This window comes from Cryobacterium sp. TMT2-42-4, assembly GCF_004402645.1.
Lineage (GTDB): Bacteria > Actinomycetota > Actinomycetes > Actinomycetales > Microbacteriaceae > Cryobacterium > Cryobacterium sandaracinum.
In genome coordinates this window covers 170600-226590 of sequence record NZ_SOFT01000011.1, presented here as the reverse complement: position 1 = coordinate 226590, position 55991 = coordinate 170600, and the positions used below count along the sequence as shown (strand labels likewise).

At 67.3% G+C, this 55991-nt stretch carries 58 protein-coding genes, 2 tRNA genes and 1 other RNA gene (2 of these 61 running past the window's edge); 35 read left to right on the top strand and 26 right to left on the bottom strand.

Annotated elements, in window-relative coordinates; translation table 11 throughout:
• From nadA to E3O18_RS03360, 4 genes are all read right to left on the bottom strand, one after another.
• Positions 1-457 carry the 5' portion of a quinolinate synthase NadA gene (gene nadA, locus E3O18_RS03375; RefSeq protein ID WP_134417452.1) on the bottom strand. Its footprint begins 854 nt before the window's first position, so only the first 457 of its 1311 coding nucleotides appear in the window; it begins with the start codon at positions 455-457; its stop codon lies beyond the left edge, outside the window.
• An 82-nt stretch (positions 458-539) separates the two neighbouring features.
• A complete protein-coding gene (locus E3O18_RS03370; RefSeq protein WP_134394287.1) occupies positions 540-1232 on the bottom strand; it encodes an NUDIX domain-containing protein in 693 nt (230 codons plus the stop codon).
• A 115-nt stretch (positions 1233-1347) separates the two neighbouring features.
• On the bottom strand, positions 1348-2103 hold the full coding sequence (locus tag E3O18_RS03365; protein ID WP_134394286.1) for a polyprenol monophosphomannose synthase: 756 nt from the start codon (positions 2101-2103) through the stop codon (positions 1348-1350).
• A gap of 4 nt (positions 2104-2107) precedes the next feature.
• A complete protein-coding gene (locus E3O18_RS03360; protein WP_134394285.1) occupies positions 2108-3643 on the bottom strand; it encodes a glycosyltransferase family 39 protein in 1536 nt (511 codons plus the stop codon).
• Between the two features lie 111 nt (positions 3644-3754).
• Here E3O18_RS03360 and E3O18_RS03355 point away from each other — a divergent pair, with 111 nt between their 5' ends.
• Positions 3755-4609, top strand: a complete 855-nt coding sequence (locus E3O18_RS03355) for a carbon-nitrogen hydrolase family protein (RefSeq protein WP_134394284.1) — start codon at positions 3755-3757, stop codon at positions 4607-4609.
• Between the two features lie 13 nt (positions 4610-4622).
• Here E3O18_RS03355 and E3O18_RS03350 read toward each other — a convergent pair whose 3' ends face one another.
• Both E3O18_RS03350 and E3O18_RS03345 read right to left on the bottom strand, forming a co-directional pair.
• Complete coding sequence (locus E3O18_RS03350; RefSeq protein ID WP_233191304.1) at positions 4623-5027, bottom strand: ATP-dependent DNA ligase; 405 nt, start codon at positions 5025-5027, stop codon at positions 4623-4625.
• 148 nt (positions 5028-5175) lie between these two features.
• Positions 5176-6222 (bottom strand): alpha/beta hydrolase, encoded by a 1047-nt coding sequence (locus E3O18_RS03345; RefSeq protein WP_134417450.1) that lies wholly within the window; start codon positions 6220-6222, stop codon positions 5176-5178.
• A gap of 163 nt (positions 6223-6385) precedes the next feature.
• On the opposite strand from E3O18_RS03345, the gene E3O18_RS03340 reads away from it, so the two are divergent.
• The gene (locus E3O18_RS03340) at positions 6386-7459 is read left to right on the top strand and encodes an alkene reductase (protein ID WP_134417448.1); all 1074 of its coding nucleotides are present in this window, start codon (positions 6386-6388) and stop codon (positions 7457-7459) included.
• A 41-nt stretch (positions 7460-7500) separates the two neighbouring features.
• On the opposite strand, the gene E3O18_RS03335 is transcribed toward E3O18_RS03340, so the two are convergent.
• Positions 7501-8700 carry an aminotransferase class I/II-fold pyridoxal phosphate-dependent enzyme gene (locus E3O18_RS03335; RefSeq protein WP_134417446.1) on the bottom strand — a complete coding sequence of 400 codons (1200 nt, stop codon included), beginning with the start codon at positions 8698-8700 and terminating at the stop codon, positions 7501-7503.
• A gap of 78 nt (positions 8701-8778) precedes the next feature.
• Between E3O18_RS03335 and E3O18_RS03330 the strand changes: the two genes are divergently transcribed.
• The 7 genes from E3O18_RS03330 (at position 8779) to E3O18_RS03300 (ending at position 16165) form a co-directional block, all read left to right on the top strand.
• Positions 8779-9354, top strand: a complete 576-nt coding sequence (locus E3O18_RS03330) for a hypothetical protein (protein WP_134417444.1) — start codon at positions 8779-8781, stop codon at positions 9352-9354.
• Between the two features lie 158 nt (positions 9355-9512).
• Entirely contained in the window at positions 9513-10214 is a 702-nt protein-coding gene (locus tag E3O18_RS03325) for a hypothetical protein (protein ID WP_134394279.1), read from the top strand.
• A 119-nt stretch (positions 10215-10333) separates the two neighbouring features.
• On the top strand, positions 10334-11899 hold the full coding sequence (locus tag E3O18_RS03320; RefSeq protein WP_134417442.1) for a trypsin-like peptidase domain-containing protein: 1566 nt from the start codon (positions 10334-10336) through the stop codon (positions 11897-11899).
• A gap of 134 nt (positions 11900-12033) precedes the next feature.
• Positions 12034-13095 (top strand): glycosyltransferase family 2 protein, encoded by a 1062-nt coding sequence (locus E3O18_RS03315; RefSeq protein ID WP_241978107.1) that lies wholly within the window; start codon positions 12034-12036, stop codon positions 13093-13095.
• A complete protein-coding gene (locus E3O18_RS03310; protein WP_134394277.1) occupies positions 13092-13904 on the top strand; it encodes a CDP-alcohol phosphatidyltransferase family protein in 813 nt (270 codons plus the stop codon). The genes E3O18_RS03315 and E3O18_RS03310 overlap by 4 nt, the downstream gene beginning before the upstream one ends.
• Positions 13891-14790: a glycosyltransferase gene (locus E3O18_RS03305; RefSeq protein ID WP_134417440.1), complete on the top strand. Its 900-nt coding sequence runs from the start codon at positions 13891-13893 to the stop codon at positions 14788-14790. Before E3O18_RS03310 ends, E3O18_RS03305 begins: the two co-directional genes overlap by 14 nt.
• A 73-nt stretch (positions 14791-14863) precedes the next feature.
• Positions 14864-16165, top strand: coding sequence for a hypothetical protein (locus E3O18_RS03300; RefSeq protein ID WP_134417438.1), 1302 nt, complete (start codon positions 14864-14866; stop codon positions 16163-16165).
• Here E3O18_RS03300 and E3O18_RS03295 read toward each other — a convergent pair.
• A complete protein-coding gene (locus E3O18_RS03295) occupies positions 16162-17049 on the bottom strand; it encodes a hypothetical protein (RefSeq protein ID WP_174722027.1) in 888 nt (295 codons plus the stop codon). The genes E3O18_RS03300 and E3O18_RS03295 overlap by 4 nt on opposite strands.
• 90 nt (positions 17050-17139) lie before the next feature.
• On the opposite strand from E3O18_RS03295, the gene E3O18_RS03290 reads away from it, so the two are divergent.
• On the top strand, positions 17140-17433 hold the full coding sequence (locus E3O18_RS03290) for a helix-turn-helix transcriptional regulator (protein ID WP_134394274.1): 294 nt from the start codon (positions 17140-17142) through the stop codon (positions 17431-17433).
• On the opposite strand, the gene E3O18_RS03285 is transcribed toward E3O18_RS03290, so the two are convergent.
• From E3O18_RS03285 to E3O18_RS03275, 3 genes are read right to left on the bottom strand one after another with little or no spacing between them, the layout of a single operon-like run.
• A complete protein-coding gene (locus tag E3O18_RS03285; protein ID WP_134394273.1) occupies positions 17430-18176 on the bottom strand; it encodes an ABC transporter ATP-binding protein in 747 nt (248 codons plus the stop codon). The two genes, E3O18_RS03290 and E3O18_RS03285, sit on opposite strands and share 4 nt — an antisense overlap.
• Positions 18176-18976 (bottom strand): ABC transporter permease, encoded by an 801-nt coding sequence (locus E3O18_RS03280; protein WP_241976456.1) that lies wholly within the window; start codon positions 18974-18976, stop codon positions 18176-18178. The genes E3O18_RS03285 and E3O18_RS03280 overlap by 1 nt, the downstream gene beginning before the upstream one ends.
• A 47-nt stretch (positions 18977-19023) precedes the next feature.
• Positions 19024-19716 (bottom strand): phosphocholine cytidylyltransferase family protein, encoded by a 693-nt coding sequence (locus E3O18_RS03275; protein WP_134398718.1) that lies wholly within the window; start codon positions 19714-19716, stop codon positions 19024-19026.
• A gap of 744 nt (positions 19717-20460) precedes the next feature.
• Here E3O18_RS03275 and E3O18_RS16415 point away from each other — a divergent pair.
• From E3O18_RS16415 to E3O18_RS03260, 3 genes are all read left to right on the top strand, one after another.
• Positions 20461-21627, top strand: a complete 1167-nt coding sequence (locus tag E3O18_RS16415; protein ID WP_241978106.1) for an ABC transporter ATP-binding protein — start codon at positions 20461-20463, stop codon at positions 21625-21627.
• A complete protein-coding gene (locus E3O18_RS03265; RefSeq protein WP_241978105.1) occupies positions 21603-23177 on the top strand; it encodes a PAM68 family protein in 1575 nt (524 codons plus the stop codon). The genes E3O18_RS16415 and E3O18_RS03265 overlap by 25 nt, the downstream gene beginning before the upstream one ends.
• A 170-nt stretch (positions 23178-23347) precedes the next feature.
• On the top strand, positions 23348-23638 hold the full coding sequence (locus tag E3O18_RS03260) for a DUF3039 domain-containing protein (protein ID WP_104171578.1): 291 nt from the start codon (positions 23348-23350) through the stop codon (positions 23636-23638).
• Positions 23639-23653: 15 nt separating this feature from the next.
• Here E3O18_RS03260 and E3O18_RS03255 read toward each other — a convergent pair whose 3' ends face one another.
• The gene (locus E3O18_RS03255) at positions 23654-24976 is read right to left on the bottom strand and encodes a nicotinate phosphoribosyltransferase (protein WP_134417436.1); all 1323 of its coding nucleotides are present in this window, start codon (positions 24974-24976) and stop codon (positions 23654-23656) included.
• Positions 24977-25038: 62 nt separating this feature from the next.
• A complete protein-coding gene (locus E3O18_RS03250; protein ID WP_198410542.1) occupies positions 25039-26271 on the bottom strand; it encodes a beta-ketoacyl-[acyl-carrier-protein] synthase family protein in 1233 nt (410 codons plus the stop codon).
• 243 nt (positions 26272-26514) lie between these two features.
• Here E3O18_RS03250 and murI point away from each other — a divergent pair, with 243 nt between their 5' ends.
• The 4 genes from murI (at position 26515) to E3O18_RS03230 (ending at position 29708) form a co-directional block, all read left to right on the top strand.
• Positions 26515-27378: a glutamate racemase gene (gene murI / locus E3O18_RS03245; RefSeq protein ID WP_134394269.1), complete on the top strand. Its 864-nt coding sequence runs from the start codon at positions 26515-26517 to the stop codon at positions 27376-27378.
• Positions 27375-28109 (top strand): ribonuclease PH, encoded by a 735-nt coding sequence (gene rph / locus E3O18_RS03240; protein ID WP_134394268.1) that lies wholly within the window; start codon positions 27375-27377, stop codon positions 28107-28109. The genes murI and rph overlap by 4 nt, the downstream gene beginning before the upstream one ends.
• A gap of 4 nt (positions 28110-28113) precedes the next feature.
• Positions 28114-28704 carry an RdgB/HAM1 family non-canonical purine NTP pyrophosphatase gene (rdgB, locus tag E3O18_RS03235; RefSeq protein WP_134394267.1) on the top strand — a complete coding sequence of 197 codons (591 nt, stop codon included), beginning with the start codon at positions 28114-28116 and terminating at the stop codon, positions 28702-28704.
• 92 nt (positions 28705-28796) lie between these two features.
• Entirely contained in the window at positions 28797-29708 is a 912-nt protein-coding gene (locus E3O18_RS03230; protein ID WP_134417434.1) for a cation diffusion facilitator family transporter, read from the top strand.
• Positions 29709-29751: 43 nt separating this feature from the next.
• Here the strand turns inward: E3O18_RS03230 and E3O18_RS03225 are convergent, their stop codons facing one another.
• The 3 genes from E3O18_RS03225 to E3O18_RS03215 all read right to left on the bottom strand — a co-directional run bounded on the left by E3O18_RS03225 (position 29752) and on the right by E3O18_RS03215 (position 31404).
• Positions 29752-30516 (bottom strand): VTT domain-containing protein, encoded by a 765-nt coding sequence (locus E3O18_RS03225; RefSeq protein ID WP_134394296.1) that lies wholly within the window; start codon positions 30514-30516, stop codon positions 29752-29754.
• A 124-nt stretch (positions 30517-30640) separates the two neighbouring features.
• Entirely contained in the window at positions 30641-31321 is a 681-nt protein-coding gene (locus E3O18_RS03220; protein WP_134394265.1) for a DedA family protein, read from the bottom strand.
• A 1-nt stretch (position 31322) separates the two neighbouring features.
• Positions 31323-31404, bottom strand: a tRNA-Leu gene (locus tag E3O18_RS03215).
• A gap of 185 nt (positions 31405-31589) precedes the next feature.
• Between E3O18_RS03215 and E3O18_RS03210 the strand changes: the two genes are divergently transcribed.
• From E3O18_RS03210 to E3O18_RS03175, 8 genes are all read left to right on the top strand, one after another.
• The gene (locus E3O18_RS03210) at positions 31590-32822 is read left to right on the top strand and encodes an ATPase, T2SS/T4P/T4SS family (RefSeq protein WP_134394264.1); all 1233 of its coding nucleotides are present in this window, start codon (positions 31590-31592) and stop codon (positions 32820-32822) included.
• Positions 32819-33676 (top strand): type II secretion system F family protein, encoded by an 858-nt coding sequence (locus tag E3O18_RS03205; RefSeq protein WP_134417432.1) that lies wholly within the window; start codon positions 32819-32821, stop codon positions 33674-33676. Before E3O18_RS03210 ends, E3O18_RS03205 begins: the two co-directional genes overlap by 4 nt.
• Positions 33673-34611, top strand: coding sequence for a type II secretion system F family protein (locus E3O18_RS03200; protein WP_134394295.1), 939 nt, complete (start codon positions 33673-33675; stop codon positions 34609-34611). The genes E3O18_RS03205 and E3O18_RS03200 overlap by 4 nt, the downstream gene beginning before the upstream one ends.
• An 84-nt stretch (positions 34612-34695) precedes the next feature.
• Positions 34696-34884 (top strand): hypothetical protein, encoded by a 189-nt coding sequence (locus E3O18_RS03195; RefSeq protein WP_104100207.1) that lies wholly within the window; start codon positions 34696-34698, stop codon positions 34882-34884.
• Positions 34885-34890: 6 nt separating this feature from the next.
• On the top strand, positions 34891-35301 hold the full coding sequence (locus E3O18_RS03190) for a TadE family protein (protein WP_233191293.1): 411 nt from the start codon (positions 34891-34893) through the stop codon (positions 35299-35301).
• Between the two features lie 25 nt (positions 35302-35326).
• Positions 35327-35770: a hypothetical protein gene (locus tag E3O18_RS03185; RefSeq protein ID WP_134394262.1), complete on the top strand. Its 444-nt coding sequence runs from the start codon at positions 35327-35329 to the stop codon at positions 35768-35770.
• Positions 35767-36306, top strand: coding sequence for a pilus assembly protein TadG-related protein (locus E3O18_RS03180; protein ID WP_134394261.1), 540 nt, complete (start codon positions 35767-35769; stop codon positions 36304-36306). The genes E3O18_RS03185 and E3O18_RS03180 overlap by 4 nt, the downstream gene beginning before the upstream one ends.
• A gap of 42 nt (positions 36307-36348) precedes the next feature.
• Positions 36349-37233, top strand: a complete 885-nt coding sequence (locus E3O18_RS03175) for an EamA family transporter (RefSeq protein ID WP_241978104.1) — start codon at positions 36349-36351, stop codon at positions 37231-37233.
• A 191-nt stretch (positions 37234-37424) separates the two neighbouring features.
• On the opposite strand, the gene E3O18_RS03170 is transcribed toward E3O18_RS03175, so the two are convergent.
• The 3 genes from E3O18_RS03170 to E3O18_RS03160 all read right to left on the bottom strand — a co-directional run bounded on the left by E3O18_RS03170 (position 37425) and on the right by E3O18_RS03160 (position 39878).
• Entirely contained in the window at positions 37425-38081 is a 657-nt protein-coding gene (locus tag E3O18_RS03170; protein ID WP_134394259.1) for a pentapeptide repeat-containing protein, read from the bottom strand.
• Positions 38082-38083: 2 nt separating this feature from the next.
• Positions 38084-38539 (bottom strand): nitroreductase family deazaflavin-dependent oxidoreductase, encoded by a 456-nt coding sequence (locus tag E3O18_RS03165; protein WP_134394258.1) that lies wholly within the window; start codon positions 38537-38539, stop codon positions 38084-38086.
• Between the two features lie 67 nt (positions 38540-38606).
• Positions 38607-39878, bottom strand: a complete 1272-nt coding sequence (locus E3O18_RS03160) for an MFS transporter (RefSeq protein ID WP_134394257.1) — start codon at positions 39876-39878, stop codon at positions 38607-38609.
• A gap of 310 nt (positions 39879-40188) precedes the next feature.
• On the opposite strand from E3O18_RS03160, the gene prfB reads away from it, so the two are divergent.
• The 6 genes from prfB to E3O18_RS03130 all read left to right on the top strand — a co-directional run bounded on the left by prfB (position 40189) and on the right by E3O18_RS03130 (position 46426).
• Positions 40189-41298: a peptide chain release factor 2 gene (gene prfB / locus E3O18_RS03155; RefSeq protein WP_134398712.1), complete on the top strand. Its 1110-nt coding sequence runs from the start codon at positions 40189-40191 to the stop codon at positions 41296-41298.
• Positions 41299-41378: 80 nt separating this feature from the next.
• On the top strand, positions 41379-42605 hold the full coding sequence (gene ftsE / locus E3O18_RS03150) for a cell division ATP-binding protein FtsE (protein ID WP_134417428.1): 1227 nt from the start codon (positions 41379-41381) through the stop codon (positions 42603-42605).
• On the top strand, positions 42602-43516 hold the full coding sequence (ftsX, locus tag E3O18_RS03145; protein ID WP_134417426.1) for a permease-like cell division protein FtsX: 915 nt from the start codon (positions 42602-42604) through the stop codon (positions 43514-43516). Before ftsE ends, ftsX begins: the two co-directional genes overlap by 4 nt.
• Before the next feature lie 90 nt (positions 43517-43606).
• The gene (gene smpB / locus E3O18_RS03140; protein WP_104193627.1) at positions 43607-44083 is read left to right on the top strand and encodes an SsrA-binding protein SmpB; all 477 of its coding nucleotides are present in this window, start codon (positions 43607-43609) and stop codon (positions 44081-44083) included.
• Between the two features lie 140 nt (positions 44084-44223).
• Positions 44224-44598, top strand: a transfer-messenger RNA (tmRNA) gene (gene ssrA / locus E3O18_RS03135).
• A gap of 103 nt (positions 44599-44701) precedes the next feature.
• The gene (locus E3O18_RS03130) at positions 44702-46426 is read left to right on the top strand and encodes a SulP family inorganic anion transporter (RefSeq protein WP_134394253.1); all 1725 of its coding nucleotides are present in this window, start codon (positions 44702-44704) and stop codon (positions 46424-46426) included.
• Between the two features lie 24 nt (positions 46427-46450).
• On the opposite strand, the gene E3O18_RS03125 is transcribed toward E3O18_RS03130, so the two are convergent.
• From E3O18_RS03125 to E3O18_RS03110, 4 genes are all read right to left on the bottom strand, one after another.
• Positions 46451-47614, bottom strand: a complete 1164-nt coding sequence (locus tag E3O18_RS03125) for a globin domain-containing protein (RefSeq protein ID WP_134394252.1) — start codon at positions 47612-47614, stop codon at positions 46451-46453.
• Positions 47615-47685: 71 nt separating this feature from the next.
• The gene (locus E3O18_RS03120; RefSeq protein ID WP_134394251.1) at positions 47686-48150 is read right to left on the bottom strand and encodes an Rrf2 family transcriptional regulator; all 465 of its coding nucleotides are present in this window, start codon (positions 48148-48150) and stop codon (positions 47686-47688) included.
• Between the two features lie 22 nt (positions 48151-48172).
• Entirely contained in the window at positions 48173-48724 is a 552-nt protein-coding gene (locus tag E3O18_RS03115; protein ID WP_134394250.1) for a hypothetical protein, read from the bottom strand.
• 3 nt (positions 48725-48727) lie between these two features.
• Entirely contained in the window at positions 48728-49582 is an 855-nt protein-coding gene (locus E3O18_RS03110; protein ID WP_104171599.1) for an inositol monophosphatase family protein, read from the bottom strand.
• A gap of 123 nt (positions 49583-49705) precedes the next feature.
• Between E3O18_RS03110 and E3O18_RS03105 the strand changes: the two genes are divergently transcribed.
• Positions 49706-49781, top strand: a tRNA-Lys gene (locus tag E3O18_RS03105).
• A 421-nt stretch (positions 49782-50202) separates the two neighbouring features.
• Here the strand turns inward: E3O18_RS03105 and E3O18_RS03100 are convergent.
• Positions 50203-50418: a hypothetical protein gene (locus tag E3O18_RS03100; RefSeq protein ID WP_134417424.1), complete on the bottom strand. Its 216-nt coding sequence runs from the start codon at positions 50416-50418 to the stop codon at positions 50203-50205.
• 71 nt (positions 50419-50489) lie between these two features.
• Between E3O18_RS03100 and E3O18_RS03095 the strand changes: the two genes are divergently transcribed.
• Complete coding sequence (locus E3O18_RS03095) at positions 50490-51401, top strand: hypothetical protein (protein WP_134417422.1); 912 nt, start codon at positions 50490-50492, stop codon at positions 51399-51401.
• Positions 51402-51661: 260 nt separating this feature from the next.
• Entirely contained in the window at positions 51662-52270 is a 609-nt protein-coding gene (locus tag E3O18_RS03090; RefSeq protein ID WP_166784594.1) for a TetR/AcrR family transcriptional regulator, read from the top strand.
• Positions 52271-52497: 227 nt separating this feature from the next.
• Here the strand turns inward: E3O18_RS03090 and E3O18_RS03085 are convergent, their stop codons facing one another.
• Both E3O18_RS03085 and E3O18_RS03080 read right to left on the bottom strand, forming a co-directional pair.
• Positions 52498-53199 carry a response regulator gene (locus tag E3O18_RS03085; protein WP_134394241.1) on the bottom strand — a complete coding sequence of 234 codons (702 nt, stop codon included), beginning with the start codon at positions 53197-53199 and terminating at the stop codon, positions 52498-52500.
• On the bottom strand, positions 53192-54865 hold the full coding sequence (locus tag E3O18_RS03080) for a sensor histidine kinase (RefSeq protein WP_134417420.1): 1674 nt from the start codon (positions 54863-54865) through the stop codon (positions 53192-53194). The genes E3O18_RS03085 and E3O18_RS03080 overlap by 8 nt, the downstream gene beginning before the upstream one ends.
• Positions 54866-55013: 148 nt before the next feature.
• On the opposite strand from E3O18_RS03080, the gene E3O18_RS03075 reads away from it, so the two are divergent.
• Positions 55014-55991 carry the 5' portion of a cation:dicarboxylase symporter family transporter gene (locus E3O18_RS03075; RefSeq protein WP_134394239.1) on the top strand. It continues 402 nt past the right edge of the window, so the window shows 978 of its 1380 coding nt (coding positions 1-978); its start codon is at positions 55014-55016; the stop codon falls past the right edge of the window.

Genomic DNA, 55991 nt, shown 5'->3' with positions numbered 1-55991 from the left:
GGTTGGGCAGGATGACCGCCTGCTCCGGCGTGGAGAGCAAGTCGGCGGTTTCGGCCATGAAGTGCACGCCGCAGAAGACGATCGCCTCGGCATCCGGGCGGCTTTTGGTGGCCTGCGCCAGCTGGAAGGAGTCGCCCACGAAGTCAGCGTGCTGCAAGACCTCGTCGCGCTGGTAGAAGTGCCCGAGAATCACGACCCGGTCGCCGAGCGTGGCCTTGGCGGCACGGATGCGATCGCCGAGTTCCGCCGCCGACGCGCGACGGTAGACCTCGGGCAGCTCACCCTGCCGCGGTGACCCGGTGGGGATGACATCGCCCATCGACGACCCCGGGCCGTAGCCCGGCGTGCCGGAATCAAACTCCCACGGAGCGGTGAGCAGGTCGGGGCTGCACGTGCTGCCGGCGGCCGCTCCCGTGCTGATGAGCCGAATGGTCTGGTCGACCGATGCGTTGGTCATGCGGTTACTCCTTGATATTCACACAAAGCGATAGTCAGACAAGCGGTGGCCAGCAGGAGGGTGCTGGGAGGAAGAGTCATGCTCAGCCGATGGCCGGCTCGAGTGCACCCGGAGCGGTGGCATGAACGGAATCGTTGTAGCGGTAGAGGCGGGGCGGCCGATGCGGTACGCCGGCCACGCGCTGGCCGGTGTCAACCACGGTGCCTGACCCCTCGATCGTGCGGCGGAAGTTGGCCGGGTCAAGGGCCTTCTGCAGCACGGCCTCATGCACCTCGCGCAGCTGCGCGAGCGTGAAGGTCTCGCCCAGGAACGCGTGCGCGATGCGGGAGTACTCCACCTTGGTGCGCAGGCGCCAGAGTGCGTATTCCACGATGAGGTTGTGGTCGAAGGCGAGCGGCGACAGGTGGTCGGCCGGAAACCACCGCACGTTCTCGTCCTCCACGGCCAGCGCCGCCTCACCGGACTCGACGAGCGCCCAGTAGACCACCGAGACGACCCGGCCGCCGGGGGAACGCCCCGGATCCCCGAAGGTGTAGAGCTGCTCGAGGTACTTGGGGGTCAGGCCTGTGGTCTCGCGCAGGGCGCGCGCGGCTGCGCCGGCCAGGCGCTCATCGGCCGGCAGGCCGCCGCCGGGCAATGCCCACTGGCCGAGGTAGGGTTCCCGGGTGCGGCGCACAAGCGGCAGCCACAGGGTCGAGTGGCCGGATTCCGGATCCGGCCGCAGGGCGAAGATGACCGTCGACACGGCGAGGGCCGCCTCAAGTTGGGTGTTCATTCGCGCATCCACTGCCATTCACCAAGTAAAGGTCATTGTGACTCTAACTGAATGGACTCATCTTATAGTCACTCTGACCAGAAGTCACGCCCTGTGGTGCGGCGCGCGGGTCCGGTCAGCGGGCACGCGGCAGTGATGTCGGTGTTGACGCGGCAACGCGGCGAGCGTTCCTGCCGGTGAGACCCCAGATCGTGACACGGGCCATCGCCTCGGCCACGATCGCGGCACTCATCTTCGAGGAACCGACGGTGCGCTCCACGAACGTGATCGGCTTCTCGACGACGCTGAGCCCGGCCCGAACCGCATGCAGCAGCATGTCGATCTGGAAGCAGTAGCCCAGGCTCTCGACGCCGGAGAGGTCCATTCGCCGGAGGGCATGCGCCGTGAAGACGCGGTAACCGCCGGTGACGTCTCGCTGGGGCAGCCGGAGCAGTACACGCGAGTAGACCGATCCGCCCCGCGACAGCAGGCGCCGGTGCCACGGCCAGTTCCGCACCATTCCGCCCGGGACCCAGCGGGAGCCCAGCACCACATCCGCCGTCTCCGCTGCCTCGAGCAGGGTCGTCAGTTGCTCTGGCAGGTGCGATCCGTCGGCGTCGAGCTGCACCAGTCGGTCGTAGCCGCGGGAGAGCCCCCAGGCGAAGGCCTCGAGATAGGCGGCTCCGAGGCCGCTCTTCCGGGAGCGGTGCAGGGCGTGCACCTGGGAATCGGTGGCGGCCAGCGCGTCAGCCAACCGCCCCGTGCCGTCCGGAGAGGAATCATCGACGACCAGAACGTCGGCCGCCGGCACGCTCGCGCGCACCCGGGCCACGATCGACGCGATGTTGCCCTGCTCGTTGTAGGTCGGGATGATGATCAGAGTCCGAGCCATGGGGCTACCTTGTCATTTCGATGATCTGCGTGCGGTTCAGCATGGTCGACTCGGCGACCGTGAACCCGAGTTGTTGCAGGGTGCGGATGTTGTCCCCCCGCCTATTCTCACCGCTGGCCTGGTTCTGCAGCACCCAGACCCGGTTCGTGTCGGTGAGGCGGTCGGTCACCTGCTCCAGCGGCACAGCCACGTCCCACAGATCGTTGGTGGCGTCGAATGGCACCGCGAGGGTGACGTCCCGCAGGCCCTCGAACGCGGCCGGGTAGAGCCGCAAGGCGAGGCGGGGCTTGCGGGAGGGCCGCACGCTCTCGTCGAAAACGACCGCGTCTCCGGGCTGCGCGCCGGCCCGCACGACCTCGGACGCCTGGCGCAGGTCACTGCCGTAGTTCTTGCCGAACTCGCCGCGCTGGTCGAGATAGGTGGGCAGCATGAGAGCCGTGATCAGGCCCAGCGCGGCGGCCCGCGGCCAGAGCGGCCGGAGGCAGGCGATCCCCATGGCGATGGCGATCGCCGCCGCCGGCGTGCCCACCGACAGGTACCGCAGCGAGTACATCGGCGTGACGAGGTGCGTGCCGATCAGGAGCGCTGCGCTCGGCACGATCAGCCAGGCAAGCATGACCGCCAGAGAGGCCCTGGTCGCTGTTGGTGCGGCCCGCCGCCCGCGCACGGCGAAGACCATCACGACCGCCAGCAGGATCAGACCCCACGCCAGAACGGCCAGCGGTACGTTGCCGAACCACTGGTGCACTGCGGCGGTGAGCACGGCGATCGGCGGGCGGCGCCCGATGAAGGCGATCTGATCGCGCTGCTGGAGGCTGGCCGCCATCACGGGGGCAGCCAGGGCGAGCCCGGAGGCCGTGGCCAGGGTCCAGGCGCGAATGGCCGCCCACCTGTCGCCCTCCGGCGATATCAGCAGCACGGCGAGGCCGAGCACCGGGATCAGCAGCAGCACAAAGAGGAAGAAATAGATTCCCAGGGCCAGCAACGCGGTGTAAGCCGCCCAGAGCGCGAAGCGGGTGGCGCGATCCTGAGAGCGGCTCCGTAGCAGGTGCACCAGTAGAACGGTCAGCCACACCACAACGGCCGTGGCGACGGCGGCCGAACGGGCTTCGGCGCCCATGTAGGTGACCCGGGGGAGAACCGCGAAAACGATGGCCGCGAGCACGCCGACCCGGTGGGAGAACAGGGTGCGTGCCAGCACGAAGGTGCCTGCCGTCGCGACGCCGACAAAGAGGGCGCTCAGCCCGCGAGTCGCCAGCTCGGAAGAGCCGAAGAGCCCGATCCAGACGTGCAGCAGCAGATAATAGGCGCCGTGCACCGCGTCGACGTTGTCCAGAAGTCGAAAGAGCTCCGGCAGGGAACGTTCCGCCGACATCACGCTGGCCGCCTCGTCACCCCAATACGAGGGGCGCCACGATCCGGCCACCGAGACGAGGAAGCCGAGCAGTCCGAGGAGCGCTGCCAGTCCTTCGGTTCGGCGCAGGGGCAGGGTCAGCGCCTCGGGGCGAACCAGGCGCGAGACCAGCGGAGGGGAAGACACGCATATACGTTAGGCCACCCCGCTGAACCCTGGAACCCAGGTCCGGTGCGAACCGAGGGGAACGGATGTCGCAACCCCGGCCGAGGCGTTACCGGCGGCTAGGCTGACGCCATGATCGATCCCTTCGAGACGTGCGATCCTGCTCCCGCTGCCTCCGGCGCTGCGGCTGCCCTGGGGGTTGCGGTGGCGCAGTTCGCCCCCGGCCGCGAGCCGGCCGTGAATCTTGCCGCCATGCGTACCCTCGCCGAGACGGCCGTCGGCCGCGGGGCCCGGCTGGTCGTCTTCCCCGAGTACTCCTCTTTCTTCGAACCGGTCCTGGGGCCCTCCTTCGTCGCCGCGGCCGAACCCGTGGACGGCCCCTTCGTGGCCGCCCTCGCCGCGCTCGCGGCAGAACTCGGCGTTCATATCGTGGCCGGCATGCTGGAGGCCGCGGATGACCCGAGCCGCTTCTTCAACACCCTCGTTGCGGTGGGTCCGGCCGGCGAACTCGTTGCGAAGTACCGCAAGCTGCATCTCTACGACGCTTTCGGTGACCGTGAATCGGACTGGGTGCGGCCCGGAGCGGTGGAGGAACCCGAGACGTTCGAGGTGGTGGGACTGCGGGTGGGACTGCAGACCTGCTACGACATCCGTTTCCCGGAGGTGACGCGCCGCCTGGTCGACGCGGGGGCCGAACTGGTGCTGGTGCCCGCCGAGTGGGTGCGGGGACCGTTGAAGGAACAGCACTGGCGCACGCTGCTGACAGCGCGTGCCCTGGAGAACACGGTCTACGTGGCGGCCGCCGACCACGCCCCGCCGGTGGGCGTCGGCAACAGCATGGTGGTCGACCCGATGGGCGTGGAACTGGTCACCATCGGCGAGACAACGGATGTCGCCGTCGCCTGGGTGCTGTCGGAGCGCCTCACAGCCGTGCGCGCCCGCAATCCCTCGCTGGCCCTGCGCCGCTTCGCGGTCGTGCCCCGCTGAGCGTGAAGCCAGCTCAGAGTTCGGTGGCGATGGTGTCCTGCGAGGCGGGCGCCGCGCGCACCGTGAACTTCTGATCCGGGCGATGACCGCGGTCGGTGCGCTCCGGATGTTCGGGTTCACCCATCGCCCGCTCCTCGCCGGTGGCCACCAGCCCCTGGGAACTGTTAGCGGAACGGGTGAGCTGGGCGAGCCACAGCGGGTTGATGCTCGGCGGCTGACCGCCGGAGAACTTGAAATACAGGGGAATGGCCGGGTGCAGCCACGCGGAACTGCGACCGTTTCCGGCTTCGGCGGCGTTGCGCCACGAGAGCAGGAAGCTTTCGCCCCGGCGGAGTTTCTGTACGATCACGATCTGGAGATGCGCCAATATCCGGTCGTCGAATTCAACCGTGACCCTGTCATACGTCAACGAACCCATGGGGAGCCGCTTTCAATCGGTGGGGGCTGTTCAGAGGCCGGCCACACAGGGTGACCAGATCTCAGGACTGATCCTCAGTTTGGTCGCTCTGAACCCGCTTGACAAGGGAAACAGCCGTGGCGCGGGATCGTCCAGGACACAGCGACTCCTACTGCGGGAACACGCCTGACCGGGACAGGCATCCGTTCGGCAACAGGTGGAGCAGCGTCTCATATGGTTTCTCCACATGCGCGAAGTGCCCGGTGCCCGGAACCGTGACGAGATCGAAGCCGCGGATGACCGCGCGGAGCCTGGCCGCATCCGTCGCCGCCACGAAAATGTCGGCGTCACCCTGGGTTGCGTGCACGGCGCACTCGATCCGGGCCCAGCGGTTGGGGTCGTAGGTTCCGGCGAGGTCGGATGCCACAGCGAACGCCTGCGGGCGAAGCTCGGTCGCAAGGGCCCCAATGACGCTCTCGTGCAGCAGCTCCGGTCGGCGGAACAGCGGCGCCGCCAGCGTGCGCAGCAGCCCGGTGCGGTGGAGCAGGCGGATCAGACCGTGGCCGGCGCGCCCGGCCCGGGCGATGGCCCGCAGCACCGGCAGCAGGGCGCTGTACCCCGGCAGCGCGGCGAACCGGGCGACCGGGTGCCGCACGGTGTCGATCACCGAGAACGTCGTGGCCGAGACGAGGCCGACGAACGCGGTCGACCGGGTCTCGCTTGCGGCAAGTTCGAGTGCCACGAAGCCGCCGAGGGAGTGGCCGATCACGGTCCAGGAGCGGTAGCCGAGTGCACAGGCGATCTCGGCCACTACCGCAGCGGTTGCCTCGATGGAACGAGAGGGTCCCGCCGCCGGAAGCGGCGAGTCCCCCCAGCCGGGCAGGTCGGGGATGATCAGGTCGGTCAGGCCGAGACCGGAGGCGTCGGCCGCGGCCAGCAGCGGCGTCCAGGTCGTCCAGGATCCCGCGGCGCCGTGCAGCAGGATGGTCGCGGTGTCGCTCCCGGTACGGCGGCCGTGCCGCACCGAAACCGTTGCCCGGCGCAGCCGCATGGAGCTTGTGGTCAGTCCGAAGGCCCGGGCGTCGGACGACAGAGGGAACGGGCAGTATCCGGTGCGGTCCGGGTCCCTCCGGGTCGGTGCCTCCGGGGTCGGTGCACCCGGGGTCGTGAAGCTCCGTGGCGACGTCGTCGGCCGGGTCCCGGCAATGGTGCTCATAGTGCTGGTTCGGTGCGTCGGCTCCTGTGGATTGCCCGACCGTGACGGGTGAGGGGAATGCGCGGGAGAGCAGGGCCGTTGGCCTCAGCGGAAGATGCTTCCCCCTGTCCGAGACGGCGCACGCGCCATTCGGCGAAACCCTGACCCACAGAAAGAGCTATTCGTGAATCTTTTCTCCCCGTTGTCCCTCGGCGACCTGGAACTGCCCAACCGACTCGTCATGGCGCCGCTGACCCGGGTTCGGTCCGGAATCGAGGGCGTTCCCGGCCCCCTTGTCGTCGAGCACTACAAGCAGCGTGCCTCGCTCGGCTTGATCGTGACCGAGGGCACCTACCCCAGCCACGCCGGTCAGGGCTTCCCCGGCCAGCCGGGGCTGGTCACTCCCGAGCAGATCGCCGGCTGGACCAACGTCGCCGACGCCGTGCACTCCGCCGGCGGGCGCCTGGTCGCCCAGGTCATGCACGCGGGCCGCGTCACCCACGAGGGCACCAACGGCGGCCGCGAGGTCGTGGCTCCCAGCGCCATCGCCATCCAGGGCGAAACCCGCACCTACGCAGGAAAGGCTGCCTACCCGGTACCGCACGCCCTCACACTCGACGAACTCCCCGGCGTGATCGCGGACTTTGTCCAGGCCTCCCTCAACGCCATCGCCGCGGGACTCGACGGCGTCGAGATTCACTCCGCGAACGGTTACCTCCTGCACGAGTTCCTCTCGCCGGCCTCCAACCAGCGCGACGACATCTACGGCGGCTCCCCGCAGAACCGGGCCCGTTTCGTCGTCGAGGTCGTCACCGCGGTGGCCGAGGCGATCGGCGCCGGCCGCGTCGGCATCCGGGTCTCGCCGGAGCACAACATCCAGGATGCCCTCGAAACGGATGCCGCCGACCTTATGGCCACCTACGGCGCGCTCGCCGACGCACTCGCTCCGCTGGGCCTTGCCTACCTGAGCATCCTGCACCGCGAGCCGGCCGGCGAACTGGTGCAGCAGCTGCGTGTCCGTTTCGAGGGGCCGCTCCTGGTGAACAGCGGCTTCGGCGAGGTCACCGACCGGGACGAGGCGATGGCCATCATCGCCGACGAACTGGCGGATGCGGTCGTCGTGGGCCGTGCCGTGATCGCCAACCCCGACCTCGTGTCGCGCTGGCTCAAAGACCTGCCGCTGAACGCTCCCGACCCGCTTACCTTCTACGGTGCCGGAGCCGAGGGCTACACGGACTACCCCGCACTGGCGCACTAGAATTCCCCTCCGACCGCTCCAAAGCGGCGGCTGCCGGGCGGCTAATGGGCGATGATGCCGGCCAGCTGGGCGGCGGCGCGCTCGAGCACGTCCACCTTTTTGCAGTAGGCGAATCGCACCAGCGAGGCATACTCGGACCGGTGCGCGGCGGAGCAGAACGCGCCGATCGGAACCGCGACCACCCCGGCGAGATCGGGCAGCACCCGGCAGAACTCGGCGCCGTCAGGGTAGCCGAGCGGCGCGGCATCCGCCACGATGAAATACGACCCCTGAGGTCGACTGACCGTGAACCCCGCTTCGATCAGGCCGCTCTCGAGAACGTCACGCTTGGCCTGCAGGTCGGCGGCGACACCGGTGAAGAAGGTGTCCGGCAGGTCGAGGCCCCGCGCGATCGCCGGCTGGAAGGGCGCGCCGTTCACATAGGTGAGGAACTGCTTCACGGCCAGGATTGCGGTGACAAGAGCGGACGGGGCGGTGAGCCAGCCGATCTTCCAGCCGGTGGTGTTGAACGTCTTCCCAGCGGAGGAGATCGTGATGGTGCGCTCGCTCGCGCCCGGAATCGTTGCGACGGGCACGTGGGCGACTCCGAAGGTGAGGTGCTCGTAGACCTCGTCGGTCACGATGAGCGCGTCGTGACGGTGTGCGAGGGACACGATGAGTTCCAGGGTCTCGCGCGGCAGCACGGCACCGGTGGGGTTGTGCGGATTGTTCACGATAATCAGTCGGGTGCGGTCCGTGATGGCGGCGCGTAGTTCGTCGGGGTCCGGCTGGAAATCGGGTGCCCGCAGGCGCACCGTGCGATGGATGCCCCCGCCCAGCGCGATCAGGCCGCCGTAAGCGTCGTAGAACGGCTCCAGCGTGACGACCTCGTCGCCGGGTTCGAGCAGTGCGAGAATAGTCGCCGCCAGCGCCTCGGTGGCACCCGCCGTCACCAGGACCTCGGTATCCGGATCGACGGACAGGCCGTAGAACCGGTGCTGATGCCGAGCGATGGCGCCTCGGAGCACGGGCAAGCCGCGCCCCGGCGGGTACTGGTTCGCACCGTCGGAGATCGCCTGGCGTGCGGCTTCGAGAACCTCGGCAGGGCCGTTCTCGTCGGGGAATCCCTGGCCCAGGTTGATGGCGCCGGTGCGCAGGGCGAGGGCACTCATCTCCGCGAAAATGCTCGCGGCGACGGTGCCGTCCGCGGCGAGCAGGCCGGCCCCACGGGCCGTGCGGCGCCAGGCCCCGGAGATTGTCATGATGTCACCAGCATGGCTCCAAACTACGACATGTGGAAAGTTCGAGCGGGGCTGCGCCGGATGCCCTAGGTTGGCCGCATGCGGACCGTGCAGCGCGACCTCTTCGTTCTGAGCTCGCTGCTGCTGCTCGGCACACTCGCGCTGACCGGTTGCACGCCCGAACCGGCGCCCCCAGCGCCCCAGGCGTCTGAGACGAGCGCACCGACGGATTCCCCCGTCTTCGCGTCCGATGAGGAAGCTCTGGCTGCGGCTACCGAAGCCTATGCGGCGTATCTTCGAACAAGTGATGAGATATCTGCCGCTGGTGGGGTGGGTTCGGAACGAATGGAGCCGCTGGTTTCTTCAGGCCTCTTTCAGTCTGAACTGGAGGGCTTCCAAGGCTTTGTGGACGCAAACGCTCGAAGTGTCGGTGAGACGACCTTCATCGTTCAGGGCATGCAGTCGGCGGCATATCTGAGACCGGAGCAAACGACCATTTCGCTCTATGTTTGCGAAAACGTGACCGGCCTCGACGTGATTGATCCGGTCGGGAATTCGTTGGTTTCAGACTCGCGCCAACCCATCACCCCGTTCGAAGTTCGATTTAAAATGGATGCAGGCCTTCGTTTAATTCTCGAGTATCGGTCGGCTTGGCGAGGCGAGAACTTTTGTTGATAAAGCGACGAGTCTGGATTTTCACGATAATTACAGCGGCCTCGGTGGGACTAATCCCGTTGGGTTCAAATCCAAGCTTTGCAGATTCAACTTGCGGAAAATTCGAACAGTCAACCAAAAGCTGCCCGGAGGCTAACGGGGCCATCAACAACGGCGGGGTGGACCTTTCTGCGGGGTACGAGACCGGCGGGGGACAGGGGTCCGGGAGTGATGCCGGTGGCGGAGAATCCGGGGCGAGCGGGTCCGGTTCCGGCAGCGGCAACGGCAACGCCGGTGGCGGCCAAGTCGGTGCAGCACCCGTCGTCGATCCGCTGGCGTTCGTGCGTGACGACTTCACGGTCAACTGCATTCCGGGGTCGCCGTGCGACCCGAACCTCGTGGTGAGGGTTAGCGATCTGGTCAACTTCCAGCCCGCGGCGCCGTCCCAGACGATGGAACCGCGCGGCTGGAGCGTGGCGGGCTTGCCCGCGAACTTCATCGCGTCGGCATCCGAGCACTCCCGTACCGGCGCCTTGCTGGGCTATCCGGCGGAGGTTCGTTTCACCCCGGTCGGCTACCGCTGGACCTACGGCGACGGTGCCCAGGCAAGCACGAACTCGGGCGGCGCGACCTGGGCGGCACTGGGCCTGCCGGAATTCTCCGATACCGCCACCAGCCACGCGTTCGCCCGGCCAGGAAGCTATGCCGTCGTCGTCGCGGTGGTGTACTCGGCCGAGTATCGCTTCGCGGGCCTTGCCTGGCGGCCGGTGCAGGGTACGTTGTCGACTTCGGCCAGTCCGATCGGCGTGATCGTGGGGGATGCCCAGACGGTGCTCGTCAACCTCGAGTGCACGACAAATCCGGCTGGTCCGGGTTGCTAACTGTGGGGATCGACCCGGCACCGCTCAAGTCACGGCGTCGTCATTGAATGCTCCCAGGCTGCACAGATCATTCGTTCAGGTTCAGGAGTCAAGGTGGAAACGCTTGGAAGGAGCACATCATGACCGACAATCCGCAGGCACCCGGCACCACTCCCGATCCCGACGACGCAGTCCCATTCGAAGTCAATGCGGCCGGCGAGGCTTCCGTCACGGCCCAGCCCTCTGCGGATCACTCCTCCGGTGGCACCCCCGACGACGAGAAGCCGACCGAGGTCATCCCCGACACAGTTTCTGCTTCTGAGCAGTCGCCGGCCCAGCCCACCGCCACCTCGGCCCAGCCCACGCGCGCCTACGCCACGGATGCTTTCGGTCGTCCGGTCGAGGAAAGCACCACCTCAAATCCCTACGCGCCGAACACCCAGCCGCAGTCCTACGCCCATCAGACCGGGTACACCGCCGACCGGCCCGGCGGCCCGCGCACGCAGCCCCGCCGCTCGGGTAATATCGCCCTGATCGCGGCGCTCGCCATCGGCGCTCTCGTCGGAGGTGCATCCGGCGCCGGCGTCACGGCCTTCATGGTCACTAACCAGACCGCCGGAATCCCGACCAGCCAGGCCGACGGTCCCAGCACGGTCGTGGTCAACAACACCGACAGCGTCAACCAGATCACGGCGGTCGCCGCCAAGGCCACGCCCAGTGTCGTCACCATCGCCGCCTCCGACGGCAGCTCCGGCGGAACCGGTTCCGGGGTCATCCTGTCCGAAGACGGCTACATTCTCACGAACACGCACGTCGTCACCCTCGACGGCGCCGCCGCCGAAGCCAGCATTCAGGTCACCGCCAGTGACGGCAAGCTCTACGCCGCCACCATTGTCGGCACCGACCCGATGTCCGACCTCGCCGTGATCAAGCTGGACGGGGCGAGCGGCCTGACGCCGATCAAATGGGCCGATTCCGGCAAGCTCAACGTCGGTGACAGCGCCATCGCGATCGGCGCACCGCTCGGCCTCTCCGGCAGCGTCACCGACGGCATCGTCAGCGCACTGAACCGCAGCATCTCCATCGCCTCCTCGGCTGCCCCGTCGACACCCGAGAACTCCGCACCCGACGAAGAGCAGAGCCCGTTCTTCTTCGACCTTCCCGACCAGAACGGCGGCCCGGCCCCGGCTCCCTCCACCGGCAGCATCTCACTCTCGGTCATCCAGACGGATGCAGCGATCAACCCCGGCAACTCCGGCGGAGCCCTACTCAACGCCAAGGGCGAGCTGATCGGCATCAACGTCGCCATCGCCAGCGCGGGCGGCGACTCGGCGGCCGCCGGAAGCATCGGCGTGGGCTTCTCCATCCCGTCGAACCTGGCCAAGCGTATCTCCGACGAACTGATCGCCACGGGCACGGCCACCCACGGTCTGCTCGGCGCCAGTGTCACCAGTGCCGCCGGCAGCCCGGAGAGCGCCACCGTCGGCGCCCTGATCAGCGAGGTCTCGGCGGGCGGTGCAGCGGAGAAGGCCGGACTGCGAAAGGGCGACATCGTCACCAACCTCAACGACCTACCCATCACCGACGCGAACGACCTCACCGCTCAGGTGCGCGCTCTCGCTGCCGGCGAGACGGCCGACCTCACCTTTGTGCGCGATGGAAAGTCGTCCACGGTATCCGTCACGGTCGGCGAACTCTCCAGCTGACCACTCGCTCCTTCCAGAGAACGACAGCTGCGCCGCCGGTGGATCACCGGCGGCGCAGCTGTCGTTTGCGGCCCCGATGCAGGCAGGAAACACCCGGCTGGTAGGCTCTAATATCCCTCCAGAAGAATGGAACTATGACCAGCCAGGATCCCTCATCCGGAGCCGCATCCCTGCTCGGGGTTTCCTATGTGATGCCGGTGCTGAATGACGTGACCCATGTGCGCGCCGCCGTGACCAGTCTGCTCCGCCAGGACTACTCGGGGCCCTTCGAGGTCACCCTGGCCCTCGGCCCGAGCATCGACGGCACAACCGAACTGGTTGAGGAGATGGCCGCGGTTGATCCGCGCATTTGCATCGTGGCGAACGAGATCGGCTCCACCCCGGCAGGCCTCAATACGGCTATCCGCGCCTCGCAGTACGCGTTCGTCATTCGCGTCGACGCCCATTCGGTGCTGCCGCCGGACTACGCCCGCATCGCCGTGGAGACGCTAGAGCGTACCGGCGCCGACAATGTCGGCGGCGTCATGGACGCCCAGGGCGAGAGTCCGTTCCAGAAGGCCGTCGCCTGCGCTTACGGCACAAAGATTGGTCTCGGCGGCACGCCCCTGCACATCGGAGGCCCGGAGGGCCCCGCGGAAACCGTCTACCTGGGCTGTTTCCGGATGGACAGCATCGTGCGCGTCGGCCTCTTCGACGAGGGCATCAAGCGCGGCCAGGACTGGGAACTCAACCGCCGCCTGCGCGACCAGGGCGGCATCGTCTGGTTCACACCCCGGCTCCGGGTCGTCTATCGGCCCCGGCCGAGTCTGGCCCGGCTGGCCCGGCAGATGGTGTCCACCGGCCTCTGGCGAGGGGAACTCGCCCGCCGCTATCCCGAGGACAACGGCATCCGTTACTTCGCCCCACCCGTCATGGTCCTGGGTGTCACTGTCGGCACTCTGGCAGGCCTGGCCGGCCTGGTTCAGCTCCTCACCGGGGCGAACCCGTGGTTGCTGCTCGGTCTTCTGATTCCCGCCGCCTACCTGGGGCTCGTCGCCGTGGCCGCGGCCCTGGTGACCCGGCCGGACGGGTTTCGTGCCGGGCTGTGGTTTCTCGTAGTCTTGCCCTGCATCCACTTCTGCTGGGGAATCGGCTTCCTGTTCGGGTATCTGAAACTCACCACCAACATCACGGCCCATACCGGAAGGCACCAATGACGTCAGCGAATCCCGCGGCGACTCGACCCTCCTCAATCGGCGAGCTGCGCCGGGTGGCCCAACCGCCGGAAGTTCGGCTGCGGTCCAACGCCGAGCACTGGACGGCGTCGCTCTACCTGCGCGACATCTCCCCGTATCTGACCTGGCTGCTGTTGAAGACCTCCATCTCGGCGAACGGCGTCACCGGCCTGATGATCCTGGTCGGCTGGGCCACGGCGACCGCGCTGCTCATTCCCGGCGTCTGGGGCGCGATGCTCGCCCTCCTTCTTGGGCAGCTACAGATGTTGGTCGACTGCTCCGACGGGGAGGTCGCCCGCTGGCGCCGGCAGTCCTCCCCGGCCGGTGTGTTCCTCGACAAGGTCGGGCACTACACGACAGAGGCCCTCATCCCGATCGCGTTCGGGATCCGTTGCGCCTTCTACCCGTTCGAGGCCCCCGCCGACTTCCTGTGGACCACGCTCGCACTGCTGCTCGCCCTGATCATCGTGCTGAACAAGGCACTCAACGACATGGTGCACGTGGCCCGAGCGAACGCCGGCCTCACCAGACTCGCCGATCGCAAGCACGAGCAGACCCCGACGTCGAGCCTCATCGCCCGCGCCCGCCGCTTGGCCCGGTTCCTCCCATTCCACCGGCTGTACCATTCTGTCGAACTGACCATGCTGATCTTCGTCGCCGCGGTCGTCGGCAGCTTCCTCGGCGAGCCGACGGTCGACCGGTTCGTGCTGGTCGTGCTCGTCCCGCTGGCCTTCCTCTCACTGGTGGGTCACTTCGTGGCCATCATGGCGTCCACGCGTGTCCGGTCCTAACGCGTCACCGGTCGGGCCCGCCCTGCCGACCGTGGGGGTCGTGCTGCTCACCCAGGGCACCCGTCCCGACGACCTTGCCCGCGGCATCCGAAGTCTGCTGGCCCAGCAGGACGTTCTCCTGGACAGCGTGTGCGTGGGCAATGGCTGGCAGCCGACCGGGCTGCCGGACCAGGTGAAGACGCTCGGCCTGCCCGAGAATCTGGGCATTCCGGCCGGCCGCAACCGCGGGGTCTCCCGCATCGCGGGCGAGTTTCTCTTCTTTCTCGACGACGACGCCAGCATCCCGGACCCGCACTTTCTGCGAGATGCCATCGACATGCTGCGGGCGGATTCGACCATCGGCCTCCTGCAGCCCCGGGTGGTCGACCCGGCCGGGATCGCGTCGCCGAGACGCTGGATTCCGCGCATCCGCAAGGGCGCGGCCACCCACTCCAGCAACGTCTTCTCGGTCTGGGAGGGTGCCGTGCTACTACCCCGGGCCGCCTTCGACGCCACCGGGGGCTGGGCCGAGCCTTTCTTCTACGCCCATGAGGGCATCGAGCTGGCCTGGCGTGTCTGGGACCTGGGCCTGCGCGCCTGGTACGCCGGCGAGCTGGAAGCGAATCATCCCGTGATCGAGCCCACCCGGCACGCCGACTACTACCGACTGAACGCGCGCAACCGGGTCTGGCTGGCCCGCCGCAACCTCCCGGTCCTGCTCGTGCCCGTCTACACCGGGTCCTGGCTTCTGATCCAGGTGCTGCGCTGGGCCCGAAATCCGGGCGCGCTACGCGCCTGGCTCGCCGGTTTCCGCGAGGGGTGGACCACCGACCCAGGGGAGCGGCGTCCCCTCAGGGCGCGCACGGTATGGCGGATGACGCTGGCCGGCCGGCCGCCTATCGTCTAACGATTCCGTCGTCACGTCCCCTTTGGGGGGCCAGCGGCTCTCGGTCGAGTGGTATCGTCGGTACTCTTGATGGGTGGGTATTCAACGAGACGTCAGGCTTGGGCTCAAGCTGGTCAGGGACGTCACGGCGTCCCGCAAAGCACAGCGGCTGCTGAACGGGCGGCTGTCCACGCGTGAGCCGCTGCCCGTGAATCACTTCAAGATCGCGGTCTACTTCGCCGACGGCGACGTCAATCTGTACCAGATGCGGCAGTGGTACAAGCCGCTCGCGAAGCTCGCCGAGACCTGGCCCGTCCTGGTGCTGAGCCGCAGCGGGGCAGGTGCCCTGCCGCTGATCGATGAGTCTCCGCTCCCGGTTGCCTACGTTCGCCGGGTCGTCGACCTCGAGCGGGTGCTGGCGCAGCAGGACATCCGGATCGTGTTCTACGTGAACCAGAACACCCGCAACTTCCAGATGATGCGCTACGGGGGCCGCTGGCACGTTTTCATCAACCACGGTGAGAGCGACAAAATGTACATGGTCACGAACCAGATCAAGGCCTACGACTACGCCTTCGTCGCCGGCGACGCCGCGATCGCCCGTCTCGACAAGGTGCTCTGGGACTACGACTTCGACAAGCGCGCCCTGAAGATCGGCCGCCCCCAGGCTGACTTCTACTCCGGGGCGACGCCGTTCGCCCCGGATGAGCGCCAGGTCATCCTCTACGCTCCGACCTGGGAAGGCGACCGGCCCGCCGCCGCCTACGGCTCGATCGCGTCCCACGGCGTTGCCCTGGTGACGGCACTGCTGGCCTCGGGCCGGCACCGCGTGATCTACCGCCCGCACCCCCGCAGCGGTGTGGTGAGCAGCGAGTACGGCGCGGCGAACAAGACCATCATTGCGGCCATCGCGACGGCGAATGCACGGGATGCTTCGGCCCGGCACATCTACGACGCGAGCCCCGACCTGGGTTGGCAATTGTCGGCAGCGGATGTCGCCATCGTCGACATCTCGGCGATGGTCTACGACCGGCTGGCCTCGGGCAAGGCCCTGATGGTGACCCGCCCGGTAGACCCCTCCGCTCAGATCGACTCGAGCGGCTATCTCTCCGACTGCGAGTGGCTGAGCGTCGACGATGCGGGGAGTATCCTCGGCGTTCTCGACGATCTCACCCATGACAGCGAGGCCCATGACCGGCTCAAGATCTGGGTCGAGCGCTACTTCGGCGATACCGGTCCCGGAGTCGCCACGGAGCGGTTGCACGCCGCCGTGGCACACCTGATGGACGAGTGGGAGCGCTTTGACGTCTCCCACCCGCAGGCCGTGAGCCTGGACGTGGCCGAACCGGCCATCGACGCGCCGACGGACGAGGTCAGCGACGTCGATAAGCTCTAGTCTGCACGGGGCGGTGTCGGCGTGGTCGGGTCGGGTGCGCCGGGCATCCGTCGCCGGGGGGACAGCCGGCCGGACAGGCCGGTCAGCGACGGCCGAGTGATCCCGGGGATGCGGCGGACAGGCGATTCCCGAACGACGATCCGCACCCGGGGGTCCAGTTCCTCACGGAAACCGACCGGCGGCTGGCCGAATGCGAGCCGCGACGAGTGAACGACCCGCGAGCCCAGGATGTGGTTGCCGGCACCCCCGATGATGGCGCCCACGCCGAACGGCAGGGCCTTGCCGATGAAGCTGGCGCCGCCCTTGGCGGCGAATTGCCGAATGAAGCTGCTCTTCAGCCGGTCGGTCAGCGGTCCCATGATGGCCCGGGGAATGCTGGTCGTGACGAGTTCGCCCCAGTAAGCGGTGCGCGGGACGCCGGAGCCGGAGACCTGGCCGGCCAGCTGGCGCACCAGGTCTGAGCCTTCGCGGCCGAGCATCATAGTCATCACCAGAGCGCGTGCCCGCTCGGGGTCCTCGACCGTGATGCCGTGCACCTCGCTCACCGACTGCGTGAACAGGGCGGTGGCCTCGAGGAACCCGGCCGTCTCCACGCCGGAGATGGCCAGGGTGACGGCGGTGCCGACCCCCGGGATGACCGCCGTCGCGCCGACCGCGGCACCCCCGGCGGTGACGGCGGCGAGGTAGCGCCGCTCCAGGATCTGGATGATCTCCACGGGCGACGCCTGTGGGGAACGGCGGCGCACGGAACGGATGTGCGCGAGCACGGCAGGACGGTGGATCGCCATCACGCGGTCGAAGCCCGTGACGATCCCGGTGGGGAGCTGGCCGCCCCTCGGCAGGCCGCCCGTCTCGGAAATAATCGGCTTGGTTTTTCTGGCCATCAGAGTGCCCTCCCTCAGTGTCCCGATGAGTTTACGTGCCCCGGCTGGGTGCCACTGGCGGAAAACTCGGTGCGCGCCTATACAAGGAGAATGCCTGAGCCGAAGTCAGAAGCATCCCGAATCCTCGGAGTCCGCCTGCGTCGGCGGAGGCGGCAACTGTCCCTCAATCAGGAGGCCGTCGCCCACCTGGCCGGCCTCAACGTGTCCAACTACGCGCGGATAGACCGGGGACATGGCAACCCCACCTTCCACACCCTGATCCGGCTCGCCACAGTGCTCGGCATTGAGCCGGGCGATCTGATGACCGGGTTCAATTCCGCTCACCTGCCGCCCTCCCGGGACGGCCTGGAAGATCCGGATGCCGTGATCGCCTCGGCCCATTAGGCCGGCTTGATGCCGTATTGCGAGTTGTAGAGCGCCAGCACCTCGGTGATGGGGGCATCCAGAACCAGCGCACCCTTGTCTAGGTAGAGGCCTCGGGTGCAGAAGCGCTTGAGGTCCCGCTCGTTGTGGGACACGAAGAACAGAGTTCGCCCACCGGCGAGCAGTTCCTCGATCCGCCGGTAGCACTTCTCCCGGAACGCCTTGTCGCCGACGGCGAGCACCTCGTCCACGAGCAGGATGGGTTCCTCGAGCCGCGAAATCACGGCGAACGCGATGCGCACCTTCATCCCACTGGACAGGTGCTTGTACGGCGTGTCGACGAAGTCGGCGATCTCGGCGAAGGCGATGATCTCGTCGAAGCGCGCCGCGATCTGCTTCTTCGTCATCCCGTGCAGGCCCGCGGTCAGGTAGACGTTCTCGCGCACCGTGAGGTCGTCGACAAAGCCACCGGTGATCTCGATCAGCGGGGCCACACCCTCGGTCACACGCACCGAGCCCTCGTCGGGCAGCACGACCCCGGTGACCAGCTTCAACAGGGTCGACTTACCCTGCCCATTGCGACCGACCACGCCGATCGCCTCGCCGCGCCGCACCGTGAACGACACGTTCCGCAGCGCCCAGAACTCGTTCGGGCGGATGCGCCGCCTCCGGGCGGCGAACAGGTCCTTGAACGAGCGCCGACCGCGTCGATTGCGGCGGAAACGGATGCCGACACCCCTGAGGGTGATCACCGGTGCCGACACTAGATCTCCTTCAGGACGGCGCGCTCGGTGCGCGTGAAGACAACCAGGCCGACGACAAGGAAGAGGACCGACATCAGCGCGCTGATCAGCACGAGAAACCAATCAAGCTGTTCGGGGAAGAACGCGGCCCGGTACAGGCTGAACAGGCCGCTGAGCGGATTGAAGCCGGCCCAGAACTGCAGTTCCGTGGGCAGGTCCGCGGTTCCGTAGATGATCGGCGATGCATAGAACAGGAAGCGGAGGATGAGCTTGACGGCCCGTTCGAGGTCGCGGAAAAAGACCACGAGGGGAGCGACGATCAGCCCGATCCCTGCGGTCAGGATCGTCTGCAGCAGGATCGCGAGGGGAAAAAGGGCCGCACCCGCGCTGAGTTCCGCCCCGGCGACGAGTGCGAACAGCAGAAGCACCGGGATGGACGCCACAAACTCGATGCCCTTGGACAGCACGAGCCGGTTCACCCAGATCGTGCGGGGGATTCGGGTGGATCGAATCAACTTCGCCTCGCGCAGGAACGCGCGGGTGCAGTCGGACACGGTGCCGTTGAACCACATCCACGGCAGTAGCGCCGACAGCAGGAAGACGATGTACGGTTCGTTGCCCACCGTGCGCTGGAATACCTGGGTGAAGACGAACCAGTAGATTCCGGCCATGACCAGAGGGTCGAGAATCGACCAGAAGTAACCGAGCAGCGACGTCGAGTAGCGCACCCGCAGGTCCCGCTGTGTGAGCAACCAGAGGGAATGACGGTACCTGGCGAAAGACGTGCGCTGCTCGGGGCGCACTTCGGCGTAACTACTCACGCGCTCTATCGTAGGGGCGCGACGCGCGCCCTACGCGAACGGCGCCGCTACACGAAGAGGTTCGCCCGTTCGAGATCCTCGGCGAAGTCGACCTCGACCGCGTAGAAATCGGAGATGTCGAGAGGCTCGACCAACAGGTTGTTCTTCTCGATCGCGAGTTCGATGCCGCGCTCGAAGTAGTCCTGGTCGGCGACCTTCGTCAGGTGGTGGAGCAGTACGGCCTTGTACGCGCTGGAGATGTAGTTGATGCCCACGGCCTCGCCCAACCCGCCAGTGACGGTCTTGGAGAGTTCTTTGATGTAGCCCTCGGCGCTGGTCGTGTACTTGACCTCCTCGTCGGACACCTTGGAGGTGTTGACGGTGACGAAGGACTGGTCTCGAGCGACCATCGCGGCAGCGCGGTCCAGAATGGCCGGGTCGAAGACGACGTCGCCGTTCATCCAGAGCACACCGCCGGTGGTGGACGCCTGGAGAGCGCGCATCAGGCTCTTCGAGGTGTTGGTCTGGTCATACTCTTCGTTGTAGACGAAGGATGCCTGCGGGAAGGCCTCGATGATGTGCTCGAGCTTGTAACCGACCACGATGGTGACCTTCGCCTTCTTGCCGAAGGCGTGCGCGATATTGTCGAACTGCTGCTGCATGATCGTTCGACCGTCGTTGAGTTCCGTGAGCGGCTTCGGAAGCGAACGACCGAGTCTGCTTCCCATACCTGCTGCCAAAATGACTACCTGGGTGGTCACGATTGTCTCCTCAAAAAAGAATTCGAGTGACCGAGACTCCCTCAGATTTAGATCGAGTTTGTCTAGGGTTCACTTGTAAGTTCACGTATAGACACACCGTTATGCCAACTCGAGAGTACCCTATGCCCTCGGTCGGGGGGAAGGGCGGGCTCCTTTCCGTGTTGCTTTCGTGACACGGGCGCCCGTGGCTGGACAGGGCCTGACTGTGTTTCCGAGTGACCCCCGAAACCTGCGTTGTCAGACGGTCCTTGGTAGGTTAGCGAGGTGACTCCAGCGCCCCCGACATCCGAGCCCAACGAGCAGAAGGTGCCCTCTTCTGCACCAGATTCTGCTGAAATACAGGCCACGACGCCGGCTGTTGTGCGCACGGTCCCGGTGCGCAAGGCCCCTGTTCCCAAGGCGCCGCCGCGCACGAAGGCTACCCCCCGTGTAGCCGCCGGGCGACCGAGTACGGCCCGCGCAAAAGCGGCTGCAGAGGCGAGGGAGGACGCCCCCGGGGCGCCCCTTCCGAAGAAACCCGCGGCCAGGACGACCCCAAAGCCCACACCGAGACCGGCCCCGAAAAGACCCGTCGCAGCGCCGGAGTCTGACTCTGACGGCATCTCGCCGGCGGCCGACGCCCCGACACTCGCCACTCCTCCCATTACCGCGGCTGCCAGGACCGCGGCTCGCACGACGTCGGCTCGCACGACGCCAGCACGGGCCACGGCCGCGCGCACGGCAGCGGCCAAATCTGAGTCCGTCGTGAAAACCGGTGTGGCCCGGTCCAGTGCGGCCAAGGCCAGCGCAGCGCGGGCTGCGGCCATCCGGGCGGCGACCTTGGCCGCGGCCGCGGCCGCCGTCGCCGAACCTGACGCGGAGCCTGCCACGCAGGTTCTTCCGGAGTTCATCCCGTCGCCGGGCGAGGAGGCCGAGCCGGTCCTGGTCGCCGCGCTGTCCGTGCCCCAGCCATTCGCTGCCGACGCATCCGGTGCCGACGCATCCGTTTCGGCAAGCATCGAACTCATGCCCGAAACGGAGCTGCTGCCCGGGTCCGCCGAAACGGAGCTGCTGCCTGTCCCCGCCCCCGCTGCCACGAAACCGCCCGTCGTGAAACGGACCTCCCGCAAGCGCGCCCGGGTGATTGCGCCGACTGCGCTCGCTCTCGCCCCGCCGGTTGTGCTGGCGGTCAGCGGTCTGCACAAGAGCTTCGGCCGAACCGTGGCGGTATCGGGCATCGACCTCGAGGTTCGCGCCGGGTCGTTCTTCGGGATCGTCGGACCCAACGGCGCCGGCAAGACAACGACGCTCTCCATGGTCACCGGGCTGCTCCGGCCGGATGCGGGCACCGTCACGGTGAACGGCATCGACGTCTGGGGGAGCCCGATGGCCGCCAAGCGCATCATCGGCGTTCTGCCTGATCGACTGCGCCTGTTCGACCGCCTGACCGGAGCCCAGCTGCTCTATTACTCCGGGGTGCTCCGGGGTCTCGACGACGTCACCGTGCGGCAGCGCGCGGCCGACCTGGCAACCGCCTTCGGTCTCGAAGACGCGCTTAATCGCCTCGTCGCCGACTACTCGGCCGGCATGACGAAGAAGATCGCACTCGCCTGCGCGATGATCCATTCGCCGCGGCTGCTTGTGCTCGATGAGCCGTTCGAGTCCGTCGACCCGGTCTCCGCCGTCAACGTCACGGAGATCCTGCAGAAATACGTCGCCAGTGGTGGAACGGTCGTGCTGTCGAGCCACGGAATGGATCTGATCCAGCGCGTTTGCGATCATGTCGCCATCATCGTGGAGGGCGCGGTGCTGGCCTCCGGCACCATCGACGAGGTTCGCGGCGAAAAAACGCTCGAGGAACGGTTCATCGAGCTGGCCGGCGGACGCAAGGTGGCGGAGGGCATGGAGTGGTTGCACAGTTTCTCGGACTGAAAGTCCGCCTACTCGCCAATCTGTTCCGGCGCAGCCCCTGGCAGGTCGTCGGCATCGTGATCGGCCTGCTCTACGGCCTCGCCCTGGCCGTCGGCCTCTTCGTAGTGCTCGTCGGGCTGCGCTTCACGGGAGATCCCGTCGCCATTCGCGACGGCCTGGTCGTCGCTGGATCACTCGTCGTGCTCGGCTTCCTGCTGTTCCCGCTGGTCTTCGGAATCGACGACACCATGGACCCGCGCAAATTCGCGACCATGGGCATCCCTACCCGGAGGCTGTCGCTCGGTCTGGCGCTGTCCTCTCTGGTCGGGGTGCCCGCGTTCGTGCTCGCGGTCGTGCTGCTCGGCACGGTCGTGACCTGGTCCCGCGGCCTCTTGGAGACGGTGCTCGCCCTCGTATCCGCCATCCTGCTGCTGGCCACCTGCATGCTCGGGTCCCGGGTGAGCACGTCGTTGGGGGCGTTCTTGCTGGCCACGCGTCGATCCCGGGAATTCACCGGAATCATCGGAGTGCTGCTTCTGGTGATGATCGCCCCCGTCGTGCTTCTGGCGCTCAACTTCGATTGGGGTCGCTACGGCCTCGACCTGATCGGCGGGCTGGCGGGCATCCTCGGCTGGACGCCCCTCGGTGCGGCCTGGGCCGTTCCCGGAGATGCCTCCACCGGGCTCTGGGGTGCGGTAGTGCTCAAACTGTTGATGGCCGCGGCAACGACGTACCTGCTGTGGCTGACCTGGCAGGGCCTGGTGGCGCGGATGCTCGTCACGCCCGGCCGTGAGGCTCAGGTCCGCCAGTACGGCGGGCTCGGGTGGTTCGACAGCATGCCGCACACTCCGATGGGTGCGATTGCGGCCCGTAGCCTCACCTACTGGCGCCGCGACTCCCGGTACTGGATGTCGGTGATCGTCATCCCGGTCATCCCTCTGATCGTCATCTTGCCGCTGTCATTCGCGGGGTTGCCGATCTCCTACCTCGCTCTTCTGCCGGTGCCGTTGATGAGTGTGTTCCTGGGCTGGACCCTGCACAACGACGTCGCCCTGGACCACACCGCGGTCTGGCTGCACGTGGCCTCCGGCACCCGCGGATTCGAGGACCGGATGGGCCGGTTGGTTCCCGCACTCTTCGTGGGAATCCCGATGATCGCGGCGGGGTCGGCGATCAGTGTGTCGGTCTACGGCGACTGGGCGGTGATGCCGTCCATCCTGGGGGTGAGCACCAGTATCCTGCTGACCGGGCTCGGGCTCTCGAGTTATTCATCGGCGCGCTTCCCCTATCCGGCGACCAAGCCGGGAGACAGCCCTTTCGCTCAGCCTCAGGCGTCGGACACGGCGGCCGCGCTGATCCAGTCGTTCACGTTCGCGGGGTCGATCCTGCTTTCGCTCCCGGCTCTCGCGTGCGCGCTGCTCGGCGTCTTCGTCGACCCGGTCTGGAACATCCCGGCGCTCGTGCTGGGTGTCGCCATCGGTCTGATCACGCTCGTGGGCGGGGTCTTTCTGGGTTCGCTCGCGTTCGAACGGCGCGGGCCGGAGATGATCGCCTCCGCCGTGCGGGCCTAGGCGTCCTGACGTTCGCGTGGCGCGCGTGCTGCGCCGCTGCGCCGGTGGCACGCCACGCGCGGAGGGGCGCAGCTCCCGCGCGACTCGCTCGCGGTATCCGCCCGGCTCCGGCTCGCGGGCAGGATCAGGCAGGCCTGCCGGTGCGCCCGCGGGTTGTTTAGACTGAGTGCATGACTGATCACTTTCGCGCGAGCATCGCAGAACCCGGAAACCCCGGCACCGGTGGCGGCACCTCGACGCTCGACCGTGAGCTCGAGCAACTCCTCAACCAGGAGCACATCGAGCCGGGCGACCACGAGCGCTTCTCGCATTACGTGCCCAAAGACAAGATTCTCGAATCGGCCATTTCCGGCAAGCCGGTGCGCGCCCTCTGCGGCAAGAAGTGGTTGCCCGGACGCGACCCGGAGAAGTTCCCGGTCTGCCCGGCCTGCAAGGCCATCTACGAGAAGATGAAGGCCTGACCTGTCGGTTGAGCGCTATAGGTACAGGGTCGGGATGACCGGGTCGCCGCGCCCGAGGCGGAAGGCCTCGATCGGCAGTTCCTGCATGACGGCTGCGTGGTGCGCGCGGGCGCGGGTCGTGCCTGCCGCCCCGAGGTAGCTTTCGTCGATCACGCCGTCGGTGATCAGAGGCACCAGCAGCACGCGGTCCCGGGCGGAAGGCTCCGCGGGCGGAGTGGAGCCGGCCGGATCCTCGCCGATCAGGACGACCTCGGCGCGCGCGATCCCGGCGGAGTCGAGCCGTCGCACGGCCCGCTTTCGGCCGCCGACCGAGCTCTTCGCGGGCGAGGTCTTGGCGACGGGCACCCAGTCGCCGGCGTCGTCGCGGTGCGCGACAAGTTTGTAGACCATCCCTGCGGCGGGGGAGCCCGAACCGGTCACCACCGATGTACCCACGCCGAAGGCGTCCACGGGCGACGCGGACAGAGCGGCGATGGAGAACTCGTCGAGGTCGCTGGTGACGGTGATGTGCGTGTTGACGGCACCGAGCGAGTCCAGTTGGCTGCGGGCCTCGGCCACCCTGGTCGGCAGGTCGCCGGAGTCGATCCGGATCGACCCGAGCGCAGGTCCGGCCACCCTGACGGCCAGTTCGATGCCCGCGGCGACGTCGAAGGTGTCCACGAGCAGGGTGGTGGCCGGTCCGAAGGCCGCGACCTGGGCACGGAAGGCGTCCTCCTCGCTGTCGTGCAGGAGAGTGAAGGAGTGGGCGGCGGTGCCCATGGTGGGCACGCCCCAGCTGCGGCCGGCCTCCAGGTTACTGGTCGAGGCGAAACCGGCGATGTAGGCGGCCCGGGCGGCGGCGACCCCGGAGTACTCGCCCGTGCGGCGCGAACCCATTTCGGCGAGGGGGCGGCCCAGGCTGACCGAGACCATCCGTGCGGCGGCGCTGGCGACGGAGCTGTCGTAGTTGAGCACGCTGAGAATCAGGGTTTCGAGAATGACGCATTCGGCGAAGGTGCCGTCCACCGTGATCAGGGGAGAGCCCGGGAAGTAGACCTCGCCTTCCTGGTAGCCCCAGATGGTGCCGCGGAAGGCGTAGTCGGCGAGCCAGTCGATGGTGGGCTCGCGCACCACACTGTTGTCTCTCAGCCAGGTGAGTTCGGCATCCGTGAACCGGAAGGCCCGAATGAGATCGAGCAGCCGCCCGGTGCCGGCCACGATGCCGTAGCGGCGGCCGGAGGGGAGGCGCCGGGCGAAGGCCTCGAACTGGCACTCTCGTCCGGCGGTTCCGCTTTGGATCGCGGCGTCCACCATGGTGAGTTCGTAACGGTCGGTGCGGAATGCTGAGGATTCGGTCACCCGGAAAGCTTATCCGCCCCGCCCCGCCCGGCCCGGTACGTGTTCTTGTCGGAGTAGAGGGCCTACAGCGCCCCGAAGGCGACGATGCAGTTCTGCCCCCCGAAGCCGAACGCATTCGCCAGGGCGAACTTCACCGGCTTCTCCCGAGCGATTCGCGGCACGTAGTCGAGCGTGCAATCCGGGTCGGGGGTCGTGTAGTTGATGGTGGGCGGGATGATGCCGGTGCGGACCGACAGGGCGCAGAGCAGGCCGGAGAGGGCACCCGCGGCGCCGATCATGTGGCCGGTCATCGACTTGGGGGCGGTGACGGCGATGGAGTCGGCAGCGTGCCCGAGTGCTTGGCGAATCGCCGAGGTCTCGGCCCGGTCGTTGGCCTGAGTGGACGTGCCGTGGGCGCAGATCATGTCGATGTCGCTCGGGTTCAACTTCGACTTGATGAGGGCGCGGGTCATGGCCAGGCTCGCGAACTTGCCGGTGGGTTCGGGCGCGACGATGCTGTGGCCGTCGCTGGTGAGGGCGCCGCCCAGCACCTCCGCGTAGATCTGGGCGCCGCGGGCTCGGGCGTGGGAGAGCAGCTCCATCACGAAGACGACCGCTCCCTCACCGAAGACGAGCCCATTGCGGTCAGCGTCGAACGGCCGTGAGGCCTCGGCCGGGGAATCGTTATTCTTGGAGGCCGCGTGCATGGCGTTCAGGCCCGCGAACATGACGGGCGTGATCGCAGCCTCGACCCCGCCGGCGATGACGACGTCGGCGTCACCCATGACGAGCATGGTGCGTGCCTCGAGGAGTGCGTAGGCCCCGCTGGCGCAGGCCAGGGCACTCGCGTTGACCGGTCCGTGGACGCCGAGGTCGATCGCGATCTCGCAGGCGGCCATGTTCAGCAGAGCGGAGGGCACGAAGCGCGGCGGGATGCGCCGGGAGTCGCCGGAGTTGACGAGCTCGGTGGCTTCCTGGATCTCCGCGAAGCCGCTCACGGCGCTGTTGACGACGACCGCCGTGTCGATGCCTTCCATGGATGCGCCGAAACCGGCGTCAGCCACCGCCTCGCGGGCTGCGGCGATCGCGAGCTGCGAGGCCCGCGATGCGCGCTTGACCTGCTTCACGGTCATCCGCTCGGCCGGAATGAAGTTCTTCACCTCGCCGGCGATCTGCGTCGGCAGACCGGCGGGATCGAATTGGGTGATCCGGGCTACGCCGCTGCGGCCGCCGGTGAGGCCCGACCACGTGTCGCGCCAATTGTTGCCCAGGGGCGTCAAGGCGCCCAGCCCGGTGATTACAACTCGATCATTCACGGTGATCATCTCCTCAAACAACGAATGTGACGTCATTCTGGTGGGGCGTCCGTCGGTTGGCGGGAGCCATATTCCGAGTGTAGTTACGGCCATATTCCCCGAATGGAACGTGCTGACGCCACCGGGGCGAGACTGGGAATGTGCCGTCAATCTCCCTGTTCGGGGGGTGATCCCCGGCCGCGCCGGACCGGGTGCCGCGCGTGCGCCGGTGGGGGTCGAGGATTCCGACTAGGCTCGACTGTCGTGACGGATGCACCGATTGGAATCTTTGATTCCGGAGTGGGCGGCCTGACTGTCGCCCGGGCGATCAAGGATCAACTGCCCAATGAATCGATCCTCTACATCGGAGACACTGCGCATTCTCCGTATGGCCCGAAGAGGATCGCGGATGTGCGCGGTTTCGCCCTTGACGTTCTCGACGACCTGATTGCCCAAGATGTGAAAATGCTGGTCATCGCCTGCAACACCGCTTCGGCCGCGATGCTCCGAGATGCCCGAGAGCGCTACAGCGTGCCGGTGGTAGAGGTCATCCAACCGGCCGTGCGCCGTGCCGTGCGCACCACCCGCAACAAGCGGGTCGGCGTGATCGGCACTCTGGGCACAGTCAAATCGCGCGCCTACGACGACGCGTTCGCCGCGGCCACCGACATCCACCTCCTGACGCAGGCGTGCCCACGGTTCGTCGAATTCGTCGAGGCGGGAATCACCACGGGCGACGAACTACTGTCGGTCGCCGAAGGCTATCTCGCCCCGCTGCGGACCGCGGATGTCGACACGCTCGTTCTCGGATGCACGCACTACCCCTTCCTGCGTGGTGCCATCTCCTACGTGATGGGGGACACCGTAACCCTCGTCTCCAGCGACACCGAGACGGCCAACGACGTGTACCGGCTGTTGGTGAGCCAGGGCCTGGAACGCACCGAGCAGGCGCCGCCCAGCTACCGGTACGAGGCCACCGGCGACAGCGCCGACGATTTTCTGCACCTGGCTCACCGGCTGATCGGGCCGGAAATCGGTCGCGTAGACCTGGTCGAGACCGGGTCCTTCAGTTTGAGCGAGCTTGCCGAGTTCGCCGCATCGCATCCCAACCCCAAGGAGACCACGTGACCGACACCGTGCGCGTAGACGGACGAACGAACGACCAGCTGCGCCCCGTCACGATCGAGCGCGGTTGGAGCGACCAGGCCGAAGGGTCGGCCCTGATCTCGTTCGGGCGCACCAAGGTGCTCTGCACGGCCTCGTTCACCAACGGCGTACCGCGCTGGATGGCCGGCAAGGGTAAGGGCTGGGTCACGGCCGAGTACTCCATGCTGCCGCGCTCCACCGACTCTCGGATGGACCGCGAATCGGTCAAGGGCCGCATCGGCGGGCGTACCCACGAGATCAGCCGTCTGGTCGGACGCAGCCTGCGCGCCGTGGTCGACATGAAGGCGCTTGGCGAGAACACCATCGTGTTGGACTGCGACGTGCTCCAGGCTGATGGGGGCACCCGCACCGCGGCAATCACGGGAGCCTACGTGGCCCTCGCCGACGCCCTCGAGTGGGGCAAGGAGAAGAAGTTCCTCAGCCAGAAGGCCCAGCCTCTGATCGACAGCGTCGCGGCCATCTCCGTGGGTATCGTCGGCGGTGAGCCCATGCTTGACCTTGCCTACACCGAAGACTCCCGGGCCGAAACCGACATGAACGTGGTCGTAACCGGACGCGGCCTCTTCGTGGAGGTGCAGGGCACGGCCGAGGCCGCGCCGTTCGACCGCACCGAACTCAATTCTCTGCTCGATCTGGCGCTGGCCGGGACGATCTCCCTGACCGAGTTCCAGACGACGGCGCTGGGGCGCTAGGGCCATGCAGGTCGTTCTCGCCACCCACAATCAGCACAAGGTCGAGGAGCTGCGGCGCATCCTCGCCCCCCGGCTCCCCGACCTCGACGTGCTGGCCTACGACGGCCCCGAGCCGGTCGAAGACGGCGTCACCTTCGCCGAGAACGCTCTGATCAAGGCGCGCGCCGCCGCCGCGCACACCGGTCTGCCGGCCATCGCCGACGACTCCGGCATCTGCGTGGACCTCCTCGGCGGTTCGCCCGGCATCTTCTCGGCCCGCTGGGCCGGGCCCGCCCGGGACTCCGACCAGAACCTGCAGCTGCTGCTCTGGCAGTTGGGCGATGTGGCCGCGGAGCACCGCGGCGGACACTTCACCTGCGTCGCCGCGCTGGCCATGCCCGACGGCACGGAGTGGCACGTGACCGGGGAATGGCCCGGGCGGATCCTGACCGAGCCGAGCGGCGCCGGCGGCTTCGGCTACGACCCGATTTTCCTGCCCGACGGCTATGCGATTTCCGCCGCCGAGCTGACCCCGAACGTGAAGAACGAGCACAGCCACCGGGCGAGGGCCTTCGGCAAGCTGATTCCGGTGCTGGAGACGCTGCTGGAAGCCTGACCGGCGTATCCGTCTCGACTGCTGAGAACGGCACTCATTCCCAACTGACGGCTGAACTGGCGGCCGAATGCCCGCGGCCCTAGCGTGGAGGCATGGGCCATGATCACGCGCACACCTCGCAGACGAACCGGGCGCGTCTGTCGGTGGCGATCGGGATTGTCGCCGCGGTGCTCGTGGTGGAGGTCGTCGGCGCCTGGCTGACCGGTTCCCTGGCCCTGCTGGCGGATGCCGGCCACATGTTCTCCGACCTCGCGGGTCTGATCATCGCTCTGACGGCCACCGTGGTGGCCGCGCGGCCGGCTACCGACCGGCAGACGTTTGGTTACCAACGGGCCGAGGTGTTCGGCGCCCTGCTGAACGGGCTCATCCTGCTGGGGGTTGCCATCGCCGTCGTGATCGGCGCCGTCGGCCGACTGGTCGACGCCGGCGGCAGCGAGGTGCGGGCGACTCCCATGCTGGTCGTGGCCGTGATCGGCCTCCTGGCCAACGTCGCGGCCCTGCTCCTGCTGCGCCCGGCGGCCGGGTCGTCGATCAATATGCGCGGCGCTTACCTCGAGGTGCTCGGGGACACCCTGGGCTCGGTGGCGGTCATCGCCGCGGCCGGGGTCATCCTATTGACGGGCTTTGTGCAGGCCGATGCGATCGCGTCGCTGATCATCGCCGGCATGATCGCGCCCCGAGCCCTCGTGCTGCTGCGCGACGTGGTGCGGGTGCTGAGCGAATCGGTGCCGGCCGACACGGATGTCGCAGAGATCCGGCGGCACCTGCTGGAAACGAACGGCGTGGTGGCGGTACACGATGTGCACGTGTGGATGATCACCTCCGGGGCCCACGTCTTCAGCGCCCACGTCGTGGTCGAACCTATGGTGCTCGGCTCGGGTGGCTCCGGCGCACTTCTCGACGAGCTCTCCGCGTGTCTGGCCGACCATTTCGATGTGGACCACTCGACGTTCCAGCTCGAGCCGGCCGAGCACGCGGCGCACGAGGAGAACCCGCACCGGTAGCGTGACCCGCCGGGGGCAGCCCGGACTGTGCAGAGCTCAGAGCTCAGAGCTCGTGTTTGTGCTCGTCGTGTTTGTGCTCGTCATGCGTGTGCTGGTGGGGATCCGCGAAGGCGTCGGCGTCGAGGACGAGGCTTCCGGTCTGGATGGTCCGTCCGGCGCGCGCGTCACGGCGGGCTCTGGACGCGGACTGTAGGTAGTGGAAGACGGTGGGGATGAGCGTGATGAAGACCGCGGCCAGCAGGATGATGTCGATGTAGTTCTGAACGAAATCTGCGACTGGTGGGATGTAGCCGAGGAAGAAACCGAAGTAGGTGAGGCCGGTGCCCCAGAGGAGGGCGCCGATCAGGTTGTACAGCGAGTACTTGCGGTAGTCCATGTGGCCGACGCCGGCCGCGACCGGGGCGAAGGTGCGCACGATCGGCACGAAGCGGGCCACGATGACGGCCACGCCGCCGAAGCGAACAAAGAACGCGTTCGTGCGCTCGACGTTCTTAATGCTGAACAAACCGGATTCTTTGCGCTCGAAGACCCTGGGCCCGAACTTGTGCCCGATCAGGTAGCCGACTTCTCCGCCGAAAAAGGCCGAGAATCCGATGGCCAGGGCCACCCACCAGATGTCGATCTGGATGACCCCGGCAAAGGTCAGCAGGCCGGTGATGACCAGCAGGGTGTCGCCGGGAAGCAGAAACCCCACCAGCAGGCCGGTCTCGGCGAAGACGATCGCGCAGACGCCCAGGAGGGCCCAGGGCCCGAACCCGTTGATCAGGACTTCCGGGTCGAGCCAGGGGATAACTGCCGTGGGAAGCAGGGCCGTATGAATCACTAAGAAACTCCTGTGGGCGTCGGTCAGATCGGCCGGGCGGCGGGATCACTGTGTGCTCTGTTACAGGCTAACGCGGTTTGCCGACAGTGCGCCGTGGGCTCGCAGGGGGTCACGGGGCCTGGACCACTGTCGGGTCGTCGAGCGCACTGCGGGCATCGAGCCGGTTCTGGGCGCGATCCATCAGCTGGGTGCGCATGCCGAAGACGATTGAGGCCGTGATGAAGACCCCGGCGATGACATAGGCGGCGCTCGTCACGCCGGGGATGGCGGCCGCGTAGTAGCCGGTGAGGGTGAGACCCACGCCCCAGGCCAGGGCTCCGACCAGATTGCTGGTCAGGAACGTGTAGTAATTCATGCGGCCGACGCCGGCGATCACTGGCACGAAGACGCGGCCCCATGGCATGAACCGGGCGACGACCACTGACCACCAGCCGTACTTGTGGTAGAAGGTCTCCGTCTTGGCGATGGCCGTGCGGGTGTGGCGGCCGCCGTGGCGGTCCAGGTAGGAGCGGCCGAAGTGGCGACCGAGTAGGAAACCGACCTGGTCACCCAGGAACGCGGCGATGCCGGTTCCGACGGCCAGAACAGCGATGCTCAGGCTCGGCGTGGATGCAGCCACCAGGCCGGAGCCGAAAAGCAGGGAGTCGCCGGTGATGAACGGGATGAAGATCCCGAGGAACACCGCCGTTCCGGCGAAGACCAAGGCCCACACGAGCAGATAGAAAAGTACGACGCCGGTACTCTCCAGCAGTTCGTTCAATTGGCCGTCCAGGGCCGAGATGTGACTCATGTGCGGGAGAGGGGACTTGAACCCCCACGCTCGAAAGCACAGGAACCTAAATCCTGCGTGTCTGCCAATTTCACCACTCCCGCGAAGTGCGCTTCCAGTGTACTTCGCGGGAGTGCCCTGCCCGTGAGCGTTGGCCACCTCCGTGGACCGGACACCGGGTCACCGCGCTGCCTCATCGCCGCCAGGGTCGGCCAGATCGGCACGTCTCCGGGCTCGTGGCTGTGGATAAGTCGGGCGTGGTCGGCGCGGGATGGGCGATCATGCAGGAATGAGCGAAGCCGTGCGCATCATCACCGAGCAGGTTCGCACTCGCGTGCGTCGCGATGGCGTTGACCTGGCGTCGAACTCCGGGCTCGCCGAACAGTACGTGCGCGACGAGGTGCAGCGCTACGCCGAGCGGGCGCTCGGCAACTCCCTGCCGCTGATCGCCGACGAGCGCCAGGCGGCGCGCGAAGTCGTGGCCTCACTGACCGGGTTCGGGTCGCTGCAACCGTTCCTCGATGATCCCGGCATCGAGGAAATCTGGATAAACGCGCCCAGCCGGGTGTTCGTGGCCCGCGATGGGGTGCCCGAGCTGACCACCATGGTGCTCACCGCGCGGGAGGTACGCGACCTGGTCGAGCGGATGCTGCAGGCCTCCGGCCGCCGCGTCGACCTCTCCTCCCCGTTCGTCGATGCCTCTCTGCCCGACGGGTCGCGGTTACACGTGGTCATCCCGGATATCACCCGCCAGCACTGGGCGGTCAATATTCGCAAGTTCACCCGGCGCATTCGCGACCTGAACCAGCTGGTCGGGCTCGGGTCGCTTACGCAGCAGTCGTCCGAGTTTCTGCGCATGTGCGTGCTGGCCGGGCAGAACATCCTCGTCTCCGGTGCCACCCAGACCGGCAAGACCACCATGCTCAACGCACTGCTCTCGGCCACGCGCAAGAACGAGCGCATCGTGACGGTGGAGGAGACGTTCGAACTCGACCTGGCCGCGCGCGACGTCGTAGCGATGCAGTGCCGCCAGCCGAGCCTCGAGGGAACCGGGGAGATCACCCTGCGCCGCTTGATCAAGGAGTCGCTGCGGATGCGCCCCGATCGGCTGATCGTCGGCGAGGTGCGCGAAGCCGAGAGCCTCGACCTGCTCATCGCCCTGAACAGCGGGCTACCGGGCATGTGTTCGATCCACGCCAACAGTGCCCGGGATGCCCTCGGCAAACTGTCCACGCTGCCGCTTCTGGCGGGCCGCAACATCGACTCCTCGTTCGTGCTGCCGACCGTGGCCGGCTGCATCGACATCGTCGTGCACTGCGAGATCGACCGGCACGGACGGCGCCGGGTGACGGAGATCCTTGCGCCGAGCGGCCAACTGTCAGGGGCGATGATCGAGGCCAGCCCGATCTTCCTGGCCCAGCGGGGCGCCCTCGAGCCGACCGGGGGGTATCCGACAAAGCTGGCCAAGTTCCACGCGGCCGGACTCGACCCGGCCATCGTGCTGCGGGCCGGGGCCGTATGACGCTCGCACTCGGGGCTCTGCTCGGCACCGGGCTGCTCCTGGTCGCCACGCCGTTCCTCTGGCCGCGAACCAGGGGCAAGGCCCGGTCCCGCACGCAGGGACGGCTGCGGGCGAACCTCTCCCAGGCCGGACTAGGCAGCCTGCCGCTGCCGGCCTTCGTCGCCCTCTCTGTGGTGCTGGGGCTGGCGGTGTCGGCACTGAGCCAGGCTCTCCTGGGCATCGCTGCCCTGTCGATCGTCACCGCGCTCGCCGGGCTGTCGCTGCCGACGCTGATGGTCGTCTGGCGGGTGCGCGCCCGGCGCCGGGCGAACCGCGCCGTCTGGCCCGACGTCGTTGACCACCTGGTGTCAGCGGTCCGGTCAGGCCTGGCACTGCCGGACAGCGTCGGCAGCCTGGCAGGGGCCGGCCCGGTGTCGACGCGGCCCGCCTTCGCCGAGTTCGCCCGGGAGTACCAGGCGACCGGCAACTTCGGTTCCGCCGTCGACGGGCTCAAGATCTCCCTGGCCGACCCGGTGGCCGACCGCATCCTGGAGACGCTGCGCATGGCCCGGGAGGTAGGCGGCAGCGACCTCACGGTCGTGCTGCGCAGCCTCGCGGCCTGGCTCCGGCAGGATGCCGCCATCCGCTCGGAGGTCGAGGCGCGCCAGTCCTGGATCGTCAACGCGGCGCGGCTGGGCGTGGCCGCGCCCTGGATCGTGCTGCTGCTCCTTGCCTCCCGGCCGGAGGCTGCGGTTGCCTACAACACCTCCGCCGGTGTCGTCGTGATCGTCGGCGGCCTCGGCGTCTCCGTGGTTGCCTACCGCCTGATGGTGGCGCTGGGACGGCTGCCCGAGGAACGCCGGTGGTTCAAATGAGCGCCGCGCAGGCCTGGGCGCTGTTCTGTGGCACCGCGTTGGGTGTGGGGCTCTGGTCGCTCGCCAGCTTGGTGCCTCGGCTGAGTCGGCCGCGCCTCGCGCAGAGGCTGGCGCCGTACATCCTCGACGTGTCGGCGGAGGCGCGGCTATTCGTGGGGCGTACGACGGTGCATCCGTTGCCGGTGCTCGGCACCCTGTTCGCGCCCGTGTTCGGTGCCCTCAAACGAGCGTTCGGCGCCGTTCTCGGCGGCTCGGAGACGATCGCCCGACGGCTCAGTCAGTCGGGGTCGGTCCGCGGCGCCGACGAGTTCCGATCGGAGCAGGTGGTGTGGGCGCTCGCTGGACTCTTCGTCGGGGCAGGTGCGGTGGTTGCCCTACCGGCGTTTCGGTCGATGCCGGTGCTGGTGCAGGTCGTTCTGCCGGTGGTCGCCGCGGCGGGCGGCGCGCTGGCCCGCGATTGGATGCTCGGCCGCGCCGCCACCGCCCGCCTCGCGCGCATGCAGAGCGAGTTTCCGACCGTCCTCGAGTTCATGACGCTGTCGCTGTCGGCGGGGGAGGGCATCCTGGATGCGCTCGCCCGGGTCTCGCGCACGAGCACGGGCGAATTGTCGCGGGAGCTGGCGGGGGTGGTGGCGGATGTGCGCACCGGGGTTCCGCTCGCCAGCGCCCTGCACGCGTTGTCACGCCGGATCGCGCTGCCTGCGGTGACCCGGCTGGTCGATCAGGTCACGGGTGCGCTCGACCGGGGAACCCCGCTCGCGGAGGTGTTGCGCGCCCAGGCGCAGGATGCCCGGGAAGAGGCCAAACGCGGTCTGATCGAGGTGGCCGGAAAGAAAGAGGTTGCCATGCTCGTGCCGCTGGTTTTCCTGATTCTGCCCATGACGATCCTGTTCGCGATCTTCCCCGGCCTGTTCATCCTGCAGAGCGGGTTCTGAACCACTGAGCCACTGAACCACTGAACCACTGAGCCACTGCCGCACGAGAGAACCACTGTCCCCACGAGAGAAAGTGAGTCAATCATGAAGACACTGCAGCGACGTGTGCGCGACCGGTGGAGCGACGCCGGCGGGGACGAACGAGGCGACGTTCCGGGATGGGTGCTCATCACCCTGATGACGGCCGGGCTGGTCATGATCATCTGGGGTCTGGCCGGTCCGGCGTTGAGCGGCGTGTTCCAACAGGCGATCGACCGGGTCAGCGGAATGTGACCGGCCGTGACGCGCACGCGGGGGAACCGAACCCGATCGCTCGGTGGTGAGGAGGGTTCGGCGGCCGCCGAATTCGTGATGGTCGGGGCACTGCTGACCGCGCTGACGCTCGGCGTCATGCAGCTGGGGCTGACCCTGCTCGTGCGCAACACCGTACTTGACGCCGCCGCCGAGGGAGCCCGGTACGCCGCGCTCGCCGACAGCGGGCTGGGTGAAGGTGCGGCACGCACCCGCGAGCTGATCACGACATCGATCGGGCCCGCGTATGCGACCGATGTGGAGGCCAGCTATGGCGACTACGGCGGGTTCCCGAGCGTGCAGGTGCGTGTCGTGGCGCCGCTGCCGCTGCTGGCCCTGTTCGGCGTCGATCGCGGGCTGGAGGTGGTCGGACATGCGGCGGTCGAGACCCTGCGGTAGTGGGGGCCGAGCCAGCCGTTGGCGTGTGTGGTCGGCGAACGGAGAGCAGGGTTCGGCCTCGCTGGAGTTCATCACGGCCGGCCTGATCCTGCTGGTGCCGCTGGTCTACCTGGTGCTGGCGATGGCGGCGCTGCAGGCCGGCGCCCTCGCCGTGGAGGGAGCAGCCCGCCAGGCAGCACGCGTCTACGTCCAGGCGCCCGATGAGGCCGCGGCGAACGCCCGTGCCGAGCGGGCCGTGCAGTTCGGGCTGACGGACTACGGCATCGACCCCGCGGGTGCCGAGGTCAACGTGGCCTGCGAGGCCGGTGTGAACGGATGCCTGACCCGGCAGAGCACGGTCACGGTCACCGTGCGCATCCGGGTGGCCTTGCCGCTGCTGCCGGACCTCCTCTCACTGCGCGAATCGGCCAGTGTTCCCCTGGAGGCCCAGGCCACGCAGACGGTGTCCCGCTTCTGGCGGGCCGGATGAGCGGCGGCGGAGGCTCGGCGGTCGCCTGCGTGGCCGCTCTCGCCGGCACGCCATCGGGATCTCGGGCAGTGGGGTGGCGGCGCCGGCTGCCGATCCGGCCCGGAGGCGAGAAGGGATCGACGCTCATCCTCACGATCTTCTACGGCTTCCTCGCCCTGCTGCTGATCCTCGTCGTCGTGGCCGCAACCTCTCTGTACCTGGAGCGCAAACGCCTGCTGACCCTCGCGGACGGCGCTGCGCTCGCCGGGGCCGAAGCGTTCGACTTGGGCGCGATGGCCGTCACGGTCGACGGCTCGGGCGCGGAGCTGCGACCCTCTCTGTCGTCTGCTGAAGTGCGGACGGCCGCGGAAGAGTTTCTCGCAGCCACCCCGAATGGCCGAATGGAGGGGCTGAGGGTGAGCGGTGCGGCATCCGTCGACGGGCAAAGCGCCACGGTTTCACTGAGTGCCTATTGGCGTCCGCCGGTGCTGGCCGTGCTGCTGCCGGCCGGGGTGCCGCTGGAGGTCACGGCGGTGGCGCGCTCGGTGTTCCGCTAGCGTTAGCAAAACGCGCCTGCCCCGGCGCAGGGGAGGAGCATCGTGACGGCCGAGCGCGACCGCCTGACCGGTGCCGGCGCCCAGATCGTGACCGAGGTGAGCATCAACTTCGGGTCGTCCCTCGCCGGTCTGGCCATTCCGCTCGTCGGCTCACCCGTCGTCGTCGCAGTGCGCCAGCTGGTGATGGCCGCCACGGTGCTGCCGTTCTACCGGCCCAAGCTCGCCGGCCTGACCTGGCGGCGGCTGTGGCCCGCGCTGGCGCTCGGCGTCGTGCTCGCGGTGATGAACCTCACCTTCTACGAGGCCGTCGACCTGCTCGGACTCGGCATCGCCGCCACAATCGAGTTCCTCGGCCCGTTCGCACTCGCGCTGGCCTCGTCGCGACGCCTGCTCGACTTCGTCTATGCCACCGCTGCGGCGGGCGGGGTGTTCCTGCTCACCTGGTCTGACGGGGCACTCAATCTGGTCGGCATCCTCTTCGCCCTGACCGCGGCGGCGTCATGGGCGGCCTACATTCTGCTGACCCGCAAGGTGGCCGTGACCTTCCCCGGACTTGAGGGCATTTCCGTGGCCAGCGTCGTGAGCCTGACCTTGCTGGTGCCGTTCGCGCTGCTCACGGTCGACTGGTCGAGCCTCAATTGGGGCGTGATCGGGCTGCTGCTCGCCATCGGCGTGCTCTCGTCGGCGTTCCCGTACACGCTGGACACCTTCATCCTGCGCCGCATCACCCCGCGCCTCTACGCGATCATCACCAGCTTCGGCCCCGTGATCGCGGCGCTGTTCGGCGCGCTGGTGCTGGGGGAGACCTTCCTGGTGCAGCAGCAGATCGCCATCCTTGTGGTGTGCGTGGCGGCCGGCGCGGCCATCGCCAGCCAGCGTGAAACGCCGAAATCCGAACTCGAGATCATCGCGGGCGCGACGCCCTGATCGAGCGCGATTCTCCGATCGGGCGCGTGCGGGTATCCGTCGCCGGCTGCCCGGCGTTGAACCAATTCGACGGAGATATTGTCTCAAAGGCCTGTTTTCAGCGGGTCTGGGGCTGATTTCGGCAAAATCTCCGTCGAATTCGTTAGGGACGGGCTATCTGCGCAGCGCCCAGGGTTAGGGGACTGACTCGGCTAGGTGACGATGATGCCGAGGTGTGCGGCGAGAACGGGCGCGAGCAGGCTGAGCTGGGCGTCGTCGATGGTGGCGCCGCGCAGACCCTCGAGGCCGTGGATGGCGCTGAAATCACTGGAGCGCAGGTCGGCGTCCTTGAGGGTGGAACGGGTTACGTCGAGGGTGCCGATGCGGCAGGAGCGCAGCTCCATGCGGTGCACGGTGGCGCCGCCCAGGTCGAGCTCTTCGATGATGCAATTGGAGAGCAGCACGTCGGTGAGCGTGGCGCCGCGCAGGTTCACGAAATCGAGCTTGGATCCGTCGATGTGCACCGAACGCAAGGTGGCCTCGTAGAGCTCGACCGACCCGAGCCGGGAGTGCTCGATCGAAACGTCCCGCCAGCTCGAGCGCGGCGCCGAGAAGACCGACGCGTGCAGCTCGCCGGCCACGCAGTCGGCGACGGATGCCCCGCGCAGCTGGGTATCGCTGAGAGACACTCCCCGCAGCTCGCACTCCTGGAAGCCGATGCCGGTCAGGTCCCGGCTTGACAGGTCGCAGCCGACGAAACGCTCGGCTTCCCGGCTGTCACCGGCGCGGAGGTCGCTGCCGTCGGCATCCGTCAGACCGGTGAGTACGATGCGGTCGAGCTGCGGGCCGCGGGTTTTCGCGCGTGCCACCGCTAGGAATCAGGGGTGGCGGCAGGCACGGCCTCCAGCACGAACACCGGGATGACCCGGTCGGTCTTTTTTTCGTAGTCGGCGTAGTCGGGGAACGCGGCCACGGCCCGCTCCCACCACGCAGCGCGTTCGGTGCCGGTGACCTCGCGGGCCAGCATGTCCTGACGGCTGGGGCCATCCTGCAGTTCCACAAGCGGGTGGGCCACCACATTGCCGTACCAGACGGGGTTCTTCGGGCTGCCGCCGAGGGAGGCGATGGCGGCGTAGGCACCGTCGTGCTCCACGCGCATCAGCGGGGTCTTGCGCAGCTTGCCCGACTTGGCCCCGAGGGTGGTGAGCACGATGACGGGCATCCCGCGCAGGGTGGTGCCCTCCGTGCCTCCGGAGCTTTCGTACAGGTCGACCTGGTCGCGCACCCACTGCTGGGTGCCGGGCTCGTATTCTCCGATGAGGGGCATACGACCACTAAACGCCCACGGTCGGACTCCTATTCCCCGGGTTCAGCGCGGTCGGGCCGAGGTAGCGTCAGGGACGCATGCGCGGCCGGCGAGGCGCGTAGCGGGGGATGTAACGGCCCAGAATCACGGCGCCGAACAGTCCGAACACTCCCATCACCCCGCTGGCGATCGAGATGGTGGCGACCGCGGTCAGGCCGGCCACGGCCAGGGGGGCGACCGCGCCGCCCAGGTCGGCGGTGAAACGCCACGCGCCCAGGAACGGCGCCGGACTGGTGTTCTTCGGCGCCAGGTCGGCGCCGAGGGTCATCAGCAGACCGCTGCCGATGCCGTTGGCAAGCGACAGGATCATGGCCACGGCGATGAACCACTCCACGTTGGTGGGCAGGTCGTGCGTGAACGCGAGGATGAGGTGCCCGGTACCCAGACCGATCATCGACGGGATGGCGGTCCACAGGCGACCGAAGCGGTCCATGATCTGGCCGCTGGCGTAGAAGAGGGCGAAGTCGACCGCGCCGGCGATGCCGATGATCAGGGCGATGTCGGGGACGCTGATGCCGATGCTGACCGCCCAAAGCGGGAGCAGCACCGTGCGGGAGGCGCGCATCGCCCCGATCAGGCCCGCGCCCGTGCCAAGGCGCAGGAGCACCGCTCGGTAGCTCCAGATGGTGCGGAACAGCCCCTGGGATTCCTCGGCCGCGAGCTCCCGCCCGGCCGGCACGACAGATCCGTCGGGCGCCTTCACCAGTTGCGGGCCACCGAAGGTGCTCTCGGGATCGGGCAGCAGGAGCAGCATCGCGGCCGCGCCGAGGCAACAGACCACGAACACCCAGAACACCGACTCGGTGCTGTCGGTGAGGCTGAGCAGGGCGGCGGCGATGAACGGGCCGATGAACCAGCCAGCGCGGAAGATGCCGCCGAGAGTCGACAGCGCCCGGGCCCGGTAGGCCAGAGGCACGTAGCTGGTCATGAACGCGTGGCGAGCCAGGGCGAACACCGCGGTGGCCAGGCCGATCAAGAAAATGCCGATGCCCAGCACGAGCGGGTTGGGAGCGACGATGCAGATCAGCACGGCGATGATCGCGAGCAAGGATGCCCAGATCATGGCGTTGCGCTCCCCGATAAGGGAGACCACCCAGCCGCTCGGGATGTCCCCGGCCAGTTCACCCACCATGATCATGGCGGCGATGAACCCGGCGATCGCGAGTGTGGCACCCAGGTCCTTGGCCACTATCGGGATCAGCGGGATGATCGCGCCCTCGCCGATGGAGAACAGGAGGGTCGGCAGGAACGCGGCGAGTGCGACGGAACGCATCTGGAAGGGGCGATCGGCGTTACTCATGGCCTCTCGATGTTATCCCCGGGCGGGTGTTGGTGTTTCGAGTCCGCGCCCTTGCGGCAGCTTCGACCCGAACGAATTCGACGGAGATTCTGCCTGAATCAGCCCTGAGCGGGCCGAAAGAGCGCTTTCACACGAGAATCTCCGTCGAATTGGTTGACGCCGGGCAGGGCATTCCGCCGTGCACGAACCGCGGCCACACGGAATGGTCAGCATGGACCTTTCCAGGGTTCGGACCAGCCGTCTCCGGCGCTGAAAGCGGACTCCACGAGCGGATGCCGTGACCGGGTGGCCCGGTAGGCTGGGGTCCGACATGATTGAGCTGGAATTCTCGGAGCAGATCGCCGCACTGCGGGCCACGTTCGACGACATCCGGTCGGTGATCGATATCGATCGACTCCGCACCGATATCGCCGACCTGAATGAACAGGCCGGTGCGCCCGACCTGTGGGACGATTCCGTGCGAGCGCAGAAGGTGACCAGCCAGCTGAGCCATCGCCAGTCGGAGCTGGCCCGCATTGTGAGCATCGAGTCGCGCCTCGACGACCTTGAGGTGCTGGTGGAACTCGCCAACGCCGAGGGTGACCAGGAATCGGCTGACGAGGCCACCGCGGAACTCGCGAGCATCACGAAGGTGCTCGGCGATCTCGAGGTGCACACGCTGCTCAACGGCGAATTCGACGTGCGTCCGGCGGTCATCACCATCCGTTCCGGCGCCGGCGGCGTCGACGCGGCCGACTTCGCCGAGATGCTGCTGCGTATGTACCTGCGCTGGGCCGAGCAGCACAACTACCCCGTGCAGGTGCTCGACGTGGGCTACGCCGAGGAGGCCGGCATCAAGAGCGCAACCATCCAGGTGGATGCACCCTACGCCTTCGGCACGCTGAGCGTCGAAGCCGGCACGCACCGTCTCGTGCGGATGAGCCCGTTCAACTCCGCCGGTAAACGCCAGACCTCCTTCGCCGCTGTGGAGGTGGTGCCGCTGATCGAGCAGACCGAGTCGATCGAGGTGCCCGAGAACGACATCCGGGTCGACGTCTTCCGCTCCAGCGGCCCCGGCGGCCAGTCCGTGAACACCACCGACTCCGCCGTGCGCATCACCCACCTGCCCACGGGCACGGTGGTGAGCTGCCAGAACGAGAAGAGCCAGATCCAGAACCGGGCCGCCGCCATGCGCGTGCTTCAGTCCCGGCTGCTGGTGCTGCAGCGCGAGCAGGAAGCCGCCACCAAGAAGGAGCTGGCCGGGGTGATCACGGCCAGCTGGGGCGACCAGATGCGCAGCTACGTGCTCGCGCCGTATCAAATGGTCAAGGACCTGCGCACCAACTACGAGGTCAACAATCCCAGCCAGGTGTTCGACGGCGACCTTGACGGTTTCATCGCCGCAGGCATCCGTTGGCGCAAGCAGGCGCCGGAAGGTTAGAGCCTCGATCTGCGGGTCTGTCACCGGTTAGGTATGTCGGAGTAGGAATTATCAGGATGCCTGCCTAGGCTCAAGGGGCCATGATTCGTTTTGACACCATCACCAAGAAGTATCCGGGAACGAACCGACCGGCACTAGACGCCATCAGCGTCGAGGTGCTGCGCGGAGAGTTCGTCTTTCTCGTCGGTGCTTCCGGTTCGGGGAAATCGACCTGCCTCCGCCTTGTGCTGAAGGAAGACCGGCCCACCAGCGGCAGCATTCACGTGCTCGGACAGGACCTGCGGTCGATCTCCAACCGCAAGGTGCCCTATTTCCGCCGCAACATGGGCGTCGTCTTCCAGGACTTCCGCCTGCTGCCGAACAAGAGCGTTTTCGACAACGTGGCGTTCAGTCTGCAGGTGATCGGCAAGTCGCGCGGCTTCATCCAGGAAGCCGTGCCCGACACCCTCGAGATGGTCGGACTGGCCGAAAAGGCGCTGCGCCTGCCCCACGAACTCTCCGGTGGTGAGCAGCAGCGTGTTGCCATCGCGCGCGCCATCGTGAACAAGCCGCAGATCCTGCTGGCCGACGAGCCCACCGGAAACCTCGACCCCACCACCAGCGCCGGCATCATGGCCCTGCTCGAACGTATCAACGCCGCCGGCACGACCGTGATCATGGCCACCCATGAGGCCGGCATCGTCGACCAGATGCAGCGCCGCGTGATCGAACTCGTCGGCGGACGCATCGTGCGCGACGAGCGCCAGGGTGGCTACGCCACTGCAGCCATCCCCACCACCACCGCCGGCACCGGGCGCCGTTCCGCCCGAGAGGTTCCCAGCGGCTCGTCGGGTGTGGCACCTGCGGCTGCGGCACCGTCATCCATGTTCGCGCCCGCCGCCGCCGCCGTGCCCACTGACGAGGTCGTGCCTGCGTCGCACCCTCCCCTCACCTTTCCACCGGTTCCCGTGCCGGCGCCGGTCGCCGAGCCTGCCGCGGCCCCGTTCTCAGTCGCGAAGGGTCCGGCCGATCCGGCGCCCCTCGACGACGGATCGTCCAAGGACGCAGAAGTGGAAGCAGAAGCAGAAGCAGAAGCAGAAGTTGAAACAGAAACAGAAACAGAAACGGACGCAGAAGCAGAAGCAGAAGCAGAAGCAGACGCCGACGCTGCGATGACCGACCTGAGCCGGGCCATGACCCGGCCGGTTCTTCCGATCACCCAGCACGACGTGCCGGAGCAGTTGACTCTGGCCGAGAAGCTCGGGCTGCGCGCGCCGGGCGAAAAACCGGACCAGACCGGCGAACAGAATGTAGGGCCCACCCGATGAGACTCGGACTCGTGCTCTCCGAAGCAGCCAACGGCCTGCGCCGCAACGCCTCCATGGTCGTTTCCGTGGTGCTCGTGACCTTCATCTCGCTGACCTTCGTCGGTGCCGCGATCCTGATGCAGATGCAGATCGGCCAGATGAAGAACTTCTGGTACGACCGCGCCCAGGTGGGCATCTATATGTGCACCGCCATTTCGTCGGGTGAGACGTGCACGGCCGGGGAGGCCACGCCCGAACAGATCGACACGGTCAAGGCGCAGCTCGAATCGCCTACCCTGTCACCGTTCATCGACAAGTACTACTTCGAGACTCACGACCAGGCCTTCGAGAACTTCAAGAAGCAGTTCGCCGACAATCCGGTGGTCGACTACGTCACCGCTGACCAGCTGAACGAAACCTTCTGGGTCAACCTCGGCGATCCCTCGCAATCGGATGTGCTCGTAGAGGCGCTGTCCGGCGTCGCCGGTGTTGAGAACGTCGCGGACCAACGAAAGTACCTGGACCAGATCTTCTCCGTGCTGAACGTCGCCAGTTACACCGCGATCGGCATCGCCGCGCTGATGCTTGTGGCGGCGGCCCTGCTGATCGCCACCACCATCCGTCTCTCCGCGTTCTCCAGGCGGCGCGAGCTGGGCATCATGAGGCTGGTCGGGGCATCCAACCGGTTCATTCAAACGCCCTTCATCCTGGAGGGTGTGTTCGCGGCTCTGCTGGGATCGCTGCTGGCGGGAGGTGCCGTACTCGGTCTCGTGTACTGGTTCGTGCAGGGCTATCTGGGCGAACGTCTGACCAACTTCTCCCTCGTCGGCATGCAAGACGCCCTCGTGGTGGTGCCGATCCTGTTGGTGGTCGGCGCGGTGCTGGCGGCCTTCTCCGCGCAATTCGCCATCACCCGCTATCTGAAGGTCTGACCTACTCCGCGCGACCCGCCCCCAGAGCGCTAGACTAGTGGGCTGGTCGGCATCGCGCCCGAACACACCCACCGATTCGAGGAGTATGCCGTGCCCAGGGAAATAGGCGAGAAGGTCGTCTCGACCAATCGCAAGGCACGCCACGATTACCTCATTGAGGAGACCTACGAGGCCGGAATGGTGCTCAGCGGCACGGAGGTCAAGTCTCTCAGGGCCGGTCGGGCCTCGCTCGTCGACGGCTACGCCTTCATCGAGAATGGCGAGATCTGGCTGGACGCCGTGCACATCCAGGAGTACGTCGCCGGCACGTGGACCAACCACCCGCCGCGGCGCAAGCGCAAACTCCTGATGCACAAGCAGGAGATCATCAAGATCAGCCACAAAACCAAGGAGGGCGGCTACACGCTCGTCCCGCTGCGGCTCTACTTCAAGAACGGCAAGGCCAAGGTCGAGATCGCGGTCGCCAAGGGCAAGAAAGAGTACGACAAGCGCCAGACACTGCGCGAGCGCCAGGACAAGCGCGAGTCCGACCGGGCCATCTCCGCCCGAAAGAACCTCGGCGACTAGCCTTCCACCTCGTCGTATTGTAAGCTGAGGGGCTGCACGATCCATCCGGGCCGTGCGGATTGACACTCAGCAGATTGAAAACTCAACAGCGTGTGATGGTGACCCACTCGAATGCCGCCATGTTGGCAATGAGTGCACAGGGGGATGATCGGTTTCGACATTGCCTGCGCAATTATGAGAAGCGGGTCGAGGATGCAGGGTTATCTCGTAAACGATCTCTGCAAAACAATAAGTGCCAAATCAAACCGCACTGACTTCGCCCTCGCTGCCTAAGCGAGCGCACTAAGAAGTCCGCCAGGCCGGGAATGCTCTCTACCCGGACCCTGACGTCATTTAGAGAGATTGCTCCTACTCTGAGCCGCGGGGTGTAGGGGGACTTAAACGAGGGCTGGGCTCGTCGGATTAGATGCCAGCGGCAAATTCCGGAGCCGAGTAGAACGATTTCACTGGATACACCCGTAGAAGGCATATGACCACAGCAGTGGACGGGGGTTCAATTCCCCCCATCTCCACCACCGGTTGCTGTCACACGTCGTTAAGCCGAAAGGCCCGACCCCTTATGGGGTTCGGGCCTTTTTGCGTCGTGATTATGGGGGAAGATGGGCCGGGAGGAACTCAATGGCGGCTGCGTGGGTGAAGAAGTGGGTGCCGGGTGTCGATACCGCGCTCACCTACCGGCGCGCCTGGCTGCTCCCCGACCTGAGGGCGGGGCTTGTGCTCACCGCCCTGCTGATTCCGGTGGGCATCGGCTACGCCGAGGTGGCCGGCCTGCCGCCAGAGACCGGCCTGTACGCCACGATCATACCGTTGGCGGCATATGCCTTGTTCGGCCCCTCTCGCGTGCTGGTGCTCGGCCCCGACTCGGCCCTGGCGCCGATCATCGCGGCCGTGATCCTGCCGCTTGCCCTCGGCGACGACGACCGAGCGGTGGCCCTGGCGGGACTACTCGCGATCATGGTCGGCCTGATCCTCCTGCTGGGCGGACTGATCCGCCTCGGATTCGTGACCGACCTGCTCTCCAAGCCCATCCGGGTCGGCTACCTGAATGCCCTCGGCCTCCTGGTGATCATCTCCCAACTGCCGGCGCTGCTGGGGCTTGCGATCGAGTCGGGTCCGCCGATTGCCGACGTGATCGCAATCGGAGCGGGTGTTGCCGGGGGCGAAGTCCACCTCACCGCGTTGCTCTTCGGACTCGGGTCGCTGCTCACCATCGTGGGTCTGTCCTGGGGCAGATCTCGGATCCCCGGCGTGCTCGTGGCCGTCGTACTGGCGACACTGCTGACTGCCGTACTCGGGCTACACAGCACCATACCCGTCGTCGGGGCGATGCCGCAGGGCCTGCCCGCTCCGGCGCTCGGCGGTCTGGTCTGGGCGGATGTCGCCGCGCTCGCCCTTCCCGCCCTCGGCGTCGCCCTGATCGCCTTCGCCGATACGGCCGTGCTGTCGCGCACGTTTGCCGCGCGCCGAGGCGAGAGTGTCGACGGGAGTCAGGAGATGGCGGCGATCGGCGCCTCGAACATCGCGGGTGGTCTGCTCGGCGGCTTCCCCATTTCGGCGTCGTCCTCGCGCACCCCCGTTGCCGAGGGCGCGGGCGCACAAACCCAGCTCACGGGCGTGGTCGGCGCCGCACTCATCGTGGTGTTCATGTTGTTGGCGCCCGGACTCACCGACTACCTGCCCTCGGCGACCATCGCTGCCGTCGTGATCGTCGCCGCCGCCGGTCTGATCGACGTGAAGGGGTTCCTCGCCCTCGTGCGGATGAACAAAGTGGATGCCGGGCTGTCCATCGCGTCGTTCCTCGGTGTTGTGGTCGTGGGCGTGATCGAGGGCATCGGCGTGGCGATCGTGCTGTCGCTCGGCGCATTCGTGAGCCACGCCTGGCGACCCTACCGGGCTGAGCTCGGGCTCATCCGTGGGCTGCGCGGGTACCACGACCTGTCCCGTCATCCGGAGGGCGAGCGGATGCCCGGCATCGTCATCGTGCGCTTCGACGCGCCGCTGTTCTTCGCCAACGGCGGCATTTTCGACGACTTCGTGCGTCGCGTCGTCACCGAGGCCGGGAGTGATGTGCGCACGGTCATCCTGGCGGCCGAGCCGATCACAGACATCGACACGACCGCCGTGGAAGAACTTCTGGAACTCGACGATTTCCTCGCCTCACGCGGGATCACGCTGATCTTCGCCGAGATGAAGGGTCCGGTGAAGGACCACCTGCGCGACTACGGTCTCAGTCGACGGTTCCCACCGGAGCGGTTCGCGGGCACCGTGGGCGAGGCGGTCGACGAGGTCACCGGCACATTGCGCGGCGACCTCGAGGGCACCGAATGGGGCGACGAGCACTGAGGCTGCGCTGAGATTCTGCGCGAATCAGACGCCGGCAAGCCAGAGGTCAGGGCCGAAGATCTCGTAGTGGATGCGGTCGGCCGGCACACCGGACTCCAGTGCCTGTGAGCGCAGGCTGCGCATGAAGGGGAGCGGACCGCACAGGTAAACCGAGGCATCCGTCGGGATCGTCACGTTCTCCAGGGACATGAAGCCCTCGTGGTGGCCCTCGCTCGGGATCTCGAGCCAGAGTTCCAGCTCGGCTGCTTCTAGCAGTGCGATGTCTTCGCTCATCTGGTCGCGCAGCGCCCAGCGTTCGAGGTTGCTCTCGGCGTGCAGCACGAGCACTTCGCGCTTCGAGCCGGTGTCCACCAGGGAGCGCAGGATCGATGCGCTAGGCGTGCAGCCGATTCCGGCCGAGGCCAGGATCAGCGGGCCGGTGCCCTGATCGAGGGTGATGTCGCCGCACGGCACGGAGAGGATGAGCGTGTCGCCGACCTGCACATCACGGTGCAGCACGGGGGAGACCTCGCCGTCCGCGTCGAGCTTGGTGGTGAAGACGCGGGTCGTGGACGTACCGGCCGACAGCGAGTACTGGCGCACCTGCCGGATGCCGTCGGGCATGGTGGCCGTGACGCTGACGTACTGGCCCGGCAGGGCAGGCGTCACAGGCGTGTCGTCGGCCGGCTCCAGGGTGAATGTGACGGCATCGGTGCCGGCCGCTTCCTTCTTCACCACGATCCAGGGGGCGAGCGGCTTGTCGCTAGCGAGACCGGCGTAAAGGCCCTTCTCCATCTTGATCAGGGCGTGGGCCATCAGCCAGTAGACCTCGGTCCAGGCGCCGGCGATCTCGGCCGTGATGACGTCGCTGAGTTCTTCGGCGATGGCCTCGAAGAGGTACTTGTAGACGATGTCGTACTGCTCGGGCTCAATGGCGAGGGAGATGTGCTTGTGGGCGATGCGGGAGAGCATGGCCTCCGGCGTGGTGTCGGGGTTCTGCACCAGGTAGGTCGCGAAGACGGCGATACTTCCGGCCAGGGCCTGCTGCTGCGAGCCGTTTTGCTGGTTGGAGCGGCTGAAGAGGCCGTCGAAGAGATCAGGGTGAGCGGTCAGCATCCGGCCGTAGAAGTTCTTCGCGATCTCGGGCATGCGCTCGCCCACCAGGGGCAGAGTCGCTTTGATGAGGGGCAGTGACTGGGTGGATAGCATGCAAACTCCAAGCAATTGAGGGACGTACCCAAAAGTATCATTTCAAATGCTTAATAACTGGGTGTATCCCATTACCCCTGATCGGCGCGGCGCGGTGGCGGGGGTGCCAGCGTGAGGACAACGGGAGCAGGGAAGCCGATATGGGGGAGCGCCGCGATCACAAGGTCGTCGAGTTCGGCGTAGAACGCCTCCCGTGCTCGTCGGAGCCCACCGCGGAGTCCACAGCCGCCACTGAGCGGACAGTCACCGTGGGGCGTCTCGCAGTCGGCGACATCGTCGCGGGCGTCGAGTTGACGCAGCAGCCAGCCCACAGTGGCCGTGCGCCCGACCGGGCTGATCCGCACTCCGCCGGTACGGCCGCGCAGTGACTCCACGAGTCCCAGCTCGCGGAGTCGCATGACGGCCTTGCTGACATGGCTGTACGGGGTGGCCACCGCCTCGGCGATGACCCGCGAGGTCTGAAGCTCGCCGTCGGGGAGCGTCGCCAGGAACATGAGCGCTCGCAGGGAGACATCCGAGAAGGCATTGATCCTCATGGGTCAACAGTATGGCCGCGGGTCAGCGCGATGCGCCGGCCAGAGTGCCGGTCACGGCGCCGGCCGGGTCGGTGATCAGGCACGACACAGCGCGGCTGCCCGGATCGTTCGGGCTGGCCAGGACGTCGGCGACGGCCCAGCTCTGCGCCGTGGGGGTGAGGTAGGCGAAATCCAGACTCGATGCCCGGTACTCGAGCAGCACGAAGTCCTCGAACAGGGAACCGCAGCCGGTTTCCGCCCCTGCGGTCACGGCGTTGTCGCCGGGGAAGGCGTCGCCCGGCACCGGGAACCGGGCGAATACCTCGAACTCGTGGCTCTCGTCGCATGAAACCCGCGGAACGGTCGTTGCGTTCACGTCCAGTCCCTCCGAAACCTCACGCAGGCAGTCTCCGACGAGAAGGTCCGCCACAGCGGTGACCTCTCCGAGAGCGGATGCCGGCACGGCAGCCACGCTGCGGACCGGCGTCGGCAGCATGTCGCCGATCACGCTGCAGCCCGTGAGGCTGCCGGTCAGGACGCTGGCCGCCGCAATCAGCAGGGTCAGGGTGCCGGGGTGCGTGCGGGGCGGGATCATCGGTTAGCGGGTCGGCGCGCTCGGGGACGCGGGGGCATCCGTGGTGGTGGTCGCGGTGCCGAGGGCCCGCAGAGCCGGCTCGTGCAGCAGCCCGTTGGTGGCCAGAGCGCTGCCGTGCCAGGGGCCGGGCCGGCCGTCGGCGGAGGAGAACCGGCCGCCGGCCTCCTGCACGATCGGGGCCAGGGCCGCGAGATCGTAAGGCTGCAGGTCGTATTCCGCGACGATGTCGAGCAGACCCTCGGCGAGGAGCATGTACGACCACATGTCGCCGTAGGCGCGGGTGCGCCAGACCTGGCGGGACAGTGTGATCAGCTCGTCGAGGTGCCCGGTCTGGTCCCACTGCTGGATGCTGTTGTAGCTGAGCGAGGCGTCGGCGAGCTCGGCCACGCCGGACACGGCCAGGCGCACGGGGTCGGCGCCGGGCGTGCGCTCGTCGGTCATCCAGGCGCCGCCGCCGGTGCGCGCCCACCAACGCTTGCCGAGGGCTGGGGAGCTCGCCATCCCCACCACCGGATCGCCATCGACGGCGAGAGCGATCAGGGTGCCCCAGATCGGGATGCCGCGCAGGAAACCGGCCGTGCCGTCGATCGGATCGATGATCCATTGCCGCACGCTGGTGCCCTCGGTGCCGAATTCCTCACCGAGGATGCCGTCGGCCGGGCGCCGCTCGGCCAGGGCGGTCCGGATCGCGCGCTCCACGGCCTGGTCGGCATCCGTCACCGGGGTGCGGTCGGGTTTGGTCGTCACGACGAGGTCCATCGCGGTGAACCGGTCGCGCGAGATCGCGTCGGCCAGATCTGCGAGTTCGGTCGCGAGCTGGAGGTCGTCGTCGAGGGAGTACTTCTGGGGCTGGGTCACAGACCAAGACTAGTAATTTTGGCGCGACTCTCCCGTTTCTACCTCGATTGGCGCCGAAGGCAATCGTGCTGTTAGTATCTAGAGTCGGTTCGGGTCACCCTGGGTCGGAGAGTAGAGAAACACGCACCTCTAGCTCAATTGGCAGAGCAACTGACTCTTAATCAGTGGGTTCCCGGTTCAAGTCCGGGGGGGTGCACCACCAGGCCCCTTTCATCAGGTTTTTACCGAATGGAAGGGGCTTTTTTGTGCCCTCCCCAGGTGCTCGAGCCCGTCGAGACCCGGTCAGGTGATCCCTGAAGGCTCCCGTCTGACCTCCCCTCTCCCGGCGCACGGCGCGGAAGCAGGCGCACGTTAGAACGTCCGCCACGGTCCATAACCTGCGCCGCGACCCCAGACCATGGCGGCATGCCAGCGCGACCTCCGCGCTAAGGTACTAGAACAAAGATCTGAAAAGATTACAGCACTAAGTGAATAAGTCTCAACTATATGTACCCAACGAGGAATCCTCGTACCATGAGGAACCTCGCGGAAGACCTCTGGCAGGCGGCCGATGCCGTGGCCCTGCTGGGCTCCTCGAGCGCCGACTATGAGGCCCTGCCCGACGCCGCCGTGCTGGCCGGTCAGAAGAAGATCGCAGCGGCCCGCAGGCTGCTTGACACCCGCGCCGCGTTGATGGCCGCAACCATCGCCCGCCGGTCCCGCCCGGAGCTCGGCCACTCGGGGCTGGCCGCGCAGCAGGGGTTCCTCTCGCCGGAGGCCCTCATCCAGAACTGGACCGGCTCCTCGAAGGGCGATGCGTACAAGCTCGTCGCGGTCGGCACGATGATGGCCGACACCGAGGCGGCCGACAAGCTGGTCGACGAGGCGCTCTCGACGCTCTCGACGCCCGACGCCGATCGCCCGGGCCGTGACCGCCGGCGCGGCCGAGTCGATCCGGGCCGGACTCGGCCAGATCGACGCCTCGGTCACCGCGGAGAAGCTCGCGGCGGCCCTCGCGGCGCTCCTCACCGAGGCGTCAACGGTGAATGCCGACGAGGTCTTCAAACGGGCCCGCCGGATGCGCGACCGGCTCGACGAGGCCGGCATCGCCGCCCGCGAGAAGCAAGCCCACGACGACCGCTACCTGAAGATCTACCGCCTGGGCGAAGAAGATGCAGGACGACCCCCGCAGCACCGACCAGATCGCCGCGGACTCTCTGCTGCAGCTGCTGAAGATCGCCGGCGAGGCCGACCCGGGCCGGGTCTGCGGTGGTCGCGACCCTCGGTGCGGGTCATCGTGACCGAAAAGGCGCTCACGGCGGTCCCGGGCGAAGAGACGGGAACGACCGAACCCGCCGCTCACGGGCAGATCGAGGGCAACCCGGTGCCGATCTCGCAGGAAACCATCGACCGACTGCTCTGCGACACCGGCACCCGCGGCATCAAGTTCGACGCGGAAGCCCAGATCATCGACGTCGGCCGCGACGAACGACTCTTCACCGAGGCACAGCGGACCGCAATGGGGGTACGTGACGGCGGATGCCTCTGGGGCGGCTGCGACCGGTCACCGGCCTGGTCCGAGGCCCACCACATCAACGAGTGGCTGAAGGACACCGGGAACACCAACCTCGCCAACGGAGTACTGCTCTGCCACCCGCACCACCTGCTGCTACACAACCAGCACTGGAAGATCACCCGCACCGGAAACCAGTACTGGCTCCGACCACCGGTCGAGGTCGACCCGGAGCAGACATTGATCGCACTGCCGAGCAAGCGAGTGGGGCTGCAGGGCGTGGCTCTGGTCCCGGCTCTTGACAGGCTCGACCACCCGCGGGCTTGACCGTTGGGGACGGGAAAGAGGCACTCCGTGGCGGGCGATGGGGTTTGACTCGGGGGAGCAAACCCCAGCCAGATGCGAATCCGACTGGGGTTGCGTTGGTCCCCGGGTCCCCCTGAATCCCCCCGGTCAGTCGAGAACCGAATCTCACCCGGGGACTTGTACGATCGTACAGCACACTCAGGTGAAGGCGTCCCAGCCTCGATGGTTACGCTGGCATATCGCACCATTCGGTCGAACGGTGACGATTCTCGGAGGTGCTGGTGGCTGGAAGTGATGCTCGCAAGATCGAGGCGCGTGAACGCATCCTGGCAGCGGCGGCAATCGAATTCGCCGACCGCGGCTACGCGGGCACCTCGATCGGCCTGGTTGCCGAAAAGTCGGGCACCGGCAAGGGGTTGGTGCAGTACCACTTCAAAGCGAAGTCGGATATGGCGCTCGCGCTCGTTCATTCCTCGTTTTCGCGGGCTCCGTTCGCCAACGTACTGGGCGATGCGTCACCCGTGCGCGGGATCGAGGCCATCGTGGCGTCGATCCGCGGGGTTGCCGGCGCCTTCCGGAACGACGTGCGCGTGCGGGCCTCGGTGCGGCTCGTGCGGGAATATCACCTGATCCCGGCAATCCTGCCGACCCCGTACGTGGGCTGGGTCGCGCGCATCGCGATGCTGCTTGGCGAGGCCGAGGCTGCGGGGGAGATCCCCGCAGGGCTCGACCACGACCGCGAGGCCTGGCATCTGGTGGCGTACTTCAGCGGGGTTCAGGAGGTATCGAACCGGCTTGCCGAACGGGAGGACCTGCCGGAACGGATCGAGGAGATGCTTGCGCGGTCCCTGACTGCGCTGGGTGTGGTGGACCTCGACCGGTTCCTCTAAGACCCTGGCCGGCACCGGGTGCCCCGCCGCGGGATACAACAACCGTTCCAGCGCTGGTTTCGGTTGCGCCTGAGGGCCCTCCTTCGGCGGTGCGGTCCGCGCCGGTGGTCACGGCCGCCCCGACCCGCTGCATCGCGTGGCTGATCCGCCGTCTGACCCGGGTGCAGGACGACCACCTGTCCGAGATCATGAAGGAGGAGCAGCTCTGGAACAGCTACCCGAACGGTTCACCGGCGCCAGAGGTATTCGTTTTCTGGCCGCCCCGGCGTACCGTAGCGCGGCGACCGTTCGAGCGAGCCGGTGTCGGCCAGATGCTCAAGGTAGCGCCGGGCGGTCACCCGCGAAATGCCGAGCTGCTCCATGACCTCGCTAGAGGAGACCGGAACGATCTGCAGCTTCAGGAACTCGATCACCGCGCCTAGGGTGCCCTCGGACAGACCCTTCGGCCGCGGCAGCTCGGTGGGCGTGCGCAGGCTCGCGAACGCCAGGTCCACGTCGGTCTGGCTGGTCATCGCGGACAGTCCGCCCAGTTGGAGCCGGAAGTCCCGATACTGCACCAGCTTCTGCGCGAAGGTTGAATAGGTGAACGGCTTGATCAGGTATTGAACAATGCCGGCCGCCACGGCGCCGCGGACAATGTGCAATTCGCGCACCGCCGTGATGGCGATGATGTCCGTGGTCAGGCCGGCTGCGCGCATCCGCCGGCTCACGTCGAGGCCGTGCAGGTCGGGCAGGGTCATATCCATCAGCACCAGATCGATGGGCTGCCCGGCGGTGACGGCCGCAGCTAGGGCACGCAGGGCGGAATGGCCGTCGCCGACGGTGCCCGCGTGCACGAAACCGGTCAGACGCCCGAGGTAGGCGGCGTGCGCCTCGGCCGCAATGGTTTCGTCTTCCACGACGAGCACCCGGATGTCCCGTTCAGTCATGCGATCCGCCCGTCGCCGCGAGGTCGGGTTCGATGCCCGCAGCGGGCTCCTCCGGCTGCCGGGGGAGGGCGACCGTGAACACGGCCCCCTCGCGGCGGGTGATGCTGAGGCTGCCGCCGAGCCGGTTGACCGTCTGCCGCACCAACGCCAGTCCGAGGCCGCGGCCGAAACTGCCGGGCTCCTTGGTGCTGTAACCGCGGCGGAGGATGTCGGTCACGGCGTCCGGGTCGACGCCGGGCCCGGTGTCGGCCACCTCGATCGCCACCGACGAGGGTGTGGAGCCGACGGAGAGGTGCACCCGGCGGGGTGCCTCGCCGCCGGCGGCCGCGTCGAGCGCGTTATCGACCAGGTTGCCCACGACCGTGACCAGGTCCTGCGCCGTCAGGCCGGAATCGGCGAGGGTTCCGGCCGCCTCAACCGTGAGCAGCACGCCCAGCTCGCTGGCTTGGGCGAACTTGCCCATCAGCAGGGCGCTGAGCACCGGTTCGTCCACCGAGTCGAGCATGTCATCGGTGAGTTGCTGGCTGAGCTCCAGGTCTTTGGTGGCGAAATCGAGGGCCTCGGCGCCGCGCCCGAGTTCCATCAGGGACACGATGGTGTGAAGCCGGTTGGCGTGCTCATGGGTCTGGGCGTGCAGGGCATCCGAGAGGGTGCGCATCGACCGGAGCTCGCTGCCCATCGATTGCAGGTCGGTGTGGTCGCGGATGGTCGCAACCCAGCCCATCGGCGCGGGTTTGGTGCGGCCGCTGCCCGGTTTCAGTGCCGGCAGCTGGCTGACGACCAGCACGCGCGTGTCGGTGACGTGGATCTCGTCGGTGGCGGGGCGGCCGCTCTTCAGTAGCTCGGCGAGTGCCGGGGGAAGGTCGAGACGGTCAAGGCTCTGCGTGGCGGCGGAGGATGCTCGGCCCTCAGTCGGTGAGCGCGGCGGCAGGCCCAGCAGCCGGGCAGCCTGATCGTTGTAGAGCACGACCTCGCCCGTGAGAGTGACGAGTACGAGACCCTCCCGCACCGAATGCAGCACCGAGTCGTAGTAGACGAAGAGTTGGGCGAGCTGCTCCGGTCCCCAGCCGAGCGTGACCCGGCTCAGATAGCGACCGAGCAGCCAGGCGGCGAGGGTGCCCGTGGCCAGCAGCATCAGGGCCACCCCCAGCACGGCCGGCAGCCGCGCGCTCAGCGCGATGGAGAGGTTGCTCGTCTTCACCCCCGCAGCCACCAGGCCCTGAACGGCTCCCTGCTCGTCGGTGATCGGAACGACGGCCCGCACCGAGGGTCCGAGCGTGCCCGTGGTCACCTCGGTGAACGGTTCCCCGGCCAGGGCGGGCGTGACGGTACCGATATAGGGGCGGCCGATCTCCAACTCGGTCGGGTGGGTCCAGCGGGTGCGGTCGGGCGCCATGATCGTGATGAAGTCGAGGGTGGCGTCGGTGGTGACCCGCTCGGCGTACGGCTGGAGCTCCGCGCTGGGATCGGCTGAGCGGCTGGCCTCCAGTACGAGCGGGTTGTCGGCGATGGCGCTGGCGACGGACAGCATCCGTTCCTCGGCGGCGACGAAACCGCGGTCGCGGGCGTCCACGAAGGCCGCGGTGCCCGCGAACACGGTTATCGCCATGATGACCAGGGCGTTCGCCAGGAACAGGCGGCGCGCAATGCTCCAGCCTTGCCCCATCGCATCCTTCTTCCATTTGCGCGACCGTGACCAATATGACCGCAACAGTGACGCGGGCGCCCCGGTCGTCCAGTCTGAAACACACCACGGATGGTCCGGGCGCACCAGCGCCTCACCCCAGCCTAGTTACTAGACAAAGGAGTCTTTTATGGCATCACTGCCTCGCGCTCGCGCTGCACAGCCCGCGAAGAAGTTTGACAAGTCCCACTACTTGTACATGGCGGTCATCGTCGCGGTGATCATCGGCGTCATCGTCGGCCTGCTCTTCGGCGGCACAGACGGATTCGCCGTCTCGCTCAAACCGCTCGGGGACATCTTCATCGCCCTGATCAAGATGATGATCTCGCCGATCATCTTCTGCACGATCATCCTCGGCATCGGGTCCATCGCGAAGGCGGCCACGGTCGGCAAGATCGGCGGACTGGCCCTCGGCTACTTCCTGACCATGTCCACCTTCGCCCTGGCGATCGGCCTCGTCGTGGGCAACGTGATCAAGCCCGGCTCAGGGCTCGATCTCACCGCGACCACCTTCGTGCCGCCGGAAGCCGCCGAATCGGACTTCTTCCTCGGCATCATCCCGACCACACTGTTCTCCGCACTGACCGCCGGCAACATCCTGCAGACCCTGCTGGTGGCCCTCATCGCCGGCTTCGCGCTGCAGAAGATGGGAGCCGCCGGCAAGCCGATCCTCGAGGGCATCGCGCACGTGCAGGCCCTGGTCTTTCGCATCCTGATCATGGTCATGTGGCTCGCGCCGATCGGCGCCTTCGGTGCGATCGCCGCCGTCGTCGGTGCCACCGGCTTCCAGGCCGTTATCAGCCTCTTCACCCTGATGGGCGCCTTCTACCTGACCTGTGTGCTCTTCATCGTCGTCATCCTCGGCGGGTTGCTCAAGATCGTCACCGGCATCAGCATCTTCAAGCTGATGCGCTATCTCGGCCGAGAGTACCTGCTGATCTTCTCTACCTCCTCCTCCGAGGCGGCGCTGCCGCGCCTGATCGCCAAGATGGAGCACCTCGGCGTCTCCAAGCCGGTCGTGGGCGTCACGGTTCCCACCGGATACTCCTTCAACCTCGACGGCACCGCGATCTACCTGACCATGGCGTCGCTCTTCATCGCCACGGCC

Excerpts from the sequence above, each read along its gene's own strand:
- E3O18_RS03165 (WP_134394258.1), bottom strand. The coding sequence starts at position 38,539 with ATGCCCCTCATCGGAGAATACGAGCCCGGCACCCAGCAGTGGGTGCGC.
- E3O18_RS03205 (WP_134417432.1), top strand. The coding sequence starts at position 32,819 with ATGACGCTCGCACTCGGGGCTCTGCTCGGCACCGGGCTGCTCCTGGTC.
- E3O18_RS03355 (WP_134394284.1), top strand. The coding sequence starts at position 3,755 with ATGATCGATCCCTTCGAGACGTGCGATCCTGCTCCCGCTGCCTCCGGC.
- E3O18_RS03080 (WP_134417420.1), bottom strand. The coding sequence starts at position 54,865 with ATGGGGCAAGGCTGGAGCATTGCGCGCCGCCTGTTCCTGGCGAACGCC.
- E3O18_RS03370 (WP_134394287.1), bottom strand. The coding sequence starts at position 1,232 with ATGAACACCCAACTTGAGGCGGCCCTCGCCGTGTCGACGGTCATCTTC.
- ftsE (WP_134417428.1), top strand. The coding sequence starts at position 41,379 with ATGATTCGTTTTGACACCATCACCAAGAAGTATCCGGGAACGAACCGA.
- E3O18_RS03315 (WP_241978107.1), top strand. The coding sequence starts at position 12,034 with ATGACCAGCCAGGATCCCTCATCCGGAGCCGCATCCCTGCTCGGGGTT.
- E3O18_RS03210 (WP_134394264.1), top strand. The coding sequence starts at position 31,590 with ATGAGCGAAGCCGTGCGCATCATCACCGAGCAGGTTCGCACTCGCGTG.
- E3O18_RS03085 (WP_134394241.1), bottom strand. The coding sequence starts at position 53,199 with ATGACTGAACGGGACATCCGGGTGCTCGTCGTGGAAGACGAAACCATT.
- E3O18_RS03335 (WP_134417446.1), bottom strand. The coding sequence starts at position 8,700 with ATGACAATCTCCGGGGCCTGGCGCCGCACGGCCCGTGGGGCCGGCCTG.
- E3O18_RS03260 (WP_104171578.1), top strand. The coding sequence starts at position 23,348 with ATGACTGATCACTTTCGCGCGAGCATCGCAGAACCCGGAAACCCCGGC.
- rdgB (WP_134394267.1), top strand. The coding sequence starts at position 28,114 with ATGCAGGTCGTTCTCGCCACCCACAATCAGCACAAGGTCGAGGAGCTG.
- ftsX (WP_134417426.1), top strand. The coding sequence starts at position 42,602 with ATGAGACTCGGACTCGTGCTCTCCGAAGCAGCCAACGGCCTGCGCCGC.
- E3O18_RS03220 (WP_134394265.1), bottom strand. The coding sequence starts at position 31,321 with ATGAGTCACATCTCGGCCCTGGACGGCCAATTGAACGAACTGCTGGAG.
- E3O18_RS03320 (WP_134417442.1), top strand. The coding sequence starts at position 10,334 with ATGACCGACAATCCGCAGGCACCCGGCACCACTCCCGATCCCGACGAC.
- E3O18_RS03310 (WP_134394277.1), top strand. The coding sequence starts at position 13,092 with ATGACGTCAGCGAATCCCGCGGCGACTCGACCCTCCTCAATCGGCGAG.
- E3O18_RS03120 (WP_134394251.1), bottom strand. The coding sequence starts at position 48,150 with ATGAGGATCAATGCCTTCTCGGATGTCTCCCTGCGAGCGCTCATGTTC.
- E3O18_RS03125 (WP_134394252.1), bottom strand. The coding sequence starts at position 47,614 with ATGCTATCCACCCAGTCACTGCCCCTCATCAAAGCGACTCTGCCCCTG.
- E3O18_RS03160 (WP_134394257.1), bottom strand. The coding sequence starts at position 39,878 with ATGAGTAACGCCGATCGCCCCTTCCAGATGCGTTCCGTCGCACTCGCC.
- E3O18_RS03115 (WP_134394250.1), bottom strand. The coding sequence starts at position 48,724 with ATGATCCCGCCCCGCACGCACCCCGGCACCCTGACCCTGCTGATTGCG.
- E3O18_RS03365 (WP_134394286.1), bottom strand. The coding sequence starts at position 2,103 with ATGGCTCGGACTCTGATCATCATCCCGACCTACAACGAGCAGGGCAAC.
- E3O18_RS03230 (WP_134417434.1), top strand. The coding sequence starts at position 28,797 with ATGGGCCATGATCACGCGCACACCTCGCAGACGAACCGGGCGCGTCTG.
- E3O18_RS03180 (WP_134394261.1), top strand. The coding sequence starts at position 35,767 with ATGAGCGGCGGCGGAGGCTCGGCGGTCGCCTGCGTGGCCGCTCTCGCC.
- E3O18_RS03130 (WP_134394253.1), top strand. The coding sequence starts at position 44,702 with ATGGCGGCTGCGTGGGTGAAGAAGTGGGTGCCGGGTGTCGATACCGCG.
- E3O18_RS03295 (WP_174722027.1), bottom strand. The coding sequence starts at position 17,049 with ATGGCCAGAAAAACCAAGCCGATTATTTCCGAGACGGGCGGCCTGCCG.
- E3O18_RS03200 (WP_134394295.1), top strand. The coding sequence starts at position 33,673 with ATGAGCGCCGCGCAGGCCTGGGCGCTGTTCTGTGGCACCGCGTTGGGT.
- E3O18_RS03195 (WP_104100207.1), top strand. The coding sequence starts at position 34,696 with ATGAAGACACTGCAGCGACGTGTGCGCGACCGGTGGAGCGACGCCGGC.
- prfB (WP_134398712.1), top strand. The coding sequence starts at position 40,189 with ATGATTGAGCTGGAATTCTCGGAGCAGATCGCCGCACTGCGGGCCACG.
- E3O18_RS03330 (WP_134417444.1), top strand. The coding sequence starts at position 8,779 with ATGCGGACCGTGCAGCGCGACCTCTTCGTTCTGAGCTCGCTGCTGCTG.
- E3O18_RS03350 (WP_233191304.1), bottom strand. The coding sequence starts at position 5,027 with ATGGGTTCGTTGACGTATGACAGGGTCACGGTTGAATTCGACGACCGG.
- E3O18_RS03345 (WP_134417450.1), bottom strand. The coding sequence starts at position 6,222 with ATGAGCACCATTGCCGGGACCCGGCCGACGACGTCGCCACGGAGCTTC.
- E3O18_RS03290 (WP_134394274.1), top strand. The coding sequence starts at position 17,140 with ATGCCTGAGCCGAAGTCAGAAGCATCCCGAATCCTCGGAGTCCGCCTG.